Source organism: Pseudomonas sp. S3(2024), from assembly GCF_036861315.1.
Taxonomy (GTDB): domain Bacteria; phylum Pseudomonadota; class Gammaproteobacteria; order Pseudomonadales; family Pseudomonadaceae; genus Aquipseudomonas; species Aquipseudomonas putida_A.
This window is the reverse complement of record NZ_JAZAQQ010000006.1, coordinates 1-57,671: the sequence shown is the minus strand read 5'-3', so window position 1 is coordinate 57,671 and position 57,671 is coordinate 1. Positions and strand designations below refer to the sequence as shown.

The window sequence follows — 57,671 nt, the reverse complement described above, 5'->3', positions numbered from 1 at the left end:
CAGTCGCCAGTCACTGGATTGGATCGCGCGTGAGAGCAACGGATGGATCAACTATCCACGCATTCCGAACATGCAGCGGCTGGTCGTGGAAGATTGGCGGCTGGAGGTCACCAGGCAATGTGGCTCTGTGTACAAGCCCTTTACTCAGTCGCTGTACATCGATCTCGATGAGAATCCGTCCACGCCACCCACACGTATCCATTTGGGGTTCAAACTTGGACGTTACCATCTACGGTTTTTGCTGGAGTCGCTTGAGGAAATCGGCGTGGACCACGTCATTCTCAATCTCAAATATGGCCAGCGTCCTGCGGCGGAGGTTATTGAGGAATTGGGTACGCACATCGTTGCGCAGTTCGGAGTGCAGCCGCGTCCGGCAGCGCATTGAATATCGGTCACTGCTACGCCGACGGATGCTCACTTGACGAAGCCATCGTGAGCCTCCCCGAACTGAATGGAACTTCCTGTTGGATTTGCTTAACCGGGCAGCTTGGCCGCAAGGACGTCAACCTTCTCGATTGATGGCGGTTCGGCAAACAGCTCGGCAGCGTTTGCCATAAGCGCCGCCGCGACCTTGCCCGAAAGATGAGCCTGCCGGCCCGCTTCATCCGGGAATGCGTCAAAGATGCCAAAGGTGGACGGCCCCAAGCGGATTCCAAACCAGGCTGTAGTTGCTGGCTCGTCCTCCACTAAAGGAAGGCCGCTCAAGAGAAAGCGCTCCACCTCATTCTCTTTCCCAGGTTTTGCTTCCAGACGAACGAACAACGCTACTTTGACCATGACGTGGCTCCTGTTGTTACGGTGCGGCTGGTGCTATCTGGTCGCAATAGCTAAAAGGGGCATCCGGCAATTAACTATGGTCGACGACACCAGGATTACAACCCCAAAGAGACCAAGGGTAGCGTCGCATGTCGCTCGGACACTGAGAATGACGTAGTGGGCAACGTGCAAGCCGCAGACCGGCCGCTTGATCACTTTTCCCGAGCTGTGGCCTGATAATAAAGACTCAACGATATCTGAAATTCAGGAGAACATAACAGATCATGGTTACTGTCAGGCCGACCAATATGTACTCGACACGCGGTAGAAATATAACTAACCCACCTAAAGAAAGCACGATCAAGGTGTTTTGCAGTATGTATTTCCGTATTCGACTCACGGCTATGAAATAGCCATATTGCTTCCCCAGGAAAAACAATGCCATGCCGATGATCGACATGATCTGGAAATCGCGCATCGCAATGTCATTCAGGATCGCATGCCTGATCAAATTTGCCAGGAGTGCCAGCCCCATAAAAAGAAAAAGGTGCGAGTAGATCAAGGCGTGCCCACTCATACTGCTGTGATTTTTGCTCAGCAGGTAAAAGCTATCAAAATAGATCCACCAGATACTGCAAATCATGATGAATCCGGTGATGGCCGCCATCACATTGTAATAACCCCATTGAATGTTAGATAAGCCTCCGGAAAGGCTAATAATTGACTCCCCCAATAAGATTAGGGTGAGTAGGCCTATGCGCTCAACCAAGTGTTCTGTGTGTGCTGGCAACGGCTTTAGTTTAGTCCAGAAAAATACAGGAAACAAAATATCAAGAACAATCCCAATATAAGCAACAAGGTAACGCAAGGGCGGGTCAAAAATAACCGATGAGAGACTAATGACTGCGCTAATTAACAGGGCGAAGCCGAGCCTAGAGGAGAGCTCGCCGCGAGAATCGAATTTACTTATGGACGAAATGTACATGATGCTGATGATGGCACGTATGCCAAAATAGCAGGCAATAATAAGCGGGTAGTTTACTTCCAGATCTTCCCCGATCCGTGCCGATAGCACAATGAGCAGGAGCATTATGAATAATGTTGCCAAACGGTGAAGATTGCTGTCTGTATCAAACCTATTGGAGTAAATCGTGTGACTGGACCAGATCCACCACAACGGTACAAAAAGCAGCAAGAATATCCATAATTGCTTATGTTCAAAGTGGCCTTCATGAACATGTCCGAGAGTATGCGTAACCTGGCCTATCGTCACAACGAAAGTCAGGTCGAAAAACAACTCCAACCATGTGGCGTGTCGATTTTTTTCATAATACTTCAAAGATTTCATTAGCTGTCGGCTCCGTGTACACCTCTTTAATGTAGAAGGAAGCTAACGCTGGTTTGCCCTCGGCTCTGGTGTGGGTGATGCCGGGCCGATGTCGCAATCTAGCGATTTCGTCCGCGCACTAACAGAAGCTCAATCATCTGACTCATCTCGTTGAACTCTGGGACCCCGTCATAGCGAAGCCCGTCAAAGTAAAACGCCGGAGTACCGTTCACGCCGCTGCGTACACCGCCATTGAAGTCGGATTGTATTTTGGGGATGTAAGTGTCCTCTCGCATGGCAACGTCGAGTTCCTCGCTGGAAAGGCCGTGTTTTAGAACAATGGCGCGATACAGCGGCAGGCCCAATCGATCCTGATTTTCGTACAATTCGTCGTGGGCCTCCCAGAAGAACCCTCGACTACCGGCATGCTCCGCGGTGACCGCTGCACCCAGCGCATGCGGGTGAGCGGTGGTCAGAGGAAAGTTACGGAACACGAACAGCAAATCATCGCGAAAATGCTGTTGCAGATTCTTGACCATCCAATACGCTTCACCGCAATAGGGACATTCATAGTCGCCAAATTCGACCAAGGTGACCTTGGCATGCGCACTTCCCTGGCGATGGTCGTTGGCACTTACCGGGACTTTGAGAGTGGCCATGTAATCACCTGTTAATTTTTGGTTGGCGTGCTTTGTGGTGAATTCGCCAGAGCATCCAGCGCATCCAGAATGCCGTCCGCCCCAGGGTTGATTGCCATTGGTGAGATGTAGCTCCAGGCGACCACCCCCTCCTTGTCAATCACGAACAGTGCCCTCTTACAAACTCCGAGCTGGGACTCGTACGCTCCATACTGTCGTGCCACCGCCCCTTTGGGCTCGAAATCGGCCAGCAGGCTGAAGTGGAAATTTCGATCTTTGGCAAAGGCCTGATGACACCAGGCGCTGTCAACCGAGATACCCAATAGCACCGCACCGTATTCTCTGAAGGTGGGTAACAACTGGTTGTACAAGGTCAGTTGGTCACCACACACCGAAGTCCAGTCAGCGGGATAAAACGCCAATATCACGGGATTTCCCTTTAGCTCACGCAGCGACAACTGTTGATCAGGGGTTGCGTGAAGAGTGAAGTCGGGCGCGACAGTACCGGCCGGCAGCGGACCCTGAACCAGGTCGCCATTGGTTTTTTGTGCATCATCGAACTCTAAAATATTCATTGCTTGAACCTTGATAGATGGGTGGTTGGGACGTGCTCAGTGGGATGCGACGTGCCCGGCGGGATAACTCCATCCACCATCAAGGGGTTCAAAAAAAGACAACGCTGCCTCGATCTCAGCCTGAGCCTGAGTGATTTCGGCAGCGAAACGTTCACATTCCGCATCAAGGAACACAAGAAGATCCGCCGTGTAATCGCGGAATTGGATTAGGCCAGGTTGGCAGGGGAATGGTCAGATTCGCTCTGGCTCACCAATGACTATAGTCGTTGATGACGCTTGCCGTAGTAGCTGAACGAATTTTCGGAACCCTCCAGTGCCAACAACACTCACGCGCTTATCTTGCTGCCATTTCAGGCGGCGTTTTAACACGATGATTTTGTCAGCTATTTCGCCACTTCAGACAAATCTACATCTGCTTTCTGGACGACAACTGCTGCCCGTTACGACAAGCAGAAATCGACCAGTGGCAGACAATGAACCGCCTTCAGGTCGACAGAATAAAGGTTGATATGAGAAATGCTCTGGGCAAACGAGTCGTTGTCATCAGTGCCGGCATCGTGGGCACTTCGCTGGCGTATCACCTAGCTGATAAAGGCGCGAATATCATCTTGGTTGAGGCTGAAGGTAATCAAAGATGCGGCTCGTGCAGCGATGGTGCTGTACCTAACGAATAGTCGAGATCGGTCTTCGGGAAGCTGAGCGGTAGCCTTTGCGAATATTGTCACTGACCGCTTTTGGCCGGAAGCAGACGATCGGCGCGCTGCATGTGTGAGGAACATTTCTTTAAGGGAAAACCCTCATTGTTGGGCCTACGTCACGCTACTAGCATGAACCTCGGCAATCGGCCCATTCGTAGGAGAAAACCCATGACTACCTTGCAGAGTGACGACAAGCGCCCCACTCCGGATCAGGCGGAGGACAATGCCTTTTTTCCCTCCCCATACTCGCTTAGCCAATTTACCTCGCCAAAATCTGATCTGAGTGATGCGGATTACGCTAATCCCTACCGAGGTGGCCGCTGGAAGATTTTGCTGATTGGCGCCGATGAGCGCTACTTACTGACCGACAACGGAACAATGTTTTCCACCGGTAATCACCCAGTCGAGACGTTGTTGCCCATGTATCACCTCGACAAAGCCGGTTTCGCGTTCGACGTTGCGACCCTGTCAGGCAATCCAGTGAAATTCGAGTTCTGGGCCATGCCTAGCGAAGATACCGAGGTCAAGGATTTCTACGCCAAATACCGTGAGCAGTTCAAAAAACCTTTGAAGCTGTGCGAAGTGGTTGAGAAGGCGCTGGGGCAGGATTCGGATTACATCGGCGTTTTCATACCTGGCGGGCACGGCGCGCTGATTGGATTGCCGGAGAGTGCCGACGTGAAAGCGGCTTTGCATTGGGCAATCACCAACGACAAATTTGTGATTTCCTTATGTCACGGCCCAGCAGCAATGCTCGCGGCGGGCATTGGTGAGTCTAGGAATTCCTACATATTCAACGGCTACAAGATCTGCGCATTTCCAGACAGTCTCGACGCAAAGACGCCCGACATAGGGTATATGCCTGGGCATCTGACGTGGAAATTTGGTGAGCAGTTGAAATCCTTGGGAGTTGAGATCATCAATCAGGATATTTCAGGTGCGACGCTCCAAGACCGCAAGTTGCTGACCGGCGACAGCCCATTGGCAGGCAACAATCTGGGCAAGTTGGCAGCTGAAGCATTGTTGAAAGAGGTTGCATCGGAGTGAGCGACGGGCCGGCCGAAACAGCGATGCGCGCTGCTCTGGAGATAGAGACGGCGCGCACGCTTGAATCAATCAAGAAATCCGTCAGGGGTTTCGCCACACCCTACGGTTATGATCGATTCGTGCTGTTTTCTGCATCGACGGCAAGTGAGGAAGTGGTTGAGCATATCTACTGGGTCGAAGGCGATTGGTTCGATAACGGCCAAGCGGTGGATGCCGAGACTTACGTTCGACATTGTCCGGTGACTCGTCACCTTTTGAATGCTCGGCAATCCTTCTTTTGGCAGAAAGAGCAGGTTAAGGGAGAAGAGCGTTACCGGATGATTCGTTCTCCAGGTGGACCAGGAATTCAGGGGTTGCAGGTGCCAGTTTTTGGCCCACAGGGGCTTGAGGGCGCAATGAGCTTGGGGGGGGGAGCCGGTGGATGGGAGCGCGCGGGTGCGCTTGGGACTCAGCCTGGTTGCGACGGCCGCTTTTTTCGCGGCTCGGCGGTTGCTTGAGGCGCCATTGGACGAAGCGTTAAGAACCCTTTCCCCGCGAGAGCGCGAAGTCATGGAATGGACGGCTGCCGGAAGACGGCAAGCGGATATTGCAGCGACTCTCGGTTTGTCGGAGCGTACAGTTGAAAATCACCTGCGCTCAGCACGCCGACGTCTGGGCGTGACAACGACAGCACAAGCCATCAGGATGGCCATTCGTAACGGCGAGATCGATGGGTAAGGACGCGGCAAGACGAGTGCTAGACGGTTTGGACTTCCGAGTAATTTCCTCATCAACTGATCTGAGTGTCCACTGTTGGCCGCAAGACGCCACTCCCGACCGCCTGCTTTTGGCCGATAGCTGCCAGCCAACGTCAACTATTTCCAACTCAGCGCAGACATTACACGGGATGGCGTTGGATTATCTCCAAACGTCATTCGAAGCCGTTCTTCCGCCATCCTCACGCCCCGTGTTCAAAATATCTCTTGGCACGCTCTTCAATTTTGATGAGCGATGGAATTCACCGGTACTGAACTCCATCCGGTCATCGCGGCCCCTGCACCCGATTCATGTGGTGTGCTGAACCAGTGATCACAAATACCAGCGATACTCCCGCGCACTGATCTCCTGCATGAATGCCAGGTGATCCTGACGTTTGTTCTCGCAATACACGTCGACAAACTCGGCGCCCAGTCCCGCACGCAGTTGCGGCTGAAGCTGCAAGGCGCGCACCGCGTCGAGGATTTCCGTCGGGAAATCGATGCCGCTGTTGCGATCGTCGTTGAGTGGCGGGATCGGTTCCTTGCCTGATGCCAGACCATGTTCCAGGCCCACCAGAATTGCCGCCAGCACCAGATACGGGTTGGCGTCGGCGCCGGCCAGCCGGTATTCGATGCGCAGGTTTTTCGTGTCCGATTCGGGAATGCGCAGGCAGGCGTCGCGATCCTCGTAACCCCAGCTCGCCTTGGTCGCGGTGTTCACCGTGCCGCTCAGGCGGCGCATGGCGTTCTGGTTCGGGGCGAAGATCGGCATGCTGTGCGGCAGCAGATCCAGGCAGCCGGCCACCGCGTGGCGCAGCGCTTGCTGGTGATTGGCCGCCAGCAGGTTGTTGCCGGCCGCGTCATACAGGCTGACATGCACATGCATGCCGCTGCCCGGATGCTGCACGTACGGCTTGGCCATGAAACTGGCGCGATAGCCATGCTTGAGCGCAACGCCGCGGGTGCTGCGACAGAACAGCGCCGCCCAGTCGGCGGCGCGCAAACCGTCATCCAGATGGCCGAAATTGATTTCGAACTGCCCCGGTCCCAGTTCGGCGGTGATCACCGTGGCGTCGATGCCCTGAGCTCGCGTTGCTTCCACCATTTCATCAAGCACTGGGGCGAAGCGCGACAGACGCTCGATGTGCATGTTCGGCTGATCATCGGCGTCGTCGGTCAGCTCGTCGCGAGGGAATTGCGGCAGGCCGTCGCGCAGTTTTTTGTCGAACAGATAGAACTCCAGTTCGAAGGCCACCACCGGGTGAATGCCTTTGCCCGCCAATCGATCCAGTACCTTCGCCAGCACTTCGCGGGGTTCGAACTCGATCGGTTTGGCGGTGCCGTCGGAGGTAATCAGCATCTGCCCCAGCGGCTGCGCTTCCCAGGTCACCGGTTTGAGCGTGCCCGGCACCAAGCGCCGCACAGCGTCCGGGTCGCCGTCGTTGAAGCAGTAATCGCCAATCTTGAACAGACCGCCCTGCACGCCGAGCAGCACGCAGTTTTGCGGCAGTTTCAGCGCACTGCCCGCCGCGACTTTTTCGAGCATGTCCACCGGATAGCGCTTGCCGTAAAAATGCCCCGGAATGTCCAGGGAAATCAGGTCGACATAACGCACCTCGGGGTAGCGTTGGCGAAACGCGCGCACTTCGGCGAGCAGGTCAGAGCAGACAGCGTCCATCGTGTTCATCCTTTGTTGTTATCAGGTGTAGACCCAGAGCACGCGGGTGAGCTGCCCGGTGCGGTTGCCGTAGCGGCAATGGGTGTGACTGTCGAATTGAAAGCTGTCGCCGGCCCTCAAGGTCACCGGCTCGTCGTCGTTGCCCAGCCACAAGGTCAGTTCGCCTTCAAGGACGTAGCCGCCCTGCTCCGAGCTGTCGCTCATGTGCCGGTCGCCACTGCTTGCGCCGGGTTCCAGATGACTTTCGAGCATGGAGAACGAGGCACGCATCTGCGGCGACACCAGAATGTCGGTGATGCCATTGGCGTAATACAGCGTGCGTCGTTCGTCCGGACGGGTGACCCACGGCACTTGTTTGGCTTTGGGCAGGCTGTAGAAATAGGTGGTCGGCACGCCGAGGGTTTCGCTGATCGCGGTGAGGTCGGCCACGGTCGGGCGCGACAGCCCACGTTCGACCTGCGAGAGAAAACCCACCGAACGGCCGATCTTGTCGGCCAGCTCTTTGAGGGTGTATTTCTTGTGCTTGCGCAGGTCGTGGATCAGGATCGCCAGCGCAGCGATTTCTTCTTGCTTGTTCATGATCAAAATCTCATCAAATGCTGTCGCGCAGGCGATACCAGGCCTTGCCGATAGCCTCCAGCGGTGCGGCGAAGTGCTTGCCGCCGGGGAAACGGCCATTGCTCAGGCCCTGGTACAACGCCAACTCATCGTCCTTCCCGAGAATCGCATCGGACACCGCACGGGCGGCGGCCAGCGTCGGCAACACGCCGTGCCCCGAATAACCCTGAAGCCAATAACGATTGCCCTCGCCGCCGACATCCGGCGTACGGTTCATGGTCAGATCGATATGCCCGCCCCAAGCGAATTCCACCTCTACACCTTTAAGCTGCGGAAACACGCGTTCGAGAAACGGCCGAGTCGCCGCCGCAATGTCCTTGGGCATGCCGCCCAGATAGGTGCAGCCACCGCCGAACAACAAGCGGTTGTCCGGCGTGCGACGGAAGTAATCGAGAACAAACTGGTTGTCGGTCACGCAGACGTTACTCGGCAGCAGCGCGATGGCTTGCTCCGGTGTCAGCGGCGCGGTGGCGACTTGATAAGTGCCGACCGGCAGGATGCAGCTGGAGAGTTGCGGGTCGAGCTCATCGAGATAGGCGTTGCAGGCCAACACCAGCACGTCGGCCTTCACCGCACCGCGCTCGGTATTGACCCGGAAACCGCTGCCCTCCTGCTGATAACTCAACGCTTTGCTTTGCTCATGAATACGCCCGCCGGCCCGCTCGATGGCGGCGGCCAGCCCGAGGGCGAGTTTCAGCGGATTGAGGTGTGCGCCTTCGGCGTCAAAGAGCCCCGCCTGATAACGATCGCTGGCGACCCACCGCGGCAAGTCTTCACGAGGAATGAACTGCAGACCGTCGTGGCCCCACTTGTGACTGGCTTCGTGTTGCCACTCAGTCAGCAGGCTGACCCGACGCGGCATCACCGACGTCCACAAATGGCCCGGGCGATAGTCGCAATCGAAACCATGCCGCCCGGGCAATTCACGCAGCTCCTGCGCAGCCCAACGCATGCCATCCCACAGACGCCTGGCGCGCTCATGGCCGAGCGCCGCTTCCAGTGGCGGCATGTCGCACGACCAGCCCAGAATCGCTTGCCCGCCATTACGCCCGGACGCGGCCCACGCCACGCGACTGGCTTCGAGTACGGTGACGCGCTTGCCGGCCAAGGCCAGACGCAACGCGGTGTGCAGCCCACTGAAACCGGCCCCGATGATCACCACCTCGGTCTCGTGCGCACCTTCCAGTGCCGGTCGTGTGCTGAGAATATCGGCGCAACTGTGGGCGTAATAACTGGCGACATGCTGCTGGGATTGCTGAAACATTCGGCGCCTCATGAAATTTATTTCTTATAATTTCATGAAAATCTACAGAACAAATTTCATATCGGCAACCGACAACTGTTTCACTCACACAGATCAATGCTCCAGCGCATAACGCCGGCAATGCTCCAGATAACCTTTCTCATGGCTGCCAACCAACTGCACAACACTGGACCACAGCCACGACGGTGCATCCAGTGTCTTCGAGCGGCACGCTTGCAGTTCACGCATCCATGACGCCCGGGTGCTCATGTCCATCTGCCGGGCATGGGCCAGCCCCACGACGCGGGCCAGATAGCCGGCGGCGAGCATCGCGTCGGTCTGGCTCAACTGATCCAGTTCCAGTTTCATGTCTTGAGGCAGCAGTTCGCGGATGAAGAAGCCATGGTCGAGCACCCGTGTGGCGATCATCCGATTGCCCAGGCCCGGCGAGAGAAAACGCGCGCCTTCAACCACACGTTTGCCGTTGTCGCGCGGCATCGCGGCTCGCGCCACCCGAGGTGCGGCGGCGGCAATCGCTTCCTTGATATCCAGCAGGCAATATTCCTGATCATCGCCCTCGCCCACACCGAGTAGCACCGCATAACGCTTGAGTCCCAGCGAGCTGCAGCCTTTGACCCAATAGGCCGAGTCGAGCATTTTCACCCGGTCGTCCTTGTTGCGGCCCTTCAATGAGGTCACCAGCGTGTGCAGGTCTGGCGTGGCGCAAAGGGTCTTCAGCGCACTGCGTTCTTCCCGTGACAGCGACCAGAAATGCTTGCCCAGCGGAATAGTTGGTTTGGTGCTCTCGATGCGCTCCTGGGCCAGATGCTTCCAGGTGCGCTGCACCGCGCTGCGCATGCCGGCCTTGACTTGCGCAGGTCTTGGCGGCTCTTTGTCGACGTCGTCTTCGAATGCTTGTTCATAGCCGCGCATCATCTCTTCAAGCATGCGGGCGGTGGCGACGCCGGGCAGGTCCGAACCTCGGGCGGCGGTGGCCAAGGACAGCGCCAGGCGTACCAGATCATGCGCGGGGTTGCCGATAACGGTTTGGTCGAGGTCGCGGATGTGGATGTCGATGCGCCCCTTCAGATCGCCGGTCGGCCCGAGATTGCCGGCGTGACAATCGCCGCAGATCCACACCGCCGGCCCTTTCGGCAGGCTGCGCCCGGGCTGGCTGTGCAGCCACTCATAAAACTGCACCGTACTGCCACGGACATAGGCGTGGGCGGAGCGGGCCATTTTCAGATTGCGCAGTTGCGACAGGGGTTCAAGACGTGCGGAGGGCCGTGGGGTTTTCATGGACGCTTCTTGCAGAGAATGTGTCCTGTTGACCGCCGGCCACTTGCAAATGTTTCAAAGTATTACAAAGGCAACTCCACCCGAGCCAGCAAGCCACCGCTGCTGCGATTGCTCAAACTCAGTTCGCCGCCCTGCTCGCGCACGATGGCCCGCGCCGCCGACAGCCCGAGCCCGACACCACCAGTCTCGCGGTTGCGCGAGGTTTCCAGGCGAAAAAACGGGTCGAACACCCGCTGCAACGACGCTTCGGGAATCCCCGGCCCGTTGTCACTGACGTCGATGCACACGCTGTAACCGTCGCTGCTCAGGGCGATTGCCGGCTGCTGCGCGTACTTTTCGGCGTTTTCCAGCAGATTGACGATCACCCGTTTGATCCCCAGCGGCCGGCCCTCGTAGACCAGATGCGCCGGGCCGGTGAAATCGATGGCAATGTTCTGGTCGCGGTAGTCGTCAATGATCGTCTGCAACAGTTCCGACAGGTCGAACGCGGTGCTTTGCTCCGGCTGAGTGTCTTCCCGAAAGAACGCCAGTGCCGCGTTGATCATCGACTGCATTTCTTCGATGTCGCGGATCAGTTTGCCCTGATGATCAAAGTCCTCCATGAACTCGCTGCGCAGGCGCATGCGGGTCAGCGGTGCGCGCAAGTCGTGAGAAATCGACGCGAGCATGTGCGTGCGCTCGCTGATGTAGTGCTGAATCTGCGCCTGCATGGTGTTGAAGGCGATGATCGCCTGGCGGATCTCGTCGGGGCCTTCGACTTTGATCGGCGGCGCACGCAGATCACCGCCAAAACGCCGGGCGGCGCTGGCAAAGCGTTGCAGTGGCTTGGCCAGTTGCTGCGTGGCCAGCCAGGCCACCAGCACGGTGGCGATCAGGCCGAGGGCGATGATGATCGCGATGCGCGTGCCGATGTCCAGGCCCCAGGAGCGTTCGGGCGAAGAGAACAGCAGCCAACTGGCATCCGGCAGTTGAATCAGCGCCGCATAGCGGCCCAGCGGGCTGCCGCTCGGCCAGTCAGCGGGATTGAACACCCGAATGTCTCGCTCATCGCCCAACAACTGATGCAACCCCGACGTCTTGTTGGCGAGGAGCTGCGTGCCACCTGCTGGCAATCCAAGTTCGTCGCGTTGCGCACTCCACGTCACCTCCTGCGTCGGGCCGGTTGCCGCGTGCGCCAGTTTCGGACGTAAAGGCGCTGGTGCGGCCTCGATCACTTTGACGGTCGCGGCAATCTGCTCCAGCAACCCGGTACGTTCAATCGGTGGCCGCGCCCAGGTCCCGGCCACCTCCACGAACAGGAAATTGAGTGCCAGCGACGCGAGCATGGCCGCGACGATGGTCAGCGCGATCCGCCGACTCAGCGGATCACGGCGCAGGAATCGATGGATCATGAACGAGTGACCTTGGCGGTGAACATATAACCGCCGTTGCGCACGGTGCGGATCAGGTCCGGGCGCTTACTGTCCGGCTCGATCTTGCGCCGCAAGCGGCTGACCTGCACGTCGATGCTGCGATCGAAGGCGTCGTGGCCCTGACCACGAGACAGGTCGATCAATTGTTCGCGGGTAAGAATGCGCTGCGGGTGTTCGAGAAACACCACCAGCAGATCGAACTCGCCACCGGACAGCGGAATCATCACGTTTTCCGGGGAGCGCAGCTCGCGACAGGTGATGTCCAGATGCCAACCGGCGAAGGCGATCACCGGCCGCGAAGGTTCACTCGCAGGGCTGACCTGCTCACCGGCGCGACGCTGCACGGCGCGCAGGCGGGCCAGCAGTTCACGTGGGGCGAACGGTTTGGTGACATAGTCGTCGGCGCCCAGTTCGAGGCCGACAATCCGGTCGCTCAATTCGCCCATGGCGGTCAGCATGATGATCGGAATGCCCATCTGCGCGCGCACTTTCTGGCACAGGCTCAGGCCACCCTCGCCGGGCAGCATCAGGTCGAGAATGATCGTGTCCGGGCGCTGCTGCGCAATTGCCGCCCACATCGCTGCGCCGTCGGCAGCGACATCGACCTCGTAGGCGTGCTGGACGAAGAACTTCTTCAGCAGGGCGAGAATTTCCACGTCATCGTCGACGATCAGCAGTCTGCTCACGGGCACAGGATCCTCAGGCCAAAAAAGAACGCATCTAAAACTATTCTGGCGGGCGGGTCATATATTTCAATCGAGCAACATTCCGTCGTCCCGGACATCAAGCGGACATTCTGCGGCAAAAACCCTCAGGCACCCTGCACGCCATCGACAACCGGGGGGCTTTCAATGAGCGCATTGCACAACCGTTATACCGCCGAGGGCCACGACGCCCGCTATCCGTTGATTCTCAGCCAGCGCACCAGCGCGCCCGAGCAGGATACGCCGCTGTTGTTCCAGGAGTTCTGCCTGGGCCTGTCAGATGATCAAAGCCGTATCGTCCTGCGCCGCTATTTCGAGCAGTACGGCCCCGGCGATTCGCAATGGGTCGAGTACGTGCATTCGATTCCGACCGCCGACCTGATCCAATGGATCATGAGCCACGGCCAGCTGCACATCGAATGCTCGGACAACACCCCGCCGCTCTCCTCCCCAATCACTGCCCGCGCTTGAACGATGCGGGGCAAAAGCGCAAAACAAGGATTCGCATGATAAGAAGCCATTGCTTGATGTCGGTGCTGTGTACGGCGTCCCTCAGCCTGTCGGCCTGCAGCAGCAAAACCGTCGAACCGCAGAAGTACACGGGATTCCTGCACGATTACAGTGTGCTCAGCGAGCACCAGTCGCCATCGGGGCAGATGGTGCTGGGCTGGGTCAGCCCGGCGCTGGCCCGGGGGCGTTATACCCAGGCCTATCTGGCGCCCAGCCAGTTCTACCCCAGCGCCGCGCCGACCGAGCGGATCCCGCTGAGCACGCTGTCCGGCGTCACCGACTACTACGACGCCGCGCTCAGGCTGGAACTGGGCAAGGTCATGCACCTGGTGTCGCAACCCGGCCCGAATACCCTGACCGTCAGACCGGCGATCACCCGCGTCGCCGCCAGCACTCAGGGCCTGCGCTTTTATGAATGGCTCCCGGTGACCTTGGTTGCCGCCGGCGTGAGCACCGCAACCGGCATCCGCGATCAGGACAGCGAAATCACCACCGAAGTCTCATTCGAAGACGGCACAACCGGCGAAGTGGTCGCCGAAGTCGTGCGCAAGGGCATCGGACTACCGCTGGAAAACGACAAACAGGTGCTGACCGCCGATGACGTCAAAGCGGTGCTGGACGGTTGGGCCAGTGATCTTGGGAAGTCCTACCTGGCGACCCGTCGTTAGCCGAGCGACTTTTTCAGCTAGCCTTGCTCACTGAATGTGCTGACCTATTCGCGAGCAAGCCCGCTCTCACAGGGGAACTGCATTCCAATGTGGGAGCGAGCCTGCTCGCGAAAGCGGTGTGTCTGGCAACTAATCACTAGAGACTTTCAGCGATCGAAAACACCGTAGACAAGGTCCTGGGCAATCTGCCGGGTTACCAGTTGTTCAAGGACACCACCACACGCTTTGCCGGGATGGAAAACCCCGACGGCTCGAAGGTTGGCCTGATTGCCGAGGAACAAGGCTGGCGCTTGTGTCTGGTGGTGGAAAGTCTCGGTGACTGGATGACGGTGTACATGCCGGATGGCGGAACGGCCGGTGGCACGGCGGGCGAAGTGCGCTTGCTGCATGCTCGCGAAGTGATCATTACCGAGCTGTCGTGGCTGACCATGGCCGCCGGGTTGCGCCGTGGCGGACGCGGGATGCTGGAGTTGATGCAGCCGTGGTTGCCGAAAACCTGAAAACCACTACTCGCTGCTCAAAATGCCATGGCAGATCAAACCCAGCACACCGCGCATGTGTTCGGCATGTGCCGCCCTGTCCGGCTCAGGCTCGGTCGCCAGACGGATAAACGCCATGTTCGCGTACTGGTTGAACAGCGTCGCGGCCACATCGAGATCGACCGCCGCACGCACCTTGCCCTGCGCCTGAAAATGCCCGAGCAGCGTCTTGGTCTCTTCGATCACCGCCGCATTCCACGGACTCAACGCCTGAGCCAGTTCACCCGTGAGCAGAAACGGCGCCAGTTCACGCCACAACGAGGCCGGCATCGCTTGCAGTTGGTAGTCGGTCATTAGGCCTTCGAACTCGCACAGCGCCTCCAGCGGATCACTGTCGTCATCCAGATTGGCCCGCGCCTCGCGCATCGCCTGCTCGTCCGGCTGTTTGAGCAAGGCCAGCAGAATCTCCTGTTTGCCACCGAAATAATTGACCACCGTCGGCGCGGAAACCCCGGCCTGGACCGCGATCTGGTCCAGCGTGGTGGCCGCAAAACCGTTGGTCTTGAACAACTCCAGCGCTGCCTGCGCGATGACTTCCCTGCGCTGTTCCTTTTGCCGTTCTCTGAGCCCGCTCATGGTGCTGATGTCCTGTCTTGCTGATCGGCGTCAGCCTACGGATTTCTTTTTTCACCGACAAATATTTTCTTTACAAAAATATTTTTAAGTGACAAATATTAACCGTGCACCGCTGGAATGAACGCGCACCCACTTGCCCCGTTTCTCTGGAGAACCGCCATGTCCGCCGAATTCGATCCGACCCGTAGCACCCGCGATTATCAGGCCGCCGACGCCGCCCACCACATTCACGCGTTCGTCGATCAGAAAGCCCTCAACGAGGAAGGCCCGCGGGTGATGGTCAGCGGTGATCGCTTGGCGCTGTGGGACAACGACGGCAATCGCTACCTGGACGGCATGTCCGGCCTGTGGTGCACCAACCTCGGTTACGGGCGCAAGGACCTGGCCGCTGCCGCCAGCGCACAGCTGCAACAACTGTCCTACTACAACATGTTCTTCCACACCACTCACCCGCAGGTGATCGAGCTCTCCGAGCTGTTGTTCAGCCTGCTGCCCCAGCACTACAGCCACGCGATCTACACCAACTCCGGCTCGGAAGCTAACGAAGTGCTGATCCGCACCGTGCGCAAGTTCTGGCAGGTGATGGGCCAGCCTGAGAAGAAAATCATGATCGGCCGGTGGAACGGCTACCACGGCTCGACCCTGGCTGCGACGGCGCTGGGCGGCATGAAATTCATGCACGAAATGGGCGGCACCATCCCTGACGTGGCGCACATCGACGAGCCGTACTGGTTCGCCCACGAAGGTGATCTCAGTCCGGAAGAATTCGGCCTGCAGGCGGCGCGGCAACTGGAAGACAAGATCCTCGAACTGGGCGCCGACAAGGTCGCGGCGTTCGTCGCCGAACCGTTCCAGGGCGCCGGCGGCATGATCATTCCGCCCGCTACCTATTGGCCGGAAATCCAACGCATCTGCCGCAAATACGATGTGCTGCTGTGCGCCGACGAAGTCATCGGCGGTTTCGGTCGCACCGGCGAATGGTTCGCGCACCAGACCTTCGGTTTTGAACCGGACACCCTGTCCATCGCCAAAGGCCTGACCTCCGGCTACATCCCCATGGGCGGGTTGATCCTGTCGCGACGCATGGCCGAGGCGTTGGTGGAAAAAGGCGGCGTGTTCGCTCACGGCCTGACCTACTCCGGGCACCCGGTGGCGGCTGCGGTGGCGATTGCCAACCTCAAGGCGTTGCGCGATGAAGGCGTGGTCACTCAGGTGAAAAACGACACCGGCCCGTACCTGCAGAACTGCCTGCACGAAGTGTTCGGCAACCACCCGCTGGTGGGTGAGGTTCAGGGCGTCGGACTGGTGGCGGCATTGCAGTTCGCCGAAGACAAAGCCACCCGCAAGCGTTTCGCCAACGAGAACGACATCGCCTGGCGCTGCCGCACCATTGGTTTTGAGGAAGGCCTGATCATTCGCTCAACGCTGGGCCGGATGATCATGGCCCCGGCGCTGATCGCCACACGGGTCGAGCTGGATGAACTGGTCGACAAGACACGCATCGCCGTGGATCGCACGGCTCGCGAATACGGCGTGCTGTAACGCATACCCCTTGTAGGAGTGAGCCTGCTCGCGATAGCGGTGTGTCATTAACATCGATCTAAACTGATCGACCGCTATCGCGAGCAGGCGAAGGCCTACAAGGAAATCAGGAATGGCTTGAACTCAGCACATCGGCTCAATCCAGCCCGGTTGATCCTGCCCATCATCAGCAGACCTTCCCTGATTGTCGGTCTCTCACGATGGCTCCCTCAACACCACGCTTTGCATTGTTGGCACTGCTTTGCGCAGCGAGCGACAGTGCTTTGGCCAATGACTTCTTCGACGACGCCAAAACCGAAGTGCTCAGCCGCAACTTCTACCTGAGCAACGACTACCGCTCACCCTCTCCCTCCGGCAAAAACTATAAACAGGAATGGGCCCAGGGCTTTATCGGCACGTTCACCTCTGGCTACACGCCAGGCACTGTCGGATTCGGCATCGATGCCCATGCCTTTCTCGGCCTGAAACTCGATGGCGGCAAAGGACATTCCGGCACGGGTCTGTTGCCGGTCGACAGCAATGGTCGCAGTGAACCGAACTACTCCAGCGCTGGCGGCGCGTTCAAACTGAAAGCTTCACGCACTACCCTCGCGTTTGGCGAAATGACGGTGGAAACGCCGGTGTTCGACACCTCGGACAAGCGCCTGCAACCGGAATACGCTACAGGTTTGCTAGTGAACAGTCGTGAAATCGACAACGTTAACTTCACGGCCGGCCACTTCACCGCATTCAAGAATCAGGACAGCTCTTCGAGCCACGGCGACTTTTCCGGTTACGGCGCCACTACCGAGGCTGGCGGAATCAGTTTTCTCGGCGCCGATCTGTTCGGCGACAGTCCGGTCGGTGGATCGCTTTACGCCTCGGACCTGACTGACACCTGGCATCAGTACTACGCCAATCTGCACTTCAAACAGTCCGGCCTGTTGCTCGATGCCAACCTCTACCACACCCGCGATACCGGTCGGGCGCTGGCCGGGGCGATCGACAACACCGCGTTCAGCCTGTCCGGCAAGTACAGTTTCGGCCCGCACGCGATCATGCTCGGCTGGCAACGCATCAATGGCGACACGCCGTTCGACTTCGTGGGCGGCGACTCGATCTACCTCGCCAACTCGATCAAATACGCCGACTTCAACGGCGCCGGCGAACGCTCCTGGCAAGCACGCTACGACCTTGACCTCGGCGCCTTCGGCATCCCTGGCCTGACCTTCATGACCCGCTACGTCTCCGGCGACCACATCGACGGCACTCACGCGCCCAAGGGCGGCGCGTACAACCCGTTCGATGCCGAGACTGGCGACTATCAGCCGCAGCAAGGCGCTGGCGGCAAGCATTGGGAACGGGATATCGATCTGAAATACATCGTGCAATCGGGCACGGCGAAGGACCTGTCGGTGCAGCTGTCGCATGTCTCGCACCGGGCCAACGAGGCACAGGCCGGGGATGATATCGACCGGATTTATTTAGTGATTCAGTACCCGTTGGGGTTCTGATGGCTGGTGGTTAAACCCAGCCTCTGGCCCGATGTCGCCCTACGAATCCATCGACTGGAAAACCAATCCCCTGTGGGAGCGAGCCTGCTCGCGAAAGCGGCGGATCAGTCGACATAGACGTTGAATGACTTACCGCATTCGCGAGCAAGCCCGCTCCCACAGGGGGGGGGGGATTGGGTGAGGTTTGGAATATTGCGTAATTGGCGGAAGGCAGCCGGAGTCGAACCTGCCCGGGAACGGATGCCGTCCCCAACCGGGTTTGAAGCCCGGCCGCGCCACCGGGCGCGATTGCCTTCCTTTGAACTCAGGGTGCGTCGGCACTGGCCAGCGCGTTGTCGTGGCGGATCACCCGGGATTCGCCGATGCGCCGGGTCAGGCCGAGGCGATCGAAGTATTCCAGGTAGTGAATACAGCGTTTGCGTCCCAAGCCTAGCGCATCACGGAAGGTTGTCACCTGGATCGACGGATTTTCCTGCTCCAGTTGCAACAGAATGTTGGCCATGCGCCGCAGTTGCCCGTCAGACAGAAACAGGTCGCGCACCACTTGGTGCATCAATCCCAAGCGCGCCAGTTTGCGCAACAGCAGGCGCACCATCGCATCTTCCACGCCCAACACTTTGGCGACATCACGTACCCACGGCGGATCAAACCCGGCCTGCTCGAACAGCGGCTGCATGCGCTGCCACAGGGTTTCGTCTTCGGCATTCAAACGCACCTGATGATCCGGCAGATGCAACCACGGCCCGCTGGCGTTGATCGATCCGGCGGCGCGCAGTTCTTCCAGCAGGCTGACAAAGGTCGAGCGCTCCAGCGCCAGACCACTGAAGCGTCGCAGGCGGTCGCGATCCGGTCCCATCTGGTCCGGTTCCAGCTCGTGCAATTTCGCCAGTTGCTCCAGCAGGGTGAACTTCAACTGCCCCCAGCGCTGCACGTTGAACAGCACCGGCCCTTGGCGGGTGTCGATCAGGCGCACGTTGGCTGGTAGCGCCCAGTCTTCACGCTGACGATTGAATTGACGCTCCAGCCGTTGCGGATCGAGGCCGCCAGCGCTGTGGTCGAGCAACAGCGGCAGCGCTTGTTCAAGACTATCGCTGCCCACCAGCGCTTGCAGTTGTGCCAGCCGCTCCGGGCTGCGGCGTTGACGGGCCGGGGCGAACGGGTCGAGTACCTGACCGCCACCGAGGGTGCGTTGCGCGCTGTGGTCACGCAGGATCAGGCGATCGCCCTTCACCGCGTGCACCGGGGCGTTGATCAGTAATTGCGCGAACATGCGCTGACCGGGACTCAAGCGCGGGCCTTCGAGCAACGCCACGCGGGCGATGATGTCTTGCGTACCGAGGTGCACATGCACCGGGTGAAAGTGTTCGAAGGTGCGCTCACCGGGCAGCAGTTGAAATTCGATATCGACCCGTTGCGTCGGCGCATGCAGCCATTCGGCCAACAGCCATTGGCCGCGATGGATCTGCTCCAGGGTCAATCGATCGCCACTGATGTTCAGCGCCACCCGTTGCCCGGCGAAGGCCTGCTCGGCGGCCTGATTTTGCGCGTGCAGTCCTCGCACCCGCACCGATTTCCCGGACGGCCCGAGGGCCAGTTTGTCCCCGACACCCACCGTGCCCGACAACGCCGTGCCAGTGACCACAATCCCGGCGCCCGCCACGCTGAAGGCGCGGTCGATGGCCAGGCGAAAACCACCATCGCGACTGCGCTCATGCACTTCGCTTTGAATCTGCAGCAAGCTCTGGCGCAGTTCATCGACGCCCTGCCCGGTCACGCTCGACACCGTCAGCGTCGGCGCATCGGCGAATGGCCCGGCTTCGAGCAGATCGAGAGTCTGCCGCTGCACCTCCTCCACCCTGCCCGCTTCAACCCGATCGCATTTGGTGATCGCCACCAGCGCCCGGGGAATGCCCAACAACTGGACAATCGCCAGATGCTCGCGGGTCTGCGGCATCACCCCGTCGTCCGCCGCCACCACCAGCAACACCAGATCAATGCCCTGCGCCCCGGCAAGCATGTTGTGGGTGAATTTCTCGTGGCCCGGCACGTCGATGAACCCGGTCAGCCCGGCACCGGCTTCCAGTTCCGCGTAGAGATAACCGAGGTCGATGGTCATCCCACGCTCGCGTTCCTGCGGGCGGCGGTCGCCGGTTTGCCCGGTCAGGGCTTGCAGCAGCGAGGTCTTGCCGTGGTCGATGTGCCCGGCGGTGCCGACGATCACGACTCGACCTGCAACTGCGGCAACTGCGCCAGCCACGCCGGCTCGTCATCGAGTTGGCGTAGATCGAGCCATAGCGCGTCGTCGTCAATTCGACCCAGCACCGGAATCGGCAAATTACGCAACGCAGCTTCCAGATTCAGCAGACAACGCCCGCGCAAACGCTTGGACACTTGCGGGCGCAAGCACAGCGCCGCACTCGGCAACCGCGCCACCGGTTGGCTGCCGCTGCCGATCATGCCCAACGCCTGCACGGCGCTGACCTGCCACGGTTCGCCCAAGACTTCAGCCATCGCCGGTTGCAAACGAGAGGCCTGGGCGAGAATGTCGGCTTGCGGGCGAGTCAACAGCCGCAGGCTCGGCAGACGTTCAGCGAGGCGATCCGGATCGCGATACAGGCCAAGCACCGCTTCCAGCGCCGCCAGGGTCAACTTGTCGACACGCAAGGCGCGTTTCAACGGATTCTTCTTGATCTTCGCGATCAGTTCTTTGCGCCCGACAATCAACCCGGCCTGCGGGCCGCCGAGCAATTTGTCACCGCTGAAGGTGACGATGTCTGCACCGTCGAGCAGCGCCTGGCGCACTGTGGGTTCCGCCGGCAGGCCCCAACGGGTCAAGTCCAGCAGACTGCCGCTGCCCAGATCCTCCAGCAGCGGCAAGCCGTGCCGATGGGCCAGCTCGGCCAGTTCGGCGGTGGGCACCCGGGCGGTAAAGCCTTCGATGCTGTAGTTGCTCGCGTGCACGCGCATGATCAAACCACTGCGCGGGCTGATCGCCGCTTCGTAGTCGCGGGCGTGGGTGCGGTTGGTGGTGCCGACTTCATGCAGGCGCACACCGGCGCGGGCCATGATGTCGGGGATGCGGAACGCGCCACCGATTTCGATCAGTTCGCCGCGCGAGATGATGCCTTCCTTGCGCGCGCCGAGGCTGTTCAGCGTCAGCAACACCGCAGCGGCATTGTTGTTGACCACGGTGACGGCTTCGGCGCCGGTCAGTTCGCGGATCAGGCCTTCGATCAGGTCGTCGCGATCACCGCGCTTGCCGGTCGCCAGATCGAATTCCAGATTGAGCGGATAACGTGCGGCCATCTGCACCGCGTCGATGGCTTCATCCGGTAACAACGCCCGGCCAAGATTGGTGTGCAGCACCGTGCCGGTGAGGTTGAACACCCGCCGCACGTTGCTGCGCTGCTGCTGGGCCAGACGCTCACCAACCCGCCCGGCGAGCACGTCAGGGCTGATTTCGACGGCTGACAATTGGCCGTTCAACACGCTGGATCGCAACTCATCGAGCAACTGGCGCAAGCTGGCCAGCAACGACTCGCGACCATAACGCTCGGCCAACGGCACACAGGCCGGGTGACGCAACAAACCATCAATGGAAGGCAACCGCAGGGCAACGCTCGAAGACATCAGCCACTCCCGAAAAAACAAGACTGTCCGGCGAGTGTAGACGTTCTGGTCATTCGTCTCCCGGCGCCAGCATCAGATTCGGTGCCAGACGCTGAATACCGTCCTGCGCCAGACGCATGTCGAGCAGCAGGCTGCTGAGATCCGCCGACAACGCTTCGCCTTCGGCATCGTTCTCCAGATAGACCAGTTTCAGGTAGCTGTTGCAGCCTGGGCAGACTTCCGCCCGAATCGGCGCCTGATTGGCCGCATGCCGATCATCCTCAAGACTCAGGTAATCCAGGCCTTTGCTCGACTCGCAATACACGCACTTGACCCGCACCACGTGCCATTCGCAGGCGCACAACGAACACACCAGATAGCGCAGGCCGTTGTGTTTTCCGCGATGGCGGATCACCCCGGCCATCGCTGGTGAACCACAGCCCGGGCACTGGCTGAGGCTGTCGCCGGGTTTCAGTTGCAGGTTCGGTGCGCTGAGCAGCCAGTGGCTCCACGCCGCTTGCAGCCCGGCGCCGAGAAACGGCACCAACTGTGCCGGCACCATCGAATATTGACCGCTGACCAACGCCACCGCCCACGCACGCAACTGGCCGGCACTGGCGCTGCGCAGTGTGGCGAGCGCGTCGACTACGGCGGGTTGATCGGGCGGCACATAGCGTTGCAACAGAGCATCCAGATAAACCTGCCAGCCCTCCTCGCGCACCAATGTGTCGGCAGCAAACGGCGGCAAACCATGCAACTGACAGGCTTCGATCCTTTGCTGATCAAACGGTGCCGTCAGCGGTGGATCGTCGAAAACCTGCTGCTGAGCCCGGCACAATCCGGCGATCAGTCGCAGGTAATCGGCCAGCGGATGCCCGTGAGCCAATTGCTCCAGGCGCTGGGCGCGCAAAGTGAACAGATTGTGCGGCGGCAGGTGCAGAAACGGCGGCGAACTGGCCGCCGCTTCGATTTCCCCGGGTTCAAGAATGGTTGCCAAAAGTCAGCCCTTTTTGGTGATCGGTCGCTCCGGTACGTCCGGATTGCGTTCATCGCGGGTGATGTCGCGATACCACAGTTCGTGGTGTTTCCTGGCCCAGGCGCGGCTGACCCAGCCATGCAGCATCGCGTCCACCGAACCCTTGATCCACAGGCCTGCGTAGATGTGCACGATGATGCTGAGGATCAGTACAAACCCGGCCAGCGCATGCAGGAGCATGGCCCAGCGGATCACGGTGATGCCGAAGTAAGCACTGAAATACGCGCGCCAGATCACCAGACCGGTGAACAGCAAACCGAGCATGCACAGCAGTAAAGTCCAGAACAGCATCTTCTGCCCGGCGTTGTACTTGCCCACCGGCGGCACGCTTTCCTCGTCGTTAACCAATACCCGATCAATGCGGCGCATCCACTTCCAGTCGTTGTCGATGAAGAAGTTCGCGCGCCAGAAGCGGAACACCAGGCCGAGGAACAACACGAACATCAGCACGCCCATGAACGGGTGCAGAATTCGCGTCCACGGCCCGCCGCCGAACAGGTTAGTCAGCCAGAACATCGACGGATGAAACAACGCCAGCCCGGACAGCCCGGCCATGAAGAACAGAATCGCCACCAGCCAGTGATTGGTGCGCTGGTTGGCGGTGTAGCGCAGGATCGTCTTGTTGCTCATGGCCGGTCCTCCCCGCGTGGATCGAAGGTGTGCACCGCCGGATCGACGACGTGCACCGAAGTATCCGGTGGCGCCGGATGATCATCTTCCTCGACTCGATTCGGCCCGATGCGCACATAGTGGAAGAAACCGGCGAGCACCGCCGCACCCATCGCCAGCAGGCCCAACGGTTTGCTGATGCCTTTCCACAAGCCCACCAGCGGGCTGATGGCCGGCGCCTCTGGCAACCCGGCGTAGATCTTCGGCGTGTCGGCGTGGTGCAACACATACATCACGTGAGTGCCGCCGACGCCTTCCGGGTCATACAGCCCGGCGTTGTCGAAGCCACGGCTTTTTAAATCGACGATGCGTTCGGCGGCGTGTTCCTTCATGTCTTCCTTGGTGCCGAAGACGATGGCGCCGGTAGGACAGGTTTTCACGCAGGCCGGCTCCAGCCCTACCGCGACGCGGTCGGAACACAAGGTGCATTTGTAGGCCTTGTGATCCTTCTGCGAGATGCGCGGAATGTTGAACGGGCAACCGGTGATGCAGTAACCGCAGCCGATGCAGTGATCCTGATCGAAATCGACGATGCCGTTGGCATGCTTGATGATCGCCCCGGGACTCGGACATGCCGCCAGGCAACCCGGCTCGGCGCAATGCATGCAGCCGTCCTTGCGGATCAGCCACTCCAGGTTGCCGGCGTCGGTTTCGTGTTCGGTGAAGCGCATCAAGGTCCAGGTTTCTGCGCTCAGGTCCTGCGGGTTGTCGTAGGTGCCGTGGTTGTGGCCGACCTCGTCGCGCAGCTCGTTCCATTCCGAGCAGGCGACCTGGCAGGCCTTGCAGCCAATGCATTTGGTGGTGTCGATCAGCTTGGCCACCGCCTCCTGATTCCTCACCGAGGGCGGCACCGTGGTGGTGGCCGAGCGGGCAATGATGTCTTGGCTGGCCATTTACAGTTTCTCCACGTTGACCAGGAATGACTTGGATTCCGGGGTCTGTGTGTTGCCATCGCCGAGGAACGGCACCAGGGTGTTGGTCAGATAACCGTGGCGCGTCTGGCCGGTGAATCCCCAGTGCAGCGGGATACCGATCTGATGCACCACCTGGCCGTTGACCTGCAGCGGCCGGATGCGTTTGGTCACCACCGCCACCGCCTCGATGAACCCGCGTTTGCAGCTGACCCGCACCCGATCTCCAGCCGCGATGCCCTTCTCCTTCGCCAGCACTTCGCCGATTTCGACGAACTGCTCGGGCTGGGCAATCGCATTCAACTTGCAATGCTTGCTCCAGAAGTGGAAGTGCTCGGTCAGCCGGTAACTGGTGCCTGCGTACGGGAAGTCCTTGGCTTCGCCGAGGCTTTCCCAGACCGAATCGAAGATCCGCGCCGCCGGGTTGCTGGTGGCTTTCTTGTTTTGCGGGTGCAGCGGGTTGATGCCGATCGGCGTTTCGAACGGCTCGTAGTGCTCGGGGAAAGGCCCTTCGTTCATCTTGTCGACGGCGAAGAACCGCGCCACGCCTTCGGGGTTCATGATGAACGGGTTCATCCCCGCTTCCGGCGGCACATCGGCCTTGTAGTCCGGCACGTCGGTGCCGCCCCAGGCCTTGCCGTTCCACCACACCAGACGTTTTTTCGGATCCCACGGTTTGCCCGCGACGTCCGCCGAAGCGCGGTTGTAGAGGATCCGCCGGTTGGCTGGCCACGCCCAGGCCCAGCCCTGATGCTGATGCATGCCATACGGGTCGGCATTGTCACGCCGGGCCATCTGGTTGCCGGCCTCGGTCCAGCTGCCGGCGAAGATCCAGCAACCGGACGCGGTGCTGCCGTCGTCCTTGAGCAACCCGAACCCGGCCAGTTGCGAGCCGGCCTTGACCGCCACGCCGCTGGCATCGGTGAAGTCGACCATGGCGCTGCCGTTGATCTCTTTGGCCAGCTCCTCCGGCGATGGCTCGTCGGGGATCTTGTACGGCCACGACAGGTTCAGCAGCGGATCGGGGAACTTGCCGCCCTCGGCCTGATAGCGCTTGCGCAGACGCAGGAACAGTTCGCTCATGATGCGGATGTCGGTCTGCGCTTCGCCGGGGCCGTCGGCGCCTTTCCAGTGCCATTGCAGCCAGCGACTGCTGTTGACCAGCGAGCCGTCCTCCTCGGCAAAGCAAGTGGTCGGCAGGCGAATCACTTCGGTCTGGATCTCGGCGCTTTTCACGTCGTTGTACGGCCCGACGTTTTGCCAGAACTCCGAGGTTTCGGTGGCCAGCGGATCCATCACTACCAGCCATTTGAGTTTGGCCAGCGCAGCCATCACCCGGTTCTTGTCCGGCAACGCAGCGATCGGGTTGAAGCCCTGGCACATGTAGCCGTTGACCTTGCCCTGGCTCATCAGGTCGAACATTTTCAGGACGTCGTAGTTCGGAATGTCGAGTTTCGGCAGGTAGTCGTAATTCCAGTTGTTCTCCAGCGTCGCGTTGGCGCCGTACCAGGACTTCATCAGGCTGACGTGGAATTTGCTGTAGTTCTGCCAGTAGGACAGCTGCCCCGGACGCAACGGCATTTGCGTACGTTTTTTGATAAAGGCGTTGTAGTCCTGCTCGGCATCGCCACCCAGGGTCAGATAACCCGGCAGCGAATTGGACAACAACCCGAGGTCAGTAAGGCCCTGAATGTTCGAGTGTCCGCGCAAGGCATTGACCCCGCCGCCCGGCATGCCGACGTTGCCCAGCAGCAGTTGCACCATCGCCGCACTGCGGATGATCTGCGCGCCGATCGAGTGCTGCGTCCAGCCGAGTGCATAGAGGATGGTCATGGTCTTGCCCGGCGTGGAGCACGTGGCAATCTCATCCCAGATTTTCTGCATGGCATCGACCGGCATCCCACAGATCTGGCTCGCCAGCTCAATGTTGTAGCGGCTGTAATGCTGCTTCATCAATTGATAGACGCAGCGTGGATCCTGCAGGGTCGGGTCGACCTTGACGAAGCCGTCCTCGCCCAACTCGTAACCCCAGCCGGATTTGTCGGTGTAGCTGCGCTTGGCCGCGTCGTACCCGCTGAAGATGCCGTCTTCAAAGCTGAACCCGGCTTTGACGATGAACGAAACGTCGGTGTAGTTGCGCACGTATTCGTGCTGGATCTTGTCCTGAGTCAGCAGGTAATTGATCAATCCGCCCATGAAGGCGATGTCGGTACCGGTGCGGATCGGCGCGTAATAGTCGGCCACCGAAGCGGTCCGGGTAAAACGCGGGTCGACCACGATCAGCCGGGCAGCGTTGTGCGCCTTGGCCTCGGTCACCCATTTGAAGCCGCACGGATGCGCTTCTGCTGCGTTGCCACCCATAACCAGGATCAGATTCGCGTTGGCGATATCGGTCCAGGTGTTGGTCATGGCACCACGGCCGTACGTCGGGGCAAGACTTGCCACCGTCGGGCCGTGTCAGACACGCGCCTGGTTATCGAACCCCAGCATGCCAAGACTGCGAATCACCTTCTGGGTGATGTAACCGGCTTCGTTGGACGCGGCCGACGCGGCGAGGAACCCGGTGGTCAGCCAGCGATTCACCGTTTGCCCGGTGGAATTTTTCTCGATGAAGTTGGCGTCGCGGTCGGCCTTCATCAGGTCGGCGATGCGATCCAGTGCTTCATCCCAGCTGATCCGGGTCCATTCGCTGCTGCCGGGCTTGCGCATTTGCGGGTATTGCAGACGGCCCGGGCTGTGAATGAAGTCCAGCAGGCCCGCGCCTTTCGGGCACAGGGTGCCGCGGTTGACCGGGTGGTCGGCGTCGCCCTCGATGTGAATGATATTTTGCGCGACGTTCTTCGCGGCATCGCCCTGGCTGTACATGATCAACCCGCAACCGACCGAGCAATACGGGCAGGTGTTGCGGGTTTCATGGGTGTGGGCAAGCTTGAAGTGACGCACCTGCTCGGCGAAGGCAGGCGTCGGGGCCATGCCCAACGCGCCCAGGCTAGAGCCTGCAAGGCCGATACCGGCGACCTTGAAGAATTGACGACGGCTGAGATCCATCGTGCACTCCTGATCAGGTGGAACCCGGTACTTGAGCCGGGCTTTTTCTGGACAAACACGGTTACGGCAGAATGCCTGCCGGCTTTTTCACTGTAGACAATGACCACACACTCTGTGTGAAAACCGACCGTCGGCGACAATCGGTCATGCCCTGGAAAACCTGTGGGAGCGAGCCTGCTCGCGAAGAGGCCCTGTCAGTTGAGACAAATATTGACTGACACACCGCCTTCGCGAGCAGGCTCGCTCCCACAGGTTTTGTGTATCCCCAAAGTGTCATGGGTTTATCATGGCGCCCATGAACAACCCGCCTTCACGAGACCGCGCATGACTTTCGATTTTGATCAGCTATTCGACCGCCACAACACCGGCAGCATCAAGTGGAGCCGCTACCCGGAGGATGTGTTGCCGATGTGGGTCGCTGATATGGATTTCGCCGCGCCACCGGTGATCATCGAGGCGTTGCAGCAGCGTCTGTTGCACCCACTGGTGGGTTACAGCGTGGCGCAGGACAACTTGCGTGAGGCGATCGTCGCCGACCTGTGGGACAAGTTCGCCTGGAAGGTCAAACCGCAGGAGCTGATCTTCCTGCCGGGCGTTGAATCCGGTTTCAACATGGCTTTGAAAGCGCTGGTGCAGCCGCAGCAGAATGTTGTGGTGCAGGTGCCGAACTACCCGCCGCTGCGGCATGCGCCGGGGCATTGGGGGCTGAACAAGGTCGAGCTGGAATTCATAACTCAGGCCGATGGCACCTACGCCACCCCGCTGGAGACCTTGCGCGAATCGCTGAACGGCGGCGGCGCCCTGCTCCTGAGCAACCCGCACAACCCGATCGGCAAGGTGTTTGGCCGTGAGGAGCTGCAAGCCGTAGCGGATATCTGTGCGGCACAGGACGCCTGGATCATCTCCGACGAGATCCACGCCGAGCTGTGCTTCGACGGCCGCGTGCACATTCCGACCGCGTCCCTCAGCCCGGAAATCGCCAAGCGCACGATCACCCTGATGTCGGCGAGCAAGGCCTACAACATCGCCGGCCTCAAGACCTCGTTCATGATCATCCAGGACGCCGCCCTGCGCGAGCGCGTCAACCACGCCCGTTGCGGCATGGTCGACAGCGTCAACCCGCTGGGCATGGAAGCCACCCGCGTAGCCTACAGCGAAGGTGCGCCGTGGCTGGCCGAACTGAAAACCTATCTGCAGGCCAACCGCGACTGGTTGGTGGATGCGGTGCGCAACCGCTTGCCGGGGGTGACGATCAATGTGCCGCAAGGGACGTATCTGGCGTGGCTCGATTGCTCGGCGCTGGACCTGGACAATCCGCAACAGTTCTTCCTCGAACAGGCCAAAGTCGGCCTGAGCCCCGGTCTGGATTTCGGCGATCAGCACCAACAATTCGTGCGCCTGAACTTCGGCTGCCCGCGGTCGTTGCTCGAAGAAGGCATCAACCGCATGGAGCGCGCCCTGACAAACCGCAATATCTGAAAACACCACCAATCTGTAGGAGTGAGCCTGCTCGCGATAGCTGACTGACATTCCACATTAATGTCGGCTGATACACCGCCATCGCGAGCAGGCTCACTCCTACAATGGTTTTGTGGTCATCCAAAATTCGATCGAACTCACGGCAAACCGTCCGGGTCAACCACCCATACCTGCCCTGAGAACCTCGGAGATTTGTGATGACCGATTACCCAAAACCACCCTTCCCCGCACAAGCCCAAGCCGTCCCCGGTGCGCAAAGCAAAATGCAGCCGTACCCCGACTGCGGCGAGCAAAGCTACGTCGGCTCCGGGCGGCTGGCTGGCAAGATTGCGCTGATCACCGGCGCCGACAGCGGTATCGGTCGCGCCGTGGCGATTGCCTTCGCCCGTGAAGGTGCGGACGTGGTCGTGGCTTATCTGAATGAACACGACGATGCCAAAGAGACCGCGCGCTGGGTCGAACAGGCGGGCCGTCAATGCCTGTTGTTGTCCGGCGACCTCGCGCACAAGGCCCACTGCCAGGAACTGGTGGACAAGACGGTCGAACGCTTCGGGCGCATCGACATTCTGGTGAACAACGCCGCGTTCCAGATGACCCACGAAACCTTCGAAGAAATCCCCGACGATGAATGGGTGATGACCTTCGACGTCAACATCACGGCGATTTTCCGGCTGTGCCAGGCGGCGATCAAACACATGCGTCCCGGTGCCTCGATCATCAACACCAGCTCGGTCAACTCGGACATGCCCAAACCGACCCTGCTCGCCTACGCCACCACCAAGGGCGCGATTGCCAACTTCACCGGCGGTTTGGCGCAGATCCTCGGGCCGAAAGAGATCCGCGTGAACTGCGTGGCCCCAGGGCCGATCTGGACGCCGCTGATCGTCTCGACCATGCCCGATGAGGAAGTGCAGAACTTCGGCGGCAACACCCCGCTCGGCCGCCCGGGGCAACCGGTGGAAGTGGCGCCGATTTACGTGCTGCTGGCCTCCGATGAAGCCAGTTACATCACCGGGCAGCGCTATGGCGTTACCGGCGGCAAGCCGATGCTCTGAGCGGCGCGAGAAAAACTGAACCTGGCGGCATGACGTCCCTCCATACCTTTAAGAGCCCCAACCGGTCCGCAGGATCAGGAGGTCGTCATGTCCGCCCCGCTCATCAAACTCTTCACTCAGCCCAACTTCGCCTGGACTGACATCCGCCGCGAGGAAGAAGCCCATCCCCGCCACTATCTGGCGCATCTGCTGCTATTGGCGCTGATTCCCGCCGTGTGTCTGTTCCTCGGTACCACGTATGTCGGCTGGAGTCTGGCAGCCGGCGAGACCGTGCGCTTGAGCACGGCCAGTGCGCTGCAACTGAGCATTCTGCTGTATGTGGCGATTGTCGCCGGGGTCGCGGTCATCGGCGGGTTCATCCGCTGGATGTCGCGTACGTTCGACGCGCGCCCCACGCTTAACCAGTGCATCGGTTTCGCTGCCTATACCGTGACGCCGTTTTTCGTCGCCGGTATCGCCGGTCTTTATCCAAGTCGCTGGCTGGCGATTCTGGTGCTGGGTGCCGCGTCGGTGTATTCGACGTTCCTGCTGTTCGTCGGCCTGCCGACGTTCATGCATGAACGCAAGGAACAGGGCCTGCTGTATTCGGCTTGCGTCTGGGGCGTCGGCCTGCTGGTGATGGTGACCATTCTGGTGTCGATGATTCTGCTGTGGTTCAACGTGCTCGCGCCCGAGTACTTGCGAACTACCGTTGGTTAACCCGGTGCCAACGCTGTCGTCGATGGACGGCCGAACATGAGCTTTGTCATCTGGGTCGCGGTGCTTGGCGCGGTGTTGCTGACCCTCGCGCTGACCTCGTCGTACCTGCGCTGGATGCCGGTCACCACTTCGGCCGTGTGCCTGCTGCTGGGGATCGGCATCGGCCCCAGCGGTCTGGATCTGCTGAAGCTGTCACTGGAAAACGCCTCGGTGTGGATGGAGCACCTCACGGAAGTGGCGGTGCTGTTTTCGCTGTTTGTCTGCGGGCTGAAGTTGCGTCTGCCGCTGCGCGACAAGCGTTGGCGGATTGCGTTCGGGCTGGCCGGCCCGGTGATGGTGTTGACCATCGCCGGGGTCAGCGTGTTGCTGCACTGGGGCCTGCAACTGTCGTGGGGGCCGTCGCTGCTGATCGGGGCGATGCTGGCGCCGACCGACCCGGTACTGGCCGCGCTGGTGCAGGTCAACGATGCGCGGGATGTCGACAGCGTACGCTTCGGTCTGTCCGGTGAAGCCGGGCTCAACGACGGCATCGCTTTTCCATTCGTGATTCTCGGCTTGCTGCTGTTGCAGGCCGACGCGCAACCCGGCGCCCTGACCGATTGGGTGTTGCACGGTTTGCTCTGGGCGGTGCCGGTCGGTTTGCTCACCGGTTACTGGATGGGTCGCGGCATCGGTCGGTTGACGCTGTCGTTGCGCATTCGTAACGACGACAGCACCCTGAGCCCGAATGATTATCTGGCGCTGTCGCTGATTGCCCTGGCTTACGTCGGCGCAGATGCGATTGGCGGTTATGGTTTTCTGTCGGTATTCGCCGCCGGCCTCGGCTTGCGTCAGGAAGAAGTCAAATCCACCGGCGCCAGCCAGCCGCCCGCCGAACATCTGGTGCAACCGGTGGTCGGCCACCAGAACATCGAACCGCAGCACGCGGTGCACGGCGATACCGAACGACTGGAGAGCAGTCAGGTCGCCGCCGGCATCATGATGGGCGACATGCTCTCATTCGGCAGTCTGGTGGAACGGGCCATGGAAGTGTTTCTGGTGACCTTGCTGGGTGTGGTACTGGTGCCGCATTGGGACTGGCGCGCACTGGTCATTGGCGCGGTGCTGTTCTGCGTGGTGCGTCCGGCCTGCGTTGCGCTGATGCCATGGGGCACTTTGCTCGACGGTGGTCAACGGCTGTTGATCGGTTGGTTCGGCATTCGCGGGATCGGCAGTCTGTTCTATCTGTTTTATGCCTTGAACCACGGGCTGAGTCCTTCAGTCGCGACGTTGTGCACCAACATCACCCTGTCCGTGGTGGCATTGAGCATTTTGCTGCATGGCATCAGCACGCAGCCGCTGCTGGCGCGCTACGAACAACGGCAAAAACGAAAAAACTGATTTTTCCGGCGGCAATATGTCGGGAAATCCATCGAAGTTTTTTCTGAAAATAAATGGATCCCTCGGCCAAAACCGACAGTCACAACCATAACCCCTCGCTGGATGCACTCGGCGAGGTCCGGCAGGTTCGGTTCCCCTGCGGCTTGCAGCCCATGAAGAGGAATCTTTGGATAACAAGGTCACGGTCATGAAAGAATGCTCGACTCCGGCACAAATCAAGGCTTGCAGGGCTTTGGCCCTGGAACGCAATCGTCAACTGTTCGAAGATGCCCACGCCCTCAACCGAGCGGCTTACGAGCTGCTGGAAGCGGACAATCTGGACCTCGAACAGTTTGAGTACTATCGAGCAATGCGCCGCAAAGCCGATGGGAAGTTCGAGGAAGCCATCGATCACTTGTGCGTCCTCAACGAAGACTTCCCGCCGATTCCAATGTCACCGCATCACTCGCAGGAATTGCGTCGGCAACTTGAAACCGTCGAATAAAGCGCACAAGAAAAAGCCCGGCAGCGATGTCCGGGCTTTCTCTTTGGGCGGCGTTCAGCCCCCGGGGTTGGTCACCTGAATGAACACCGCGTAAGCCCCGAGCAGGATCCAGAACGTGGCGAAAATCCAGGGCGTGCGCACCGAAAACAACAGCGACTTGCGATAGCCCTTGTGGCTCGACTCCATTTCACTGAACAGCGGCGACTCGTCGTAAGCCATGCCCATGATCGGCTCGCTGCGCAACAACTCGCTTTGCTTGTAGTGCCAGTGATCGATGATGTCATAGGCCGCACGAATGCCCGGCCAGGCGTTGAGCGAACTGAGCAGCCCGAGCAGTGCGAGAAACGGCGGCACCACTAGCGTGAACAGCTTGCCCCACTCGGGGTTGAGGTTGGCCATGCACGAAGCAAAGGCAATCACCAGAAACGACTGCGCCGCGAGATAGGCATCGGTGCGATTGGCGAGGATGCTGGTTTCGTACTGGATTTCCTTGCGATAGAAATCCAGGCGTTCCTTGGGTGAGCCGAACATCTTGGCATCGTGTTCAGTCAGGTGCTCTTCAGCGCTGGGCTCAGTCAGTATGCGAGGCAAGGGACGCGCACTCCGTGGCGGGGAAACCTTTTAGAAGGCCCTCGCCACGGACAAGTTCAGGCGGATTCACTTCATCGACTGCGCGATGATTTCCACCAGGTTGAGCTGGGTGAATGGCTTGGGCAGACGCGGCAATTGCGCGGCAAAGCCTTCCAGACGTTCGGCGTAACCGGTGGCCAGAATGATCGGCAGATCCGGCTTGAGCAAACGCACCGCATGCGCCAGTTGCGCGCCGCTCATCTGCGGCATGGCCATGTCGGTGATCATCAGATCGATGACTTCGCCCTGCTCGAACAACGCCAGCGCCTTGGCACCGGACGTGGCGCTGATCACGCGATGGCCAAGGTCTTCGAGCAGCAGCGTGGTGCTGGTCATCACCAGCGAATCGTCGTCCACCACCAGAACGCTGAGGCGCGGCACCAACACCGGTTTGACCGCCGGGTAGAGGTTTTTTGTCGTCTCCCCGGCCAGCGCCACCGGTATCCACATTTCAGCGCGGGTGCCATGGCCTTTTTCGCTCTTGAGAATGAAACGGCCGCCCAGTTGCTCGATAAAGCCATGCACCATCGACAGGCCCAGCCCGGTACCCTTGCCCACGCCCTTCGTGGTGAAAAACGGATCCCTGGCCGAACCCAGCGTGGCTTCGTCCATGCCCTCGCCCGTGTCGATCACGCTCAGGCACACATAGTGCCCGGCCGCCATTGACGAATGGCTTTGCTCAAGCACGACTTCCGGCTGCGCGGTAATGCACAGGCTGCCACCGTCGACCATGGCGTCGCGGGCGTTGGTCGCCAGATTGAGCAACGCCAGTTCCAGTTGGTTGCTGTCGGCCAGCACCGGTTGCAGATCCTCGGGAAAGCGTGTCTCGATGCGAATCCCCGGGCCTATCGAGCTGCGCAACAGTCCGGTGATGCCTTGCACCAGTTGGGGAATATCGACCGGCTCGGTCTTGAGTTCCTGACGGCGGGCGAAGGCCAGCATGCGTTGGGTCAGCGATACGCCACGCAACGCACCCTGCGTGGCGTTTTCCAGCAGACGGCTGTTTTTCGGATCGTCACCGATGCGCTTTTGCAGAATCTCCAGATTGCCCAGAATCACCGTCAGCAGATTGTTGAAGTCATGGGCGATGCCGCCGCTGAGCTGACCGATGGCCTGCATCTTCTGCGCCTGAAACAGCGCTTCGCGGGTCTTTTCCAGCGCCACTTGCGACTCATGGGCTTCGGTGACATCGCGGGTGATCTTGGCAAACCCGAGCAGCGTGCCGGTTTCGCCGCGAATGGCATCGACCACCACGTGGGCCAGAAACCGCGTGCCATCCTTGCGCATGCGCCAGCTCTTGTTCTCGAAACGGCCCTCGCGGGTGGCAATCTCCAGTGCCCGTTGCGGTTCGCCGGCCACACGGTCTTCCGGGGTGTAGAAAATCGAAAAATGCTGGCCGATGATTTCTTCCGGCTGGTACCCCTTGATCCGCTGGGCGCCCTGATTCCAGTTGCTCACACGACCTTCGGGGCTGAGCATGTAGATCGCATAATCGGTGACACCCTGCACCAGCAGGCGAAACTGCTGTTCGCTTTGCTTGAGGGTTTCCTCAGCCATCTTGCGGTCGGTCAGGTCACGGGTGATCTTGGCGTAGCCGAGCAGTTTGCCGTTGGGATCAATGATCGGATCGATGACCACATGGCACCAGAAGCTGGTGCCATCCTTGCGCACCCGCCAGCCTTCGCCTTCGAAGCGTCCTTCGTGCAGCGCTGTGTCGAGCGCGCGTTGCGGCAGGCCCGCCGCACGATCATCGGCGGTATAGAAGCGCGAGAAATGCTCGCCGAGAATTTCCGCCTCTTCGTAGCCCTTGAAGCGTTTGGCGCCGGAGTTCCAACTGGTGATGATGCCGTCCGGGTCGATCATATAAATCGCATAATCGACCACCGCATCGATCAGCAGACGAAAACGCATCTCCTCGATCGCGGCAGTTTTGCTCGGGTTGTCACTCATCAGGTTCACCGCTGGTTTTCATTAGCGCAAGTATGCGGCAATCCGGCGCCATGGGAAGGTGCAAACGCGCTTCTATTCACGGCGTGATCAATGGGTTGATTGAGGACGAGTCGGTGCCGAGCGACCACCAGCGTGGCAGCAGTTGCTGAATGCGCGGTTCGGCGAAGCGGTCATCGATCAGCATCACCACGCCGCGATCCTGACGCGTACGGATCACCCGCCCGGCAGCCTGTACCACTTTCTGCACGCCCGGATACAGGTAGGTGTAATCGTAGCCGGCACCGAAAATCGCTGCCATGCGCCGTTTCAACTGTTCGTTGACCGGGTTGAGCTGGGCCAGTCCCAGGGTCGCAATGAATGCGCCGATCAGCCGTGCTCCGGGCAGGTCGATGCCCTCGCCGAACGCACCGCCCAACACGGCGAAGCCGATGCCCTGGCTGTCGGCGGTGAACTGATCGAGAAAGGCCTGCCGCTGCCCTTCGGCCATGCCCCGGGACTGTTGCCACAGATTGATCTGCGGATGGCGTTCGGCGAGCAGCGTCAGCACTTGTTGCAGGTAATCGAAGCTGCTGAAGAACGCCAGGTAATTGCCCGGGCGCTCGCTGAACTGGCGGGCGATCAGCTCGACGATCGGCTCCAGCGACGCCTGCCGATGATTGAAGCGCGTGGAAATGCGGCTGACGATCTGCACCTGCAACTGTTCGGCGCTGAAGGGTGATTCGACGTCTATGCATACCGTGTCGGCGGGCGTGCCGAGCAGGTCGGCGTAATAGCGCCGCGGGCTTAGCGTCGCCGAGAACAACACGCTGCTGCGCGCCGCTTTCAGCCGGGGGCCGATGAACGCCGCCGGCACCACGTTGCGCAGGCACAACTGCGACAGCGGCCGCTTGCGCTCAAGGTCGCGCTTGCTGATGTCGAACAGGTAATGCTCGTCGAACAGCTCCGCCACCCGGCCGAACTGCAGCATGTCGAAGTAGAAGGTTTGCAGTGTGCTGTCGAGTCCCTGCGGATGGTCGTTGAGGTAATCACCAATCGCCGCGCTGCACAGGGACACTGCTTGCAGCAGTTTCTCCGGGGCCTTGTCGTAGGCTTGATATGGCGCCAGTTGCGGCTGATGCAGCGCGTTCCACTCGCGGTTGACCCGTTGCAGGGATTTTTTCAGCACCTCGGGGGCCGTCTTGCGCACACTGGCCAGCGCGGCCTGATCGAGACTGGCGCTGTACATCGAGCGCCCGCGTTCGACCAGGTTGTGCGCTTCATCCGCCAGCACCGCAACCTTCCACTGGTTAAGCTGAGCGAGGCCGAACAGCAGCGCGCTGAAATCGAAGTAATAGTTGTAGTCCGCCACCACCACGTCGGCCCAGCGGGCCATTTCCTGGCTCAAGTAATACGGGCACACCGTGTGCTCACGGGCCACTTCGCGCATCGCCGCCTGATCGAGCAGATTGATCCGGCTGGCCGCTTGCCGGGCGGCGGGCAGGCGATCATAAAAGCCCTGGGCCAACGGGCAGGACTCACCGTGACAGGCTTTGTCCGGGTATTCGCAGGCCTTGTCGCGGGCGACCATCTCCAGCACCCGCAGCGGCAAGCGTTCAGACTGATCGAACAACACCTGACTGGCATCCAGCGCCAGTTTGCGCCCCGGGGTCTTGGCGGTCAGGAAGAACACCTTGTCCAGTTGCTGCGGCGCCAGCGCCTTGAGCATGGGGAACAGCGTGCCGAGGGTTTTGCCGATGCCGGTGGGCGCCTGGGCCATCAGGCAACGGCCGGTGCTGACCGCTTTGAACACCGATTCGGCCAGATGCCGCTGGCCGGGGCGAAAGTCGGCGTGGGGAAAGCTCAATTGCTGCGCGGCCAGATTGCGCGCCTCGCGGTGGGCCATTTCCTGCTCGGCCCAGTCCAGGAACAACCGGCATTGTTGTTCGAAAAAGGCCTGCAAGGCGGGTGCATTGAAGGACTCGACCAGACAGGTTTCCTTTTCGCTGACGATGTCGAAATACACCAGTGCCAGATTGATCTGCTCAAGTTCAAGCTTGCGGCACATCAGCCAACCGTAGATCTTCGCCTGCGCCCAATGCAGCTGCCGATGGTTGGCCGGTTGCTTGCTGAGGTCGCCGCGATAGGTTTTGACTTCTTCCAGACAGTTCTGCGCCGGGTCGTAGCCGTCCGCCCTGCCCCTGACCTTCAACTGCAGAAACTCGCCTTCCAGTGCCACTTCGCTTTGGTATTTGTCGCTGCGCCGCGAGGCCACGGTGCGGTGCCCGAGCATGCCTTCGAGGGCTGTCGGCGAAGGGGTAAAACGCAAGTCGAGGTCGCCGGTCTTGGCGGTGAACTCGCATAGGGCACGGACGGCAATGCTGTAGCTCAAGCGCTCTGCTCCGCCCATTGCACGTAGCACACGGCGACCGGCATCTGATGTTGGTGACAGAACTCCAGCCAGCGCAGCTGGTTGTCCTGCAAGCGGTCACCGGGGCCTTTGACTTCGATCATCCGGTAGGTCTTGTGCTGCGGCCAGAACTGGATCAGATCCGGCATGCCGGCGCGATTGGCCTTGATGTCGAGCAGCAGCCGATTGAACCAGTGCTTGAGGTGTTCGGCCGGCAAGCACGCCAACGCCTGTTCCAGCAGTTGTTCATTCAACGCGCCCCAGAACACGAACGGCGACTGCACGCCCCATTTGGCGGCGAAGCGCTCACGAATGGTCGCCGCATAACGGCCGTCGTCGAGTTGGTCGAGACAGGCCTGGAACAGTTCGGCGCGGCGTTGCTGAAAGTCTTCGTTGAGCAGATCCACCGGCCCGCGCTGGAACGGATGAAAGAACGCTCCCGGCAACGGCGCAAAAATCGCCGGCCAGCACAACAGGCCGAACAGCGAGTTGATCAGGCTGTTCTCGACGTAATGCACCGGGCCGCTGTCTTCGTGTAGATGCGCCTGCACGTAAAACTCCACTGACAATTCCGGATCAGTGCGCGGCAGTTGCAGATCGAGGCGCTCGACCGGGCGTGGCGTTGCCCGTTTGAGCGGCGGCCCGCCGAGTTTGCGCCGCAGCCGTGGCAGCATCCGTTGCAGGCTCTGCTGCTCCGCAGCGCTTTCCGGCGCCTGTTCGGCGAGGCTGGCGAGCTCCAGCGCCAGTGCGTATTCGCCACAGCGCTCCAGCACGCGGATCATTCGCTGACGGGCGCCGGGGTAGGTGCAATCGCGGTAAATGCTCAACGCCAGGGCGAACTCGGCGACGCGCTCGCAATACTGGCCGATCTGGAACAGCACCTTGCCGCGCCGCCGCTGCAGCCACGGGTTGTCGAACTGCAGCGCGCTGACCTGCTCGACAATGGGCTCCAACGGTTCACCGGCTTCGAAACGCAGTTGGCACTGATGCAGGAACAGACAGGCGTCAACGTCCTCTCGACTGCGCAGACCACGGGAGTCGGAGCAGAACTCGACTTTTTCGTAGGTAAAGATCCCGAGGTCGGCGAGGACGAATTCCGACCAGTCCTGATACAGGTTGCCGAAGAACATCAGACGCAGGCGGTCGCACAGGTCCATGATGGTCAGGCTGAGCAAGCGCTCGCCGAGCGTCGGTGCCCAATCGCAGAGGCTGCGCGACTCGCTGAACTGCTCGGCGAGCGCCGGCAGCCAGTCGTCCTTGCGGCCCTTGGGTTGCTTGATAAAGCTGCCGAACGCCTGCAGCAGTTCAGCCTTGAGCAACACGTCGAACACTTCGGCCACGCTCAACAGAGCCTGATCGTCGAGCCAGCCGTGACTGAGCAACGGCTGCGCGGCAGCGCTGATGTCCCCGATTTCCGGGTAATTGAGTTTGCCGAGGCGGAAATGCACGCCCTTGCGCATTATCATGCGCACCAGCAAACCCTGCGAAGTGCGTGGCAAGGCCTTGAAGTCGCGGATAAAGCCGTGCTCGGATTCGCTCATCACATCGGCATAGCGAAGCTCAAGCCAATCAAGCACTTGCCGAAAGTTGTTGAGGTAATAAAACGGATCGTCGAGCGGGTTGGCAGTCACGGGAATTCAGGGCCATGGCGAGCGAATACTGGTTATGCGTACAGATACCAGCTCTGCCCCGTCGCGTGCAAACGGAAAAAGATCAGTGGCAGCGGCAATCGGGATTTTTTCAGGGTGCCATCGAACTTTTCCCGGTTCGATGGCACCAACCGCGTTAGAGACCGGATACGGTCAATTGATATGGAATGAGGTATTTGAGGTGGGTATGAACATCAAGACTCTGGGTCTTCCCCTGGCGGTAGCGGCCTTTCTGGCATTGGGCGGCTGCTCGACACCGACCGTGGTGACCTTGCAGAACGGTACTCAGTATTTGACCAAGGACATGCCGAAAACCAAGAACAAGGACGGGTTCTATGAATTCGAGGATATTTCCGGGACCAAGGTGAAGGTCCGCTCTGACGAAGTCGCGACCGTACGCAAGGAAGACTGACCCCCGCTGTACGTGTAGGAGCTGCCGAAGGCTGCGATCTTTTGACTTTGTTTTTCAAGATCAAAATCAAAAGATCGCAGCCTTCGGCAGCTCCTACAGGGAGCGCGCGATCTATGTGGGTTATTCGAAAGCAGGCAAACCCATAATGCTGTGATCACAGCTGAAATACTGCTCACCGCGCCGCGCCAGCTCGGCTTGCAGACGCCGGCAGCGCTCCAGATCCTGTTGGGTCATGCGGTCGATGCTCAGGTTACCGGTGGCTTGTGCCTGTTTGTCATCACCGCGCCGAAACGTCACGAAGGGCTGTTCGGGCTGGATCTGAAACAGGCTTTTCTCTTCGACTGGCTCGGCTGCTTCGGTCTTCGCCGGTTTCGGCAATTGATCGCTGCTGATGCCGTAGCGGCTCAGAATCGAGGTTTGAGGCAGATCGGCCCAGGCATTGGCCGATAACAGCGCCAGTCCGACAATCCCGACATACCCCTTGAACCTTTTCACGTGTGCATCTCCTGTACTCAATGGCGGCTGGCTATAGAACGTGTGTGCACGTGCTGGCTTTAGGCCGCTTCTGCTGTTTGCACAGCTTTTGAGTCAGGGTGTGGCTGTCGAGTCACTTTTGATACCGAGTAATCCTTCAATCGCGGGCAAGACCGCTCCCACAGGTTATAGGCCGTTCACAAAGCTTGTGTACGCCGCAAAACCCTGTGGGAGCGGGCTTGCCCGCGATGGCGTCCTTACAGACGCCGCTTCAACCTCAGGCGATCACAATTCCATCGGCACTGAGGCTATTCAGCGCCACCCCGACCAGCGTCACCGAATCACCACCAAACTTCAGCACCGTGTCCTGCCCCACCGCCGTCGCATGCGCGCGGAAGTCGTCATTGGGCAACACACCCTGCACGCCAAGAAACACCAGTTTGTCGTTCGACGTAAAACCCACCACCCGATCCTGACCAAACGCGCCGTTGAACAGGAACGTGTCCGCGCCGCCCCCCGATTCCATCAGATCATTGCCGGCGCCTCCGACAAACACGTCGTTGCCCGCACCACCAATCAAATGGTCATTGCCGTCCAGACCGAACAACCAGTCACCGCTGGCATTTGCCTTGAGCGTGTCGGCGCCGCTGGTGCCTTTGACGCTGGACTCATACTGAGTGACGTTGCTGCCGACCTTCAGACCGCTAGCCGTGACGCTATGGGTCACGTCGTCCTTGAACAGGCCCCAGAGGAAGCCCGGCTCCTTGGTGACGATGCTGCCGATGTCGCGGGTGATGCTGATCCCGCCGTTGGCGTCGCGCACGTACAGATTGCCGGCGCCGTCGTTGGCGAAGTCGAAGGTGTTCACCGATTTCTGCAACTCGAGGGTGTTGTTGCCGGCGCCACCGAGAATCACGTTGTAGCCGCCAGCGTCGCGGAAGGTGTCGTTGCCGGCGCGACCTTCGAGGTAGTCATTGCCGCTGCCGCCCTGGATCAGGTCGTTGCTGTCGCTGCCGATGATGAAGGTGCTGCCCTTGTGGGTTTCGGCGTTGCGGTTGAGGTCCTGCACCCAGGTGTTGGCCCGCGCCGGGTCCGACAGGTTGGCGACGATGATCGTCGAGTCCTTGCTGGTCAGGTCGTAGAACTTCGACTCGATAATGCGGTTCATGCCGTCGCCGTAAGCGGTCGGCAGGTGCGAGATCCAGGTCGGGATGTTGAGGATAGAGAACGGCAGCAGATTCCACGCGGTCGAGGCGTAGTGATCGTTGAAGCTGACGATGTTGTCGGTGGCCGATTCCTTGGGCGCGTCGTGTACGCCGACCGAGGCGCCGGTGAAGGTCGAGCCGTCGAGGGCACGAAACACCGGATCGTTTTCGTAACCGACGTTGAGCACTTTGTCGGTGCTGCTCTGGGTCGGCGAGGCGTAGGCGATGTAGTTGGAATCGGCGAAGAATCCGCCCCACTTGCCGCCACTCAGGTCAGCCATGCTGTTGACCGCCAGCCCGCCGAGGCTGTGGCCGCTGACCAGCACGTCCTTGCCGCTGAGGCCGTTGGCCTTGGCGAACGCCACCACGTCATTGAGCAGATTGCCGAACGCTTCGCCGACGTAATTCTTGGCGTAGTCCTTGGGACCGAACGCTGCCAGCAGATCGTTGATCACGTCGCCGATGGAATCGAGGATCAGGTTTTCCCGCGGGCCGCTGGTGCCGCGAAAGGCAATGCCGATTTCCGTGAGATGGCCCTGGGCGTCGTACTTGCCGAGGATTTCCACCTGAGCGGTGGTGTAACCGGCCTTCTCACCGAAGAAGGTTCCGCGCGCGTCGGTCTTGCCGTCGTAGCCCAGTTGCGAGGCGGTGATCGGTGTCCAGCCAGCTTTTTTCACGGCGTCGAGGGCGAGTTTTTCCGAGTCGGGGTTCCACGGAATACCGGGGATCACCCCTTGCGAATCGGTGCCGCCGAGCAGCGCGGTCACCAACGTGGCGGGCAGGCCGAGGCCGAAGCCGTTGTGCTGATAACCGGCGGCAAAGCCGTTATCGAGGTTGTGGTAGGAATACAGCGTGATCGCCATGGCATCGCTGAACAGCGCCTTGGAATCGGCTGTGCCGAAGTTCTTGTAGTCATACACACCCATTGCTATTGCCTCTCTTTTGTTGGAATTGTCAGAGATAGCTCACAGCCAGGGCGCCCCTCACGGGCACGCCCCGGAGCATTTCAGTACTACTTGCATTGCTTTTAACTGTAGGAGTGAGCCTGCTCGCGATGAGACCGTGTCAGGCAACATGGATGGAGACTGACTTACCGCGATCGCGAGCAGGCTCACTCCTACAGGGTTTGTCTTAACAAGGAGCTAGGCGAACACGAACGCCGAGTCCGACAGGTTAGCCACTCCCACCCCGACCAGGGTCACGGCATATTCGCCAATCTTCAGCACGGTATCGGCCCCCGACTGCACAGCATGCTGCTTGTAGTCGTAGCCCTGCCCCGCGCCTTCGACGCCCATGAACACCAGTTTGTCGCTGCCCTGGTAACCATTGATCGCATCAAAACCGAACGCGCCGCTGAACAGGAAGGTGTTGTTGCCACCCACTGCCGTCATCACGTCATTGCCGGCGCCGCCGACGAAGGTCACGTGGCCCTTGTCGCTGATCAGCTTGTCATCGCCGCCCAGGCCGAACAGCCAGTCACCGTCGGCGCTGGCGTGCAGCGCATTGCCGTAAGCATCGCCGTTGAGCGAATGGGTGTACTGGGTCAATTCGCTGCCATTGGTCAACCCCTTGGCCGTGACACCCCAGGTGATTTCCTTGCTGCCCCACCACGAACCCGACTCCTTGCTCACCAGCGCGCCGATGTCGCGGGTCATGCTGATGCCGCCGTAGGCGTCGCGCACGTACAGCGTGCCGTCACCGTCGTTGGCGAAGCTGAAGTTCTGCAGCGGTTTCTGCAGCTCGAAGGTGTTGTGGCCCTGGCCACCGAGGAGGATGTTGAAACCGCCGTCATCGCGGAAGCGGTCATCGCCGCCCAGGCCTTCGAGGAAGTCGTTACCCGCCCCGCCCTTGAGCCAGTCGTTGCTCTGCGTGCCGATGATGAAGGTGCTGCCGGTGTGCGGCTCGCCGCTGCGCCCCAGATCCTCGACCCAGGTCTTGCCCCGGGACGATTCCTCAAGGTTGGAGACGATGAGGGTCGAGTCCTTGTGCGTGAGGTTGTAGAATTTCGAATCGATCACCCGGTTCAAGCCATCGGCATACCCGAGCGAGCTGTGGGCCGACCAGTTCAGCGGATTGACGATGCTGAACGGCACCAGGTTCTGCGCGGTGGACGCGTAGTTGTCGGTGAAATTGACGATGTTGTCGGTGGTCGACTCATGCGCCCCGTCGTGCTTGCCCAGCGAACCGCTGCTGAAGGTGGTGCCGTCCAGCGCACGGAACACCGGATCGTTTTCGTAACCGATGTTCAGCACGTTGTTGCCGGTGCTGCTCTGGGTCGGCGAGGCGAACGCGATGTAGTTGGCGTCCTTGAAAAACCCGCCCCAATTGCCGCCGCTCAACTCGGCCACGCTGTTGACCCCAAGACCACCGAGGCTGTGGCCACTGAACAGCACGTCCTTGGCGGCGATACCGTTGGCAATGGCGAACGCGGCGACAGCCTTGAGCAGGTTGTCGAAGGCGTTTTTCGCGTAGTTGCTCGCGTAATCCGACGGCCCGATGGCGGCCAGCAGATTGTTTTTCATGTCGCCGAAGGTGTCGCTGTAACCCAGCCCGCCGGTGCCGCGAAAGGCCACGCCGATGCCGATCAATTTACCGCCAGCGTCGTACCGGCCGAGCACTTCGGCCTCGGCGCTGGTGAAGCCGTCCTTCTCGCCGAAGAACGTGCCCTGCGCGCCGACCTTGCCCTGATAACCCAGCGCCGTGGCGCTGAGCGGTTTCCAGGCGGTGGCCGGCAACGGCTGGCCGGTTGGCGTGTAGGCATACAGCGTCAGCGCGATGGCGTCGCTGTACAACGCTTTGCCGTCGGCATTTTTATAATCGAACAATCCCATGTTGTACTCTCTCTTCCTTCAAAACCGGCAGCCCCCAAGGGACTGCCGGCACGCTTTTAGAACTGCCAGTCGAGGGTCAGACCCACACCGTGGTCCTTCTCGTTGTTACCGATCAGTCCGTTGTAGTCCAGGTTGACCCGGACATCGCGATTGAGCGCCAGCCCGGCACGGACGCCGACCACTGCCGCATCACGATCCATCGACACACTCTGCACGGTGAACGCGCTGTTGCCATTGGCGAAGGCCAGGTGGCTGTCAGCATCGACACTGCTCAGGTTGTGCTGCCAGCCGAGGGTCGCGCCCAGTTCCAGCTGATGTTTGTCCGACAGCGCGAAGGTGCGCTTGGCGCGTACGCCAAGGGTCGACAGCACCACATCGCGGTTGTCTTCAGAGCTCTTGAGCGCCGCCGCATCACCCTTCTCGGTGAAGCTCTCGGTGTTCAGATGCACGTAGGACAGATTGGCGAACGGCTCCAGATTCATCGGTTGCAGACGCAGATCGTAAGCCGCTTCGGTGAACACCTGAGTGGACGCCGCATCGTGCTTGGTTTTCTCTTTGCCGCTGACGCCTGCGAACTGCAGATCACGCTTCACGTCCACGCGGTGCCAGCTGTAAGCCGCACCGGCGGTCAGGCGCAGCGCATCAATCTGATGCCCCAGGTACGCACCCAGATGGTAGCTGTCGACCGAGGCCGACGAATGCGTGCCGCCGCCCATGTTCAACGAGCTGTCGCTATAACCGGTAACGAAACCCAGACGCGTATCTTCAGCAATCAAACCGTCGACACCGGCCAGCAGCCCGCCAATGGAGCTGTTGGAGTCGGCGTTTTCATGGCCGCCATCGCTCTTGCCCCACGAACCCAGTACCTTGACCCAGGCGTTGCTGCGGTCGTCGGTCGGTGCGTCGGCATTGAACAGATCACGCTCACGCAGACGCTCGCCCACCGCTTCACGCAGGTAGCGGCTGTCGTTGATCAGCATCGTGCCGATGGCCGGGTGAATCTCGCCGGACAGTTGCTGGAAGGCTTGTTGCGCCGACGCCGCGTTCGGCGACAGCAGCAGGGTTTCGAACAGCGCATTGCCCGCGCCCAGACCCTCGGCAGCCGCGCCAACCGCACGCTGGTTCGGCGTCAGGCCGACACTGGCGAACGACGCGCCGTTGCGCCCGACGTCCAGTTGCACGCCGTTTGCCGAGTACGCCAGGGTGCCGCCGAGGAACGCGTAGTTCGGCAGCACTTGCCCGAACTGGCCTTGGATGCCACCGGCCGCTTGCAGGATGTTGAACTGCGAACCGAGCAGGCTCTTCACTTCAGTCGTCGTCAGCAAGGTCGGGCTGTTTTCCAGCGACAGACTGACTGTGGCGCCATCAATCACCGCTTTGCCACCGGCAACGATCTTGTCGCTGCTGGTCGGCGAGACTTCCACCGCGTAGGTCGAACCGCGCTCGAAGGTCACGTCACCGGCGACGTTCAGCGTGCCGATCGAATTGCCCGGGGCGACGGTACCGCCGCTTTTCGCGGTCAGTGCACCGATGCGGCCGTTACCGCCGAGGATGCCGCTGTCGTTGACCGTGACCGCCGAAGCCAGCGAGCCATTGATCGCCAGACGTCCCTGATTGACCAGAGTCGGGCCGCTGTAGGTGTTGTTGCCGGTCAGCACCAGCGTGCCGATGCCCTGCTTGGTCAGGCCGCCGTGACCGGAAATGTCGTTGCGCCAGGTGTCGAGGCCGCAAGTGATGTCGGTGCACAGGCGCTCGGTCGGTTTGCCCTTGTCGATGATCGCGCCGATGCCCGGCAAGTCCGCGACAAACTGCCCGGAACCGTAGGCCCCCTGAATGCGGAACTCTTCCGGGATGTCCTGCTCGGTGACGAACATCGCCGGGCCGTCGATGCCTTTGCGCAGGTTGATCATGCCCCAGCCGTACAAGGCGTCGATACCCGGTGCGCCGAGGTCGGTGGCGGTGGTGCGCAGCACCGTGGCGACCTGATCGCCAGTCATGTACGGGAAGCGCTCCATCAACACCGCCATCGAGCCCGCCACATGCGGTGCGGCCATCGAGGTGCCGTTGTAGTTCTTGTAGCCGGTGGTCAGGTTGTCGGCGTTGGTGCCGCTGATGATCGAGCTGTAGATCTGCGTGCCCGGCGCCGAGACGCAGAAGCTCGCGGTGTAGCCGCAGCGCGAGGAGAACGTACTCATGATGTACGGATTGGCGCTGGCCAGATCCGGGTTCTTCTGCAACGCGGCGACGGTGATCCAGTTCGGCGCGATGTCCGGCACGAAGTAACCGAGGCCGGCGATGGCGTCCGGATTGTTCAGGTTGTAATCGTTACCGGCGGCGAAGATCGTCACGATGCCGCTGCGGGCGGCGGCGATGGCGCCGTCGTAGGCGCCGCCGGGCTTGGTGCCGAGCAGCGTGCGGATTTCGTTGAACTGCAATTGCGCGTCGTTGACGGTGAAGTGCGGATACGCCGGGTCGCGGCCGCCGAGGTCGAAACGGTCAGTGATGCCGATGCCCCAGCTGTTGTTGATGATCCGCGCGCCACTGGCGATCAGCGCATCCCAACCGGCCTTGTACACCGCGCCGTCGTTGCCACGGACGATGCCGTCTTCCGGACCCGGGTCACCGTTATCCGCGCTGATGATCTGCGCACCGAACGCCACGCCGTGCATCGGCCCGCCGTCACGGCTGCCGGCAGCGATGCCACCGACGTGGGTGCCGTGGGCACCGAGCTTGCCGTCGGAACCGACCGAGGGCGAACCGTCATAACGGAACGCATCGCCGGCTTTGACCGGGATGTACGGGTCGGTGTATTCGCGGATCCCGCTGGTGACCAGGGTGATGACTTTATTGGCACCGGAAAACTCCGGGTGCGCGGCGTACACCGGCTGGTCGAAGATCCCCAGTTTCACACCTTTGCCGGTGTAACCGGCGGCGTAGGCGTGATCCGCGCCAATGGCGCCCAGGCCCCATTCCGCCTGGAACTCGGCGCTGCGCCAACTGGCGGGATCACCGCTGCGGCCGCTTTCCACGTAAGGCGCCGCGTGCGCGGTGCCCCAGGTGGTCAGCGCACAAATCACGGCGCAATTGAGGGTTTTCATGGCGAAGCGACCGCCCGTTTGCGCGGGGGTATTGTTGTTATTCATCCAGCGACCTTCCTTAGTGTTGTTGCGAAAAATCCGTCTACTTCAATCTCATGAATGCTGCTTTGTGTGGCGAGGGAGCTTGCTCCCGCTGGGGCGCGAAGCGGCCCTGTGCATGTTTCCAGTCGAACCCGGTGTGGCGGATTTACGACTGCTGCGCAGCCGAGCGGGAGCAAGCTCCCTCGCCACAGGTATGTGTTCACAGCTCCTACAGGGTTACGCGTACGCCCTCCGTCAGAACTGCCAGTTCAGGCTCAGCCCCACGCCGTGGTTCTTCTCGCGGTTGGCCAGTTGTCCGTTGTAATCGAGGTTGACCCGCACGTCCTTGCTCAATGCCAGGCTGGCTTGCACGCCGACCAGCGCCGCATCACGCACCAGAGCCGAACTCTCGACCGTGTACGGCGTGCTGCCGCTGGCAAAGCGCAGATGCTGTTCGGCGTCGATATCGCTGAGGCTGTGCTGCCAGCCGAGATGCCCGCTCAGGTCCAGCGCCTGCCCTGACGACAGATTGAAGCGCTTGACCGCGCGCACACCGAGGGTACTCAGCACCGCATCACGCTGGTCGCCGGAGCTTTTCAGCGCCGCCGCATCGCCCTTTTCGGTGAAGCCTTCGGTATCCAGATGCACATAAGCGAGGTTGGCGAACGGCTCCAGTGCCAGCGGCTGCAGGTTCAGCCGATAAGCCGCTTCACCGAAAACCTGCGTGGTCGCCGCATCGACCTTGGCTTTCTGTTTGGCGCTGACGTCGCCGTATTGCAGATCGCGCTTCACATCGGCGCGATGCCAGCTGTACGCCGCGCCGGTGCTCAGACGCCAGGCGCCGGTTTCATGACCGGCGTAAGCGCCGAGGTGATAGCTGTCGACCTTGGCCGACGAATGCGTGTCCGAGCCCATGTTCAGCGAGCTGTCGCTGTAACCGGTGACCAGACCGATGCGCGTCTGCTCGTCCAGCGCGCCGTCGACACCGGCGAGCAAGCCGCCGATTGAGGTGCTGTAGCGCGAGGTGTCGTTACCGGAGTTGGTCGAACCCCAGGCGCCGAGGGCCTTGATCCAGCCATTGCTTTGCGTGGCGTTGGCATCGTGCAGACGCTCACCGACCGCGTCGCGCAACTGGCGGCTGTCATTGATCAGCATCGAGCCGAGCGCCGGGTAGATTTCGCCGCTCAATTGCTGGAAGGCTTGCTGCGCCGAGGCGGCAGACGCCGACAGCAGCAGGCTTTCGTACACCGAATTGCCGGCGCCGAGGCCTTCGACGGCGGCCGCCACCGCACGCTGATTCGGGGTCTGCCCGACGCTGGCGAACGAGGTGGCGTTGCGCTGAATGTCGAGCTGAATGGCGTTGGCCGTGTAGTCGAGGTTGCCGCCGATGAACAGGTAATCCGGCAGCACCGCGCCGAACTGGCCTTGAATGCCACCGGCCGCTTGCAGAATGTCGTAAGAATGGCCGAGCAGGCTGCGGGTTTCAGTGGTGCTGAGCAGGGTCGGACTGTTTTCCAGCGACAGGCTGACCGTGGCACCGCTGATGCTCGCGCTGCCGCCAGCGACGATGCGGTCGCTGCTGGTCGGCGACAGCTCGACCGCGTAGGTCGAGCCTGGGGCGAAGGTCACGTCACCGGCCACGCTTAAGGTGCCGATGGAGTTGCCCGGCGCTACGCGGCCGCCGCTGTTGGCGAGCAACGAGGCGATCCGCCCGGAACCGCCGAGGGTGCCGCTGTCGTTGACGGTCACCGCCGAGGCCAGCGAGCCGTTGACGCTCAACAAGCCGCCATTGACCGTGGTCGGGCCACGAAAGGTGTTGTCGCCGGTCAGCAGCAAGCGCCCTGCCCCGGACTTGATCAGGCTGCCCTGATAGACCCGGGTGGCCGCTGCGGCATCGCGCGCCATACCGACGGCGTAGTCGGTCTGATCCTGCTGACTGGCGCCGGCCGGGACGCCGTTCTGCCAGCCCTTGTCCTGCAGAGTCTGCTGCCAGGCGCGGTGTTCGGCGAGGTCTTCGCGCTGGCGCTGAATCAATGCCTTGTCGGAAATGTCATTGCTCCACACATCGCTCTGCCCGGCGGCCAGATTGGCATCGAACGCGCCGAGCAATTGTCCCGGCCCGTGCATCGCCCGATTGAGATTGGCCACGCCCCAGCCGACCCGCTCGGTCGGTGCATCGGTGATCGAACCATCGAGCTGTGTGGCGGTGGTCAGCAGCACTTCGAGTGCCTGCTGGTTGTTCATGTACGGGTAGCGTTCCATCACCAGCGCCAGTGCCCCGGTGGCGTGCGGCGCGGCCATCGAGGTGCCGGACTTGATTGCGTAATCGCCACCCGGAATGGTGCTGTCGATCTTCGCCCCCGGCGTGGTGATGCACCAGTATTTGGCGATGCCGCACTGGTTGTACTTTTGCTGATTGCTTTGGTCCAGCCCGGAGACTGCCAGCCAGTGGCCTTCGAGGTCCGGCTGAAAGTACGGCAGCGCCGAGCGCACGCTGGCGTTCGGGTAGCCGCTGTTGCCGGCACTGAACACGTTGATCACGCCACGGCGCGAGACGTCCGCCGCCGCGTCGAGCCAGGTGCCCTGATTCCAGTGCTGAGCGTACGCGGCGTGCAGATCGGCCAGGGTGCGATAGCTGACATCCGGCGGCTGGCTGCCCCAACTGTTGTTGATCGCACGCACGCCGGCAGCGGCCAGGGCGTCATACGCGGCTTTGAAATAGCGCGGATCGGGTTTCGGGCCGAACAGAAAGCTGTCGTTGTTGTTGGTGTTGCCGACGTAGATTTGCGCGTTGTACGCCACCCCGTGCATGCCGTTGCCGTCCCGGCTCGCGCCCATGGTGCCGACCACGTGGGTGCCGTGGGAATCGTTGTTGGAATTGAGGGTGCCGTTGACGTTGAACAGCGAGCCGTCGACGTAACTGCCGGAGGCCAGCACCGGGTGATAGCGGTCGCTGGCGAACTCGGGGTGGCCGGCATCGAAGCCGGAATCGAGGGCGCCGATCTTCACGCCTTTACCGGTGATGCCGGCGGCGTAGGCTTGATCTGCCTGCATCCGCGCAAGGCCCCAGTCGCGCTGGAATTCGGCGCTGCGCCAACTGGCGGGATCGCCGGGCTTGCCGGTTTCAAGGTACTGCGCGTTGGCTTGCGCAATGGAAACTGCGAGCAACAGAGTGCCGACCGCTGCCGGCTTGATGCGTACTTCCATGTTCACCACTCACTTTTATTGTTTTATGCAGGTTCTTCTGCGGTGTAAAACCCTCACCCCAGCCCTCTCCCAGAGGGAGAGAGAGCCAATCCGGGTGTCTTGAGCCATGCATCGACCTGAGAAACCGAGTCGATTATGGATTCAGCACCGCTCACTCATATCGGTGCCCATCTGGAACACCCCCCATTCAGTCCCCTCTCCCTCTGGGAGAGGGTTAGGGTGAGGGCCACTCCCAAGCCATGCACATTAGCGATGAGCAACACCGAACGCCTCATCCACCCGCGCCAGATCCTGTTCGTTCAAGGTCCCTGCGTAGTAATGCAGTTTGGTCCAGGCCATCAAGTAGTCGTAGCGCGCCTGGGCCAGATCGCGGCGGGTGGTAAACAGTTGCTGTTCGGCGTTCAGCGCATCGAGGTTAGTCCGTTCACCACCGAGAATGCTTTGCTTGGTCGACACCACCAGCGCTTCAGCCGAGGCCAGGGCCTTCTGGTAGGCGCGCAGTTTGTTGACGCCCGACAGGCAGGCGCTGAACTGGCGGCGCAGTTCGATCAGCGTCTCGCGGGTCTTGCCGTCGAGTTCGTATTCCGCCTGCTCCATGGTGCGGCTGGCCTGACGGGTCGAGGCCGACACCCCGCCACCGGCATACAGCGGCACGTTGACTTCAAAGCCGATGGTGTTGGTGTCGTAGCGCTGGTTATAGGTGTTGCCGCTGTCCGATTCAGTCTTGCGGATCGACGCGTAGGCACTGACTTTCGGCAGGTGCCCGGCGCGGTTGCGCTCGACTTCGTACTTGGCCACTTCCACCGCCTGGCGTTGCGACGCCAGATTGGGGTTGTTGCTGATCGCCAGTTCGTGCCAGGTGTCGTAGTTGGCCGGCATCAGCGCGAAAGTCTGGAAGTTCTGATCCAGCGGTGCCAGCTCGCTGATATCCACTGTCTGCACGCCGACCAGCGCGCCCAGCTCACGCAGCGCCGCGTCCTGCTCGTTGCGTGCCTCGATCTCTTCGGCGGTCGCCAGCTCATAGCGCGACTCGGCTTCCAGAATGTCGGTGCGCGTGCCCTCGCCCTGCTTGAACATGTGTTCGTTCTGCTGGAACTGCTGCTCGTAAGCCTTCTTCTTGGCCTGGGCGATGTCGATCTGATCCTGGGCGAACAAGGCTTTGGTGTAGTTGTCCAGCACCCGTACCAGCAGCTCCTGACTCTTGCCGCGAAACGCTTCGTCGGCGAACAGCGACTGCGCCACGCCTTTGCGATACGCCGCGTAGGCTTCGTAGTCGAGCAACGGTTGCTGCAAGGTCAGGGTCGAGCCATAGCTGTTGTAGTTGCGGTCTTCGGTGAGGTTGCCGCGAGCGGTCAGTTGCGTGGCCTTCGAGGTGTTGTGACCCCGGTTGTAGTTGTAACCCAGTCTCGGCAACAGCCCGGCGCGGCCGATGATGCGGTTTTCCAGGCCCGCGTCGCGCTCCTTGATCGCGCCGAGGAACACCGGATCGTTGCGCAATGCCTGTTCGTAGACCTCGAATGGCCCCATGGCCGCCAGCGCGCTGTTTCCTGCGAGCAGCGTGAACGCTGCTCCCAACATCGAAAGCTTATTCATACAGCCGAACATCCTTATTCTTCAGTCAACGCAGAGCCAGCGCGATCGAGCAGTGGTTTGAACAGGTAGTTGAGCAGTGACCGTTCGCCCGTGCGCACGAACATTTCCGCCGGCATACCGGGCTTGATCACCAGGCCATGGAGTTTTTCCATCGCCTGATCACTGACGCTGCTGCGCAACACGTAGTACGGCACGCCGGTTTTCTCATCGACCATCTGGTCGGCGGAAATCAGGCTGACCTCACCCGGTACACGCGGGGTCTTGCTCTGGTTGAACGCGGTGAACAGGATATCCACCGGCAGATGCGTGCCGACCTTGTCGATCAGGTTGATCGGCAAGTGCCCTTCGACTTCCAGGGTGGTGCCTTGCGGGACGATCTCCAGCAGGGTTTCGCCCTGACGCACCACGGCGCCTTCGGTGTGCACGCCAAGGTTGACCGCCACACCATCGGCGGTGGCGAGGATCTCGCTGTGTTGCAGGTCGAAACCGGCCGAGGTCAGTTGCTCGGACAGGGTCACGCTTTTGAGCTGCGCGTCGGCCAGTTGCGTGCGTACTTCCTTTTGATATTCCTCGCCATGCTGTTGCAGCTTCAGGCGCGATTCGAGGATGCCCTGCTCCACCCGGCCGCTTTCACCGGTGTTTTCCGCCAGTTGCTGCTGCACTTGCGACAGCTGACGCTGGTACTCCATCAAGCGGTTGCGCGGGATGTAGCCGTTGTCCGCCAGTGGCTGCAGGTTGCTCAGTTGCTGTTGCAGCGAATCGGCCTGGGCATTGAGGTCGGTGCGGGCGCGGCGCATGCCCGCCAGCTGCGCGGTGGCGCCTTCGATGCTGGCGCGCAGACCGGCCTGCTCGCGGTAGAACGCTTCGCGACGGCTGCTGAACAGTTGACGCTGGCCTTCAAGAACCAGCGCCAGACGCGGATCCGGGTCGTTGCTCAGTTCGGCAGGAAAGGTAATCTCTTTGCGGTTGTCGCGCTCGGCCTGCCAGCGTGCGAGGCTGGCCCAGGCCATGCGGTACTGGGCTTGCAGCGACTGCACGTCGGCCGCGACCTGGGTCTGATCGAGGCGGAACAGCGGCTGGCCCTGTTTGACGATCTCGCCTTCGCGCACCAGAATCCGGCTGACCACGCCGCTGCTCATCGACTGCACAGCTTTGCGCTTGCCCGAGACCACCACGGTGCCTTGCACCGGAATCCCCTGATCCAGCGGCGCCAGTGCGGCCCAAGTGAAGAAACTGCCAGCGCCGACGATGGCCAGAATCCAGCCCATGCGGGCGAAGAATTTCGCATCGCGCTCCGGGCGCTCGGTGACGTACGCGTGTTCCATGGAGGCTTCGTTTTCAGTGTTCATGCTGGCGCTGCTCATACACCCGAATTCCTTGTCGAGGGCTGGTACTGCCGGCTCATGCTGAGCCCGCCCGGTGCCTGCGCGGATTTTTCCCGTTGTTGTTCCTGAGCGCCGGACAGCGCCTTGAGCACTTCCTGACTGGCGCCGAACGCCTGCAAGCGGCCATCGTTGAGCACCAGCAGTTTGTCCGCCTGAGCCAGTACCGAAGAGCGATGCGTCACCAGCACTACGGTGGTGCCCTTGGCCTTGAGCTGGGCGATGGCGCTGGCCAGCGCGGCTTCACCGACAGTGTCGAGGTTGGAATTCGGCTCATCGAGCACCACCAGGCTCGGATCGCCATACATCGCACGGGCCAGGGCCACACGCTGCTTTTGACCGCCGGACAGGCCACTGCCGTCCTCGCCCAGTTGCGTGTCGTAGCCTTGCGGCAGGCGCAGAATCATCTCGTGGACGCCGGCCTGTTGCGCGGCGGCCACGACCTTCTCCGGGTTGGCTTCGCTGAAACGGGCAATGTTTTCGGCGATGCTGCCGCTGAACAGTTCGATGTCTTGTGGCAAGTAGCCGATGTACGGGCCGAGCTCGTCGCGGTTCCAGCGATGGATGTCGGCACTGTCCAGGCGCACCGTGCCGCCGAGGGTCGGCCACACACCGACCAGCACACGGGCCAGGGTCGACTTGCCGGAACCGGAAGCACCGAGCACGCCGAGCACTTCGCCAGCGCCCAGATTGAAATTGATCATCTGCAGGGTTGCCGCGCGCTGCCCGGGAGGGCCGGCACTGACTTGCTCGAAGGTGATCTGGCCTTTCGGCGCCGGCAGCGCCATGGCGTCATCACTCGGCGGGAACGCCTGCAACAAAGAGTCCAGACGACGATAGGCCAGCTTCGCCCCGCTCCACTGTTTCCACACGGCGATCAACTGGTCGATCGGGCTCAGCACGCGGCCCATCAGGATCGAACCGGCGATCATCATCCCGGCGGTCATGTCGCCCTTGATCACCAACAACGCACCGAGGCCCAGCACCAGCGATTGCAGGCACAGGCGCAGGGTCTTACTGATCGAGCTGATCACCGCGCCGGTGTCGCTGGCCTGATTCTGCAGGCCGAGGAAACGCGAGTGCACACCAAACCAGCGCTTGCGCAACGCGCCGAGCATGCCCATGGCCTGAATGGTTTCGGCGTTGTGCAGGTGGCTGGTCGCCAGTTGACTGGACTTCTGCGAGTAACCGGCGGCTTCCCCCAGCGGCTTTTTGGTCATGTATTCGTTGAGGCAGGCCAGCGCAATCAGCAGCAGCGCGCCGGCCGTGGCGAGCACGCCCAGCCAGACATTGAACAGGTAGATGACAAACAGATAGACCGGGAACCACGGCGCGTCGAAAAACGCGAACAGGGCCGGGCCGGTGACGAATTGGCGAATGTGGGTCAGGTCGCCCAGCGATTGCCCGGCGTTACCCTCGCCCTTGAACAGATTGCGTTCGAACGCCGCCTGATACACCCGCAGGTTGAAGCGGCGCTCCAGTTGGCTGCCGATGCGGATCACGATGAAACTGCGCACCACTTCCAGCATGCCGATGAATGCGAAGAACCCGACGACCATCAACGACAGCATCGCCAGGGTGGTTTCGTTCTGCGAAGACAGCACGCGGTCATAGACTTGCAGCATATAAATGGAGGGCACCAGCATCAGCACGTTAATCAGTGCGGTAAAGCACCCGACGCTGATCAGAATGCTTTTATAGTCGCCCAAAGCCTTGAATAAGGGAGCGGTGGCTGGGGCCTTCGCCATCTTCATTGATTATTCCTGCAATAATTTCCCCGCCATTCTTTGGCGAGACGCTTCAAATAATTATCCGTGCGCAGACCGGACGGGTTCTTGCAACTTGCATTTACATTTCAATAACAACTTCCGTTGCTCAACGGCTATTCGACGTATCGGGCTGCCACTTATAACTGCAACGTGAAACCTTATATTCAACTGTGCAACCGATTTCGCTGTTCACTGCGTTGGAGTATTCCGTTTCAGCGTAATCTCCAGTCCCGACTTCAAAGTGCTCAGATAAAGCCCATCACGTTGTCGGCTGAAGAACTGGATTCTTGAACCTTCCTTGCCGGTAATCGACAAGCCGTCCGGTTCAGGAAACCAGCCGATTGGCGCTTGCTCAAGCCATGCCCCCAGGCATTCGGCGCCCTTGCCCAGCGTCTGGTTCGGTTCAAGATCGATCAGGCAGGTGTTCGACGGTTTGTCCTGCAATGCCTGCGCTTGTGGTGCGTCGTCGGGCGCAGTCAATACAGCCTGCCATTGCCCGGCAAAAACCGATGGATCTTCAAGTCTGAGGCTGCTTGCCATGGTTGTTTCTCCAGAAATCATGATCAGCGCCGCCGAAAGCCACGCCATTGCCTTGTAGGTAAAAACTTTACAGATCATCAGAAAATTCACTCCAGCACCTAGCCTTGCCCAGCCATCAACACGATGCAAGCAAAGAAAGCGGCGCATCAAGCGCCGCTTCCCGTTTCACATCACGCCACGATGTCGCTGGTCGCTGCCTGGCCCACGGTGCTGACCTGGAAGTCCGCCACGCCGTGCCCGGAGAAGTCCACCGACAACAGGCTGTTGCCGCCCGACGAGGTCAGGATCGCGTCGCCGGCCGAACCGGTGAAGCTGCTGACGAAGTGCAGGCCGGAACCGTTGGTGATGGCGCTCAGGTCGATTTTGTCCAGACCGCTGACGAAATCGAGGATCTGATCGATTGCACCCGGCTTGGAGTCGGAGCTGGAGGCGAACACGAAAGTGTCCGAACCCGCACCGCCCCACAGTTTGTCCGCACCACCAGCGCCGTAGATGATGTCGTTGCCGGCACCGCCCTTCAGCTCGTTGGACGCACTGTTACCGATCAGCAGATCGTTGCCCGAACCACCAATGGCGTTCTCGATGGTCACGCCCTTGGCGATGGACACGTTACCGATCATGCCGCCAACGTCGGAGAACGAGGCTTCGTTGAGATTGATCTTCTGGTTCTGGGTGAAACCCGAGAAGTCGAAGGTGTCCTTGCCGCCCGCGTCCCACACCGAGAACACCAGCTTGTCGCTCGACGACGAGGCGCTGAGGAAATCGCGACCGGCGTTGGAGTTGAAGCCGTAGGTGGTGTCACCGGTACGGGTGGTCAGGTTGGCGCCGTACAGCTTCTGGATCGCTGCAATGTCGTCCATCAGCGGGCCGGAAGCGTAAGCTTCCACACCGCCCTTGCTGAAGTTCTGGGCGGTGTTGCTTTCGCTCCAGTAACTCATGAGGCTGTAACCGCGGGTGTCTTGCCCGTAGGAAGCATCCTTGTAAGTCGGATTGCCTTCGCCGGCGTTGTAGTCGCCAGGGTGAGACAGGCCCAGGGTGTGGCCGATTTCGTGGGTCAGGGTCTGACGCCCGTAATTGTTCAGGCCCGGGGTCTTGTTGACGTCATAGCCACTGCCGGTCAGGTACCAGGATTGACCGTCATAGCCTGGCTCGGTGCCTGGCAGGAACGCAAACGCCGCCGCGCCTTCCTGACCGCCACTGTAGTTACCGAAGGTCATGTGACCGTCGCCACCACGGGCCGATTCGGTGAACGTCACGTTGGCGACATCCGCCCACGACTGCATGGCGAGCACGGCCTGGGCTTTCTGCAGGGAGCTGAACTGACTGAAACCGGTGACGCCCAGGCCGCTGAAGTTAGCGGTTTTGGCGGTCAGAAAGGTGTAGGTCAGTTCGATCTTGCCGCTGTTGTCGAGGTCGTGCCAGGAGGCACCGTCGCGCAACAATTGAGTGGCGGCTTGATCCACCGAGAAGGACGGTTTGCCATTGACCGTGAGGTTGCCGCCACGATCGTATTGATGGCTGAAGCTATTGATCTGGTTCCAGGCAGAGCTGGTCGCAGCCAGAGATTGCGCTGCGCCGACAGGCACGAATGTGTCTGCGGTGATATCAATAGCGTTCGCTTTTACTTTCGACATAAACACACTTCCTTGTTTAGCAATGGAACAGTTTTTGTCAGATAGCGACGATCCCTGGCGAGATCGTCCTATCACTCGCCCAATGAAGGCGTAAGAAACCTGACACAATTTGAAATCTGTCGTCTAGCGTTTTTTTGAGATCAAATTGAACTGTTGCGTAAAACTGCCGAAAACAAAGCCTGCGGGGTCGAAAGATTGTTTTACCGGGCATCACCACGCCCAATTGTCTGACGATTTTCTATTTAAATATTAAATATTAGTAAGTTGTTTTTTGTTAGACGCGTCTCACTTTCCTGCACTCTACTAGTGCAATGCCAGTGTATTGATATCAAATAAAATGCTGCGCTGAAAACACATTGTGGGAGCAACTGTCTTACTACCACCGTTCGTCACCGCCACTCTGTGCCGTCTCGCAGCATGGCATTCAATCTGATCAGCAGTATTCGCATGCAGGCGATGA

At 60.5% G+C, this 57,671-nt stretch carries 46 protein-coding genes, 1 tRNA gene and 1 pseudogene (1 of these 48 running past the window's edge); 16 read left to right on the top strand and 32 right to left on the bottom strand.

The features are described from left to right. Positions 1 to 385, top strand: partial view of an LLM class oxidoreductase gene (locus tag VLA07_RS16770; protein WP_330205976.1) — the 3' portion only. It extends 599 nt beyond the left edge of the window; 385 of the gene's 984 nt are visible here — the last part of the coding sequence; the start codon falls outside the window, past its left edge; it ends in the stop codon at positions 383 to 385. Between the two features lie 89 nt (positions 386 to 474). On the opposite strand, the gene VLA07_RS16765 is transcribed toward VLA07_RS16770, so the two are convergent. The 4 genes from VLA07_RS16765 to VLA07_RS16750 form a co-directional block, all read right to left on the bottom strand. Further along, positions 475 to 777 (bottom strand): putative quinol monooxygenase, encoded by a 303-nt coding sequence (locus VLA07_RS16765; protein WP_330205977.1) that lies wholly within the window; start codon positions 775 to 777, stop codon positions 475 to 477. A gap of 226 nt (positions 778 to 1,003) precedes the next feature. Beyond that, complete coding sequence (locus VLA07_RS16760) at positions 1,004 to 2,104, bottom strand: low temperature requirement protein A (RefSeq protein ID WP_027614303.1); 1,101 nt, start codon at positions 2,102 to 2,104, stop codon at positions 1,004 to 1,006. A 98-nt stretch (positions 2,105 to 2,202) separates the two neighbouring features. Beyond that, positions 2,203 to 2,742, bottom strand: a complete 540-nt coding sequence (locus VLA07_RS16755; protein ID WP_007967054.1) for a DsbA family protein — start codon at positions 2,740 to 2,742, stop codon at positions 2,203 to 2,205. 11 nt (positions 2,743 to 2,753) lie between these two features. Beyond that, on the bottom strand, positions 2,754 to 3,296 hold the full coding sequence (locus VLA07_RS16750; protein WP_150370648.1) for a redoxin domain-containing protein: 543 nt from the start codon (positions 3,294 to 3,296) through the stop codon (positions 2,754 to 2,756). Between the two features lie 509 nt (positions 3,297 to 3,805). Here VLA07_RS16750 and VLA07_RS16745 point away from each other — a divergent pair. The 4 genes and pseudogenes from VLA07_RS16745 to VLA07_RS16730 form a co-directional block, all read left to right on the top strand. Continuing rightward, positions 3,806 to 3,919: pseudogene (locus VLA07_RS16745) on the top strand (FAD-dependent oxidoreductase); the annotation flags it as partial. Positions 3,920 to 4,162: 243 nt separating this feature from the next. Continuing rightward, entirely contained in the window at positions 4,163 to 5,041 is an 879-nt protein-coding gene (gene hchA, locus VLA07_RS16740) for a glyoxalase III HchA (protein ID WP_096797810.1), read from the top strand. Positions 5,042 to 5,064: 23 nt separating this feature from the next. Further along, complete coding sequence (locus tag VLA07_RS16735; protein WP_333989747.1) at positions 5,065 to 5,538, top strand: autoinducer binding domain-containing protein; 474 nt, start codon at positions 5,065 to 5,067, stop codon at positions 5,536 to 5,538. Positions 5,539 to 5,590: 52 nt separating this feature from the next. Continuing rightward, positions 5,591 to 5,758, top strand: a complete 168-nt coding sequence (locus VLA07_RS16730; RefSeq protein WP_256588620.1) for a LuxR C-terminal-related transcriptional regulator — start codon at positions 5,591 to 5,593, stop codon at positions 5,756 to 5,758. A gap of 351 nt (positions 5,759 to 6,109) precedes the next feature. Here the strand turns inward: VLA07_RS16730 and VLA07_RS16725 are convergent, their stop codons facing one another. The 6 genes from VLA07_RS16725 to VLA07_RS16700 form a co-directional block, all read right to left on the bottom strand. Next, positions 6,110 to 7,456 (bottom strand): glutamine synthetase family protein, encoded by a 1,347-nt coding sequence (locus tag VLA07_RS16725; RefSeq protein ID WP_333989745.1) that lies wholly within the window; start codon positions 7,454 to 7,456, stop codon positions 6,110 to 6,112. Between the two features lie 21 nt (positions 7,457 to 7,477). Beyond that, positions 7,478 to 8,035: a helix-turn-helix domain-containing protein gene (locus VLA07_RS16720; RefSeq protein WP_333989743.1), complete on the bottom strand. Its 558-nt coding sequence runs from the start codon at positions 8,033 to 8,035 to the stop codon at positions 7,478 to 7,480. A gap of 13 nt (positions 8,036 to 8,048) precedes the next feature. Further along, positions 8,049 to 9,338 (bottom strand): NAD(P)/FAD-dependent oxidoreductase, encoded by a 1,290-nt coding sequence (locus VLA07_RS16715; protein ID WP_333989741.1) that lies wholly within the window; start codon positions 9,336 to 9,338, stop codon positions 8,049 to 8,051. 93 nt (positions 9,339 to 9,431) lie between these two features. Further along, positions 9,432 to 10,616: a DUF2252 family protein gene (locus VLA07_RS16710; RefSeq protein ID WP_333989740.1), complete on the bottom strand. Its 1,185-nt coding sequence runs from the start codon at positions 10,614 to 10,616 to the stop codon at positions 9,432 to 9,434. A gap of 62 nt (positions 10,617 to 10,678) precedes the next feature. Beyond that, complete coding sequence (locus VLA07_RS16705) at positions 10,679 to 12,007, bottom strand: ATP-binding protein (protein ID WP_333989738.1); 1,329 nt, start codon at positions 12,005 to 12,007, stop codon at positions 10,679 to 10,681. Next, positions 12,004 to 12,714, bottom strand: a complete 711-nt coding sequence (locus tag VLA07_RS16700) for a response regulator (RefSeq protein WP_027614282.1) — start codon at positions 12,712 to 12,714, stop codon at positions 12,004 to 12,006. Before VLA07_RS16700 ends, VLA07_RS16705 begins: the two co-directional genes overlap by 4 nt. A gap of 165 nt (positions 12,715 to 12,879) precedes the next feature. Here VLA07_RS16700 and VLA07_RS16695 point away from each other — a divergent pair, with 165 nt between their 5' ends. From VLA07_RS16695 to VLA07_RS16685, 3 genes are all read left to right on the top strand, one after another. Further along, entirely contained in the window at positions 12,880 to 13,203 is a 324-nt protein-coding gene (locus tag VLA07_RS16695) for a hypothetical protein (protein ID WP_097089845.1), read from the top strand. 56 nt (positions 13,204 to 13,259) lie between these two features. Further along, a complete protein-coding gene (locus tag VLA07_RS16690) occupies positions 13,260 to 13,910 on the top strand; it encodes a DUF3313 domain-containing protein (protein WP_442969549.1) in 651 nt (216 codons plus the stop codon). Between the two features lie 200 nt (positions 13,911 to 14,110). Further along, on the top strand, positions 14,111 to 14,410 hold the full coding sequence (locus tag VLA07_RS16685; RefSeq protein ID WP_333989734.1) for a hypothetical protein: 300 nt from the start codon (positions 14,111 to 14,113) through the stop codon (positions 14,408 to 14,410). A 6-nt stretch (positions 14,411 to 14,416) separates the two neighbouring features. On the opposite strand, the gene VLA07_RS16680 is transcribed toward VLA07_RS16685, so the two are convergent. After that, positions 14,417 to 15,025: a TetR/AcrR family transcriptional regulator gene (locus VLA07_RS16680; RefSeq protein WP_333989732.1), complete on the bottom strand. Its 609-nt coding sequence runs from the start codon at positions 15,023 to 15,025 to the stop codon at positions 14,417 to 14,419. A gap of 159 nt (positions 15,026 to 15,184) precedes the next feature. On the opposite strand from VLA07_RS16680, the gene VLA07_RS16675 reads away from it, so the two are divergent. Further along, a complete protein-coding gene (locus VLA07_RS16675; protein ID WP_333989730.1) occupies positions 15,185 to 16,567 on the top strand; it encodes an aspartate aminotransferase family protein in 1,383 nt (460 codons plus the stop codon). 200 nt (positions 16,568 to 16,767) lie between these two features. Beyond that, the gene (locus tag VLA07_RS16670; protein ID WP_333989729.1) at positions 16,768 to 18,060 is read left to right on the top strand and encodes an OprD family porin; all 1,293 of its coding nucleotides are present in this window, start codon (positions 16,768 to 16,770) and stop codon (positions 18,058 to 18,060) included. A gap of 201 nt (positions 18,061 to 18,261) precedes the next feature. Here the strand turns inward: VLA07_RS16670 and VLA07_RS16665 are convergent. From VLA07_RS16665 to fdnG, 7 genes are all read right to left on the bottom strand, one after another. Then, positions 18,262 to 18,357, bottom strand: a tRNA-Sec gene (locus VLA07_RS16665). A 7-nt stretch (positions 18,358 to 18,364) separates the two neighbouring features. Further along, positions 18,365 to 20,281 carry a selenocysteine-specific translation elongation factor gene (gene selB, locus VLA07_RS16660; protein ID WP_333990208.1) on the bottom strand — a complete coding sequence of 639 codons (1,917 nt, stop codon included), beginning with the start codon at positions 20,279 to 20,281 and terminating at the stop codon, positions 18,365 to 18,367. Then, a complete protein-coding gene (gene selA, locus VLA07_RS16655) occupies positions 20,278 to 21,690 on the bottom strand; it encodes an L-seryl-tRNA(Sec) selenium transferase (protein WP_333989727.1) in 1,413 nt (470 codons plus the stop codon). The genes selB and selA overlap by 4 nt, the downstream gene beginning before the upstream one ends. A 49-nt stretch (positions 21,691 to 21,739) precedes the next feature. Further along, positions 21,740 to 22,666: a formate dehydrogenase accessory protein FdhE gene (gene fdhE, locus VLA07_RS16650; protein ID WP_333989725.1), complete on the bottom strand. Its 927-nt coding sequence runs from the start codon at positions 22,664 to 22,666 to the stop codon at positions 21,740 to 21,742. Between the two features lie 3 nt (positions 22,667 to 22,669). Then, the gene (locus tag VLA07_RS16645; RefSeq protein ID WP_202368235.1) at positions 22,670 to 23,335 is read right to left on the bottom strand and encodes a formate dehydrogenase subunit gamma; all 666 of its coding nucleotides are present in this window, start codon (positions 23,333 to 23,335) and stop codon (positions 22,670 to 22,672) included. Continuing rightward, entirely contained in the window at positions 23,332 to 24,267 is a 936-nt protein-coding gene (gene fdxH / locus VLA07_RS16640; protein ID WP_333989723.1) for a formate dehydrogenase subunit beta, read from the bottom strand. The genes VLA07_RS16645 and fdxH overlap by 4 nt, the downstream gene beginning before the upstream one ends. Further along, positions 24,268 to 27,333, bottom strand: coding sequence for a formate dehydrogenase-N subunit alpha (fdnG, locus tag VLA07_RS16635; RefSeq protein ID WP_147304812.1), 3,066 nt, complete (start codon positions 27,331 to 27,333; stop codon positions 24,268 to 24,270). A 324-nt stretch (positions 27,334 to 27,657) separates the two neighbouring features. Between fdnG and VLA07_RS16630 the strand changes: the two genes are divergently transcribed. From VLA07_RS16630 to VLA07_RS16610, 5 genes are all read left to right on the top strand, one after another. After that, complete coding sequence (locus VLA07_RS16630) at positions 27,658 to 28,812, top strand: MalY/PatB family protein (RefSeq protein WP_333989719.1); 1,155 nt, start codon at positions 27,658 to 27,660, stop codon at positions 28,810 to 28,812. 197 nt (positions 28,813 to 29,009) lie between these two features. Then, positions 29,010 to 29,867: a glucose 1-dehydrogenase gene (locus VLA07_RS16625; protein WP_166495796.1), complete on the top strand. Its 858-nt coding sequence runs from the start codon at positions 29,010 to 29,012 to the stop codon at positions 29,865 to 29,867. Between the two features lie 87 nt (positions 29,868 to 29,954). Continuing rightward, positions 29,955 to 30,566, top strand: coding sequence for a Yip1 family protein (locus VLA07_RS16620; RefSeq protein ID WP_247267444.1), 612 nt, complete (start codon positions 29,955 to 29,957; stop codon positions 30,564 to 30,566). A 36-nt stretch (positions 30,567 to 30,602) separates the two neighbouring features. Beyond that, entirely contained in the window at positions 30,603 to 31,946 is a 1,344-nt protein-coding gene (locus tag VLA07_RS16615; protein ID WP_027612796.1) for a cation:proton antiporter, read from the top strand. A gap of 187 nt (positions 31,947 to 32,133) precedes the next feature. Then, positions 32,134 to 32,430, top strand: a complete 297-nt coding sequence (locus tag VLA07_RS16610; RefSeq protein WP_333989714.1) for a hypothetical protein — start codon at positions 32,134 to 32,136, stop codon at positions 32,428 to 32,430. Positions 32,431 to 32,484: 54 nt separating this feature from the next. Here VLA07_RS16610 and VLA07_RS16605 read toward each other — a convergent pair whose 3' ends face one another. The 4 genes from VLA07_RS16605 to VLA07_RS16590 all read right to left on the bottom strand — a co-directional run bounded on the left by VLA07_RS16605 (position 32,485) and on the right by VLA07_RS16590 (position 39,027). Next, entirely contained in the window at positions 32,485 to 33,021 is a 537-nt protein-coding gene (locus VLA07_RS16605; protein WP_007967008.1) for a hypothetical protein, read from the bottom strand. Positions 33,022 to 33,087: 66 nt separating this feature from the next. Then, positions 33,088 to 35,010, bottom strand: coding sequence for a hybrid sensor histidine kinase/response regulator (locus tag VLA07_RS16600; RefSeq protein WP_333989712.1), 1,923 nt, complete (start codon positions 35,008 to 35,010; stop codon positions 33,088 to 33,090). Positions 35,011 to 35,086: 76 nt separating this feature from the next. Continuing rightward, on the bottom strand, positions 35,087 to 37,378 hold the full coding sequence (locus tag VLA07_RS16595; protein WP_333989711.1) for an ATP-dependent DNA helicase: 2,292 nt from the start codon (positions 37,376 to 37,378) through the stop codon (positions 35,087 to 35,089). Continuing rightward, on the bottom strand, positions 37,375 to 39,027 hold the full coding sequence (locus VLA07_RS16590) for a VRR-NUC domain-containing protein (RefSeq protein ID WP_333989710.1): 1,653 nt from the start codon (positions 39,025 to 39,027) through the stop codon (positions 37,375 to 37,377). The genes VLA07_RS16595 and VLA07_RS16590 overlap by 4 nt, the downstream gene beginning before the upstream one ends. 205 nt (positions 39,028 to 39,232) lie before the next feature. Here VLA07_RS16590 and VLA07_RS16585 point away from each other — a divergent pair, with 205 nt between their 5' ends. Further along, on the top strand, positions 39,233 to 39,457 hold the full coding sequence (locus VLA07_RS16585) for a YgdI/YgdR family lipoprotein (protein WP_041064149.1): 225 nt from the start codon (positions 39,233 to 39,235) through the stop codon (positions 39,455 to 39,457). A 120-nt stretch (positions 39,458 to 39,577) separates the two neighbouring features. Here VLA07_RS16585 and VLA07_RS16580 read toward each other — a convergent pair whose 3' ends face one another. From VLA07_RS16580 to VLA07_RS16535, 10 genes are all read right to left on the bottom strand, one after another. Continuing rightward, on the bottom strand, positions 39,578 to 39,952 hold the full coding sequence (locus tag VLA07_RS16580) for a hypothetical protein (RefSeq protein ID WP_097087458.1): 375 nt from the start codon (positions 39,950 to 39,952) through the stop codon (positions 39,578 to 39,580). Positions 39,953 to 40,208: 256 nt separating this feature from the next. Then, on the bottom strand, positions 40,209 to 42,062 hold the full coding sequence (locus tag VLA07_RS16575; RefSeq protein ID WP_333989706.1) for a polyurethane esterase: 1,854 nt from the start codon (positions 42,060 to 42,062) through the stop codon (positions 40,209 to 40,211). 216 nt (positions 42,063 to 42,278) lie between these two features. Then, the gene (locus VLA07_RS16570) at positions 42,279 to 43,967 is read right to left on the bottom strand and encodes a polyurethane esterase (RefSeq protein WP_333989705.1); all 1,689 of its coding nucleotides are present in this window, start codon (positions 43,965 to 43,967) and stop codon (positions 42,279 to 42,281) included. Between the two features lie 56 nt (positions 43,968 to 44,023). Then, positions 44,024 to 47,110, bottom strand: coding sequence for an autotransporter domain-containing protein (locus VLA07_RS16565; protein WP_442969548.1), 3,087 nt, complete (start codon positions 47,108 to 47,110; stop codon positions 44,024 to 44,026). A gap of 231 nt (positions 47,111 to 47,341) precedes the next feature. Beyond that, on the bottom strand, positions 47,342 to 50,293 hold the full coding sequence (eprS, locus tag VLA07_RS16560) for an autotransporter serine peptidase EprS (protein WP_333989704.1): 2,952 nt from the start codon (positions 50,291 to 50,293) through the stop codon (positions 47,342 to 47,344). Positions 50,294 to 50,539: 246 nt separating this feature from the next. Continuing rightward, the gene (locus VLA07_RS16555) at positions 50,540 to 51,898 is read right to left on the bottom strand and encodes a TolC family outer membrane protein (RefSeq protein WP_210557197.1); all 1,359 of its coding nucleotides are present in this window, start codon (positions 51,896 to 51,898) and stop codon (positions 50,540 to 50,542) included. Positions 51,899 to 51,900: 2 nt separating this feature from the next. Next, positions 51,901 to 53,250 (bottom strand): HlyD family type I secretion periplasmic adaptor subunit, encoded by a 1,350-nt coding sequence (locus VLA07_RS16550; protein ID WP_049827896.1) that lies wholly within the window; start codon positions 53,248 to 53,250, stop codon positions 51,901 to 51,903. Beyond that, positions 53,247 to 55,022 (bottom strand): type I secretion system permease/ATPase, encoded by a 1,776-nt coding sequence (locus tag VLA07_RS16545; RefSeq protein WP_333989703.1) that lies wholly within the window; start codon positions 55,020 to 55,022, stop codon positions 53,247 to 53,249. Before VLA07_RS16545 ends, VLA07_RS16550 begins: the two co-directional genes overlap by 4 nt. Before the next feature lie 204 nt (positions 55,023 to 55,226). After that, positions 55,227 to 55,655, bottom strand: coding sequence for an AprI/Inh family metalloprotease inhibitor (locus VLA07_RS16540; RefSeq protein ID WP_247267647.1), 429 nt, complete (start codon positions 55,653 to 55,655; stop codon positions 55,227 to 55,229). A 92-nt stretch (positions 55,656 to 55,747) separates the two neighbouring features. After that, positions 55,748 to 57,211, bottom strand: coding sequence for a serralysin family metalloprotease (locus VLA07_RS16535; RefSeq protein ID WP_098964084.1), 1,464 nt, complete (start codon positions 57,209 to 57,211; stop codon positions 55,748 to 55,750). Positions 57,212 to 57,671 lie beyond the last annotated feature (460 nt).

What these genes read in the sequence shown, in the direction of transcription:
- VLA07_RS16675 (WP_333989730.1), top strand. Translation starts at nt 15,185, where the DNA reads ATGTCCGCCGAATTCGATCCGACCCGTAGCACCCGCGATTATCAGGCC.
- VLA07_RS16545 (WP_333989703.1), bottom strand. Translation starts at nt 55,022, where the DNA reads ATGAAGATGGCGAAGGCCCCAGCCACCGCTCCCTTATTCAAGGCTTTG.
- VLA07_RS16765 (WP_330205977.1), bottom strand. Translation starts at nt 777, where the DNA reads ATGGTCAAAGTAGCGTTGTTCGTTCGTCTGGAAGCAAAACCTGGGAAA.
- VLA07_RS16715 (WP_333989741.1), bottom strand. Translation starts at nt 9,338, where the DNA reads ATGTTTCAGCAATCCCAGCAGCATGTCGCCAGTTATTACGCCCACAGT.
- VLA07_RS16680 (WP_333989732.1), bottom strand. Translation starts at nt 15,025, where the DNA reads ATGAGCGGGCTCAGAGAACGGCAAAAGGAACAGCGCAGGGAAGTCATC.
- VLA07_RS16695 (WP_097089845.1), top strand. Translation starts at nt 12,880, where the DNA reads ATGAGCGCATTGCACAACCGTTATACCGCCGAGGGCCACGACGCCCGC.
- VLA07_RS16730 (WP_256588620.1), top strand. Translation starts at nt 5,591, where the DNA reads ATGGAATGGACGGCTGCCGGAAGACGGCAAGCGGATATTGCAGCGACT.
- selA (WP_333989727.1), bottom strand. Translation starts at nt 21,690, where the DNA reads ATGTCTTCGAGCGTTGCCCTGCGGTTGCCTTCCATTGATGGTTTGTTG.
- VLA07_RS16550 (WP_049827896.1), bottom strand. Translation starts at nt 53,250, where the DNA reads ATGAGCAGCGCCAGCATGAACACTGAAAACGAAGCCTCCATGGAACAC.
- VLA07_RS16610 (WP_333989714.1), top strand. Translation starts at nt 32,134, where the DNA reads ATGAAAGAATGCTCGACTCCGGCACAAATCAAGGCTTGCAGGGCTTTG.
- VLA07_RS16585 (WP_041064149.1), top strand. Translation starts at nt 39,233, where the DNA reads ATGAACATCAAGACTCTGGGTCTTCCCCTGGCGGTAGCGGCCTTTCTG.
- VLA07_RS16600 (WP_333989712.1), bottom strand. Translation starts at nt 35,010, where the DNA reads ATGAGTGACAACCCGAGCAAAACTGCCGCGATCGAGGAGATGCGTTTT.
- VLA07_RS16760 (WP_027614303.1), bottom strand. Translation starts at nt 2,104, where the DNA reads ATGAAATCTTTGAAGTATTATGAAAAAAATCGACACGCCACATGGTTG.
- VLA07_RS16755 (WP_007967054.1), bottom strand. Translation starts at nt 2,742, where the DNA reads ATGGCCACTCTCAAAGTCCCGGTAAGTGCCAACGACCATCGCCAGGGA.
- VLA07_RS16540 (WP_247267647.1), bottom strand. Translation starts at nt 55,655, where the DNA reads ATGATCTGTAAAGTTTTTACCTACAAGGCAATGGCGTGGCTTTCGGCG.
- VLA07_RS16625 (WP_166495796.1), top strand. Translation starts at nt 29,010, where the DNA reads ATGACCGATTACCCAAAACCACCCTTCCCCGCACAAGCCCAAGCCGTC.
- VLA07_RS16570 (WP_333989705.1), bottom strand. Translation starts at nt 43,967, where the DNA reads ATGGGATTGTTCGATTATAAAAATGCCGACGGCAAAGCGTTGTACAGC.
- VLA07_RS16710 (WP_333989740.1), bottom strand. Translation starts at nt 10,616, where the DNA reads ATGAAAACCCCACGGCCCTCCGCACGTCTTGAACCCCTGTCGCAACTG.
- VLA07_RS16725 (WP_333989745.1), bottom strand. Translation starts at nt 7,456, where the DNA reads ATGGACGCTGTCTGCTCTGACCTGCTCGCCGAAGTGCGCGCGTTTCGC.
- VLA07_RS16620 (WP_247267444.1), top strand. Translation starts at nt 29,955, where the DNA reads ATGTCCGCCCCGCTCATCAAACTCTTCACTCAGCCCAACTTCGCCTGG.
- fdxH (WP_333989723.1), bottom strand. Translation starts at nt 24,267, where the DNA reads ATGGCCAGCCAAGACATCATTGCCCGCTCGGCCACCACCACGGTGCCG.
- VLA07_RS16565 (WP_442969548.1), bottom strand. Translation starts at nt 47,110, where the DNA reads ATGAATAACAACAATACCCCCGCGCAAACGGGCGGTCGCTTCGCCATG.
- VLA07_RS16555 (WP_210557197.1), bottom strand. Translation starts at nt 51,898, where the DNA reads ATGTTCGGCTGTATGAATAAGCTTTCGATGTTGGGAGCAGCGTTCACG.
- eprS (WP_333989704.1), bottom strand. Translation starts at nt 50,293, where the DNA reads ATGGAAGTACGCATCAAGCCGGCAGCGGTCGGCACTCTGTTGCTCGCA.
- VLA07_RS16705 (WP_333989738.1), bottom strand. Translation starts at nt 12,007, where the DNA reads ATGATCCATCGATTCCTGCGCCGTGATCCGCTGAGTCGGCGGATCGCG.
- VLA07_RS16670 (WP_333989729.1), top strand. Translation starts at nt 16,768, where the DNA reads ATGGCTCCCTCAACACCACGCTTTGCATTGTTGGCACTGCTTTGCGCA.
- hchA (WP_096797810.1), top strand. Translation starts at nt 4,163, where the DNA reads ATGACTACCTTGCAGAGTGACGACAAGCGCCCCACTCCGGATCAGGCG.
- VLA07_RS16535 (WP_098964084.1), bottom strand. Translation starts at nt 57,211, where the DNA reads ATGTCGAAAGTAAAAGCGAACGCTATTGATATCACCGCAGACACATTC.
- VLA07_RS16615 (WP_027612796.1), top strand. Translation starts at nt 30,603, where the DNA reads ATGAGCTTTGTCATCTGGGTCGCGGTGCTTGGCGCGGTGTTGCTGACC.
- VLA07_RS16630 (WP_333989719.1), top strand. Translation starts at nt 27,658, where the DNA reads ATGACTTTCGATTTTGATCAGCTATTCGACCGCCACAACACCGGCAGC.
- VLA07_RS16575 (WP_333989706.1), bottom strand. Translation starts at nt 42,062, where the DNA reads ATGGGTGTGTATGACTACAAGAACTTCGGCACAGCCGATTCCAAGGCG.
- VLA07_RS16720 (WP_333989743.1), bottom strand. Translation starts at nt 8,035, where the DNA reads ATGAACAAGCAAGAAGAAATCGCTGCGCTGGCGATCCTGATCCACGAC.
- VLA07_RS16750 (WP_150370648.1), bottom strand. Translation starts at nt 3,296, where the DNA reads ATGAATATTTTAGAGTTCGATGATGCACAAAAAACCAATGGCGACCTG.
- VLA07_RS16645 (WP_202368235.1), bottom strand. Translation starts at nt 23,335, where the DNA reads ATGAGCAACAAGACGATCCTGCGCTACACCGCCAACCAGCGCACCAAT.
- VLA07_RS16690 (WP_442969549.1), top strand. Translation starts at nt 13,260, where the DNA reads ATGTCGGTGCTGTGTACGGCGTCCCTCAGCCTGTCGGCCTGCAGCAGC.
- VLA07_RS16735 (WP_333989747.1), top strand. Translation starts at nt 5,065, where the DNA reads ATGCGCGCTGCTCTGGAGATAGAGACGGCGCGCACGCTTGAATCAATC.